A 56,053-nucleotide genomic window follows, 5' to 3' on the forward strand; every position below is an offset into this window, starting at 1 on the left:
CCACGACGTTGTCGGCATCCGGCGCCAGTTCGGCGAACTGCTCGCTGGCATAGACGGCGTCGTCGACGTAAAGAATGATCTTTTCCATGAGTGCTCTCCTTTGATAGTTAGAGTGACAGAGACCGGATTGATGCAAGAAGTTTCAGTGCGGGGCGTTTATCGTTCAACGAACGCTCAGTGGGCCGGGGTGGCGGGGGCCGGCTTGCGCGAAGCCACCCACTTGCCGATCGCCAGCACCAGCAGCGCACCGATGATGCCGGCGGCGTACTTGATGGTGTCGGTCTGCGGCACCTTCGGCACCCAGGTCCAGTTGGCGGGATTCGCCAGGGCCGGGTCGGACACGGCCATCGTGCCGGCGATCCAGCCCAGCAGCATGCCGCCCAGCGTGATGATCATCGGGAAGCGGTCCATCAGCTTGATGACCAGCTGGCTGCCCCAGACGATGATCGGGATGCTCACGAGCAGGCCGAAGATCACCAGCGGCATCTGGTGGCCGTCGCCCGCGCCTTGTGCGGCACCGGCGATGGCGATCACGTTGTCCACGCTCATGACCAGGTCGGCCACGATCACGGTCTTCACGGCGCCCCAGAGGCGGTCGCTGCCGGCGATGTTGCCGTGCGCGTCGTCATGGTCGGGGGCCAGCAGTTTCACGCCGATCCACAGCAGCAGGATCGCGCCCACCAGCTTCAGGAACGGAATCGCGAGCAGCGTGAGCGCGAAGAAGATCAGGATCACGCGCAGCACGATGGCGCCGGCGGTACCCCACAGGATGCCCTGGGTGCGTTGCGCGGGCGGCAGCTTGCGGCAGGCCAGCGCGATGACGACGGCGTTGTCGCCGCCCAAAAGAATGTCGATCATGATGATCTGACCGACCGCGACCCAGAATTCCGGGGCCATGAACTGTTCCATAGATTCCTCTTTGTCTTGGCGCCACGCCCGCAGCTCCCTGATGGGGACCACGACGGGCAGCGGCATGCCGATGCGTTTCGATTCACCCTGCGCGGGTGCGGTCGAAAGCGGGGGAGCGAAGGCCGGGTGACACCGGGGACTTGCGAACGCTTCGACCAAACCTGCGCAGGTTCAAATCGAAGGTCTCGCTCGACAACAGCAAGCGCGCCGACCTGCGTCCGCGCGTGTGTCGCCCGACAGGCCGGAAGTGTTGTGCTTCGTATTGACGACCTGACGATTCACGCTGCCCGGGGACAGCGATCGGGAGCTACTCCCCTTCGTGGGCGGGATTAGAGCATTGAAGACCGCGCCGAGGCAATCAAAAGTTTTCTTTACATTTGAGGGCAAATGTCCGGAGGGGCGCATGCAGTGGGCATTGGATGCTCCATTTTTGGGAGCGACTATGGCCCTAAGAAGGAGCGGGACATTGCGGGACTATGATCGCCGCTCGCTGTTTTTTCACTCTCCATGGCCGCCATCCACATCACCGACATCGAGGCCGCCATCAACCACTGGCGCGAGAAGTCTCCCTCGCCCGACGGCATCACGCTGGCGCCCGAGCTGCGCGCGCTGGCCGAGGTCTACGCGCTCATGGTCTTCCACCACGAAGACGAGGTCGACGAGGTCGGCTTTCCCGCCAAGGCCTGGGCCGCCTGGCTCGACTGGTACCACAGCACGCCCGACACGCCCTGCATCGCGATCTGCTCGACCAGCCAGGGCGACGACGAGTGCAAGGGCTGCGGCCGCAGCTTCGACGAGGTGCAGTACTGGCCGGCCATGACGCCGGTCGAGAAGCGCGTCACCTGGCGCCGCATCACCATGGAAGACTCGGCCTGGCGCTTCAACCGCTATGCCGAGCGCGCACGCGAAGCCGAGCCCACCGCCGCGCAGCCCGAGTTCGACCCGGACGACGAGAAGCACTGGGCCCCCTGACCATGCGCCGCCTCGCGCAAGCCCCCAACCTCGCGATCGCGACCGTGTGGGCGCACGCCTTGTGCGAGGAGGGCGTGGCCGCGACGGTGCAGCGCGAATTCCTCGGCGCGGTCATGGGCCAGCTGCCGCCCGACCAGTGCCTGCCCGAGATCTGGATCGACGACGAATCGCAGTACGAACTCGCGAAGCGCCTGCTGCACGAGCTGCAGAACCGCCCGCAACGCAGCTGGCTGTGCGTGTGTGGCGAGCAGGTCGAAGGCGGTTTCGAGCAGTGCTGGCAGTGCGGCGAGATGATGCCGGCGGCCTAGCCGCCCGGGCTCTTTACTTCCACTTGAGCAGCTCGACGTCGATGCTGTTCACGCCGTCGCCCAGCGTCAGCGTGCTTTCCTGGATCGTCGCCTGCAGCTGCATGCTGCGCTGCGCCAGCCTGGCGAGCGCCTGCGAGGCCTCGGTGGGCACGCGGTAGACCTTCAGGTTCTGCGGCCGCGTGAGCTTGCTCTCGATGCCGCGCCACCAGATCTCGGCCGCGTGGTTGAAGCAGTAGACGATCACCTCGTCGGCCTTGCCGCAGGCCTTGATGATGGGCTTGTCTTCCGGTTGGCCGACCTCGATCCAGATCTTGGTCTGGCCCGTGAAGTCGCGCAGCCACACGTCGGGTTCCTCGACGTTCGACAGGCCCGCGCCGAAGGCCAGCGTGCCATCGCCGTTGCAGATGTCCTGCAGCTGGTGCGCGTTGAGCGCGAGCGCGACCAGCCGGATCATCATCCGCTCGTCGGTCTCGCTGGGGTGGCGCGCCAGGGTCAGCGCATGGTCGGCGTAGTAGCCGTGGTCGATGTCGGCCACCGCGAGGGTGGCCTTGAAGATGGTGGATTTGAGAGCCATGGGTGCGCGAGTGTATGCGCGCGCCCCTTCGGCCTCAGAACGCCAGCGACGCCTGCAGGTACACCGTGCGCGGCTGGCCCACGTACTTGCCGCCGTTGTTGTCGACCGAACGGTTGTAGTAGCGGCGGTCGAACAGGTTCTTCACGCCCACAGCCAGCTTCAGGTGGCTCAGCGAGGGGCCGAAGTCGTAGGCCGCGCGCAGGTTCACCGCGCCGTAGCCCGGGATGTCGCCCAGCCGCCCGCTCGGGTCTTCCACGGTGATGTACTTCGCGCCGTCGTCCGGCGAGCCCGGCGAACGCTGCTTGGATTGCGCGTAGAGGTCGGCGTTGAGCGTCCACGGCCCGCGCTCGTAGCGCGCGCCGATCGTCGCGACATGGCGCGAGTAGAAGGGCAGGTCGCGCCCCGCGAACACGCCGGCCTTCGAGGTGGCCTGCGTGTACGTGTAGGTGCCCGACACAGACAGCCCCTTGAGCGCGTCGCTCAGGCTGCCCAGGTCGTAGCGCAGCGCCGACTCCAGCCCGCGGTGGCGCGTGGCGCCCAGGTCGGTCCACTGGCCGACGTCGCCGGTGATGGAGCGCGCCAGTTGCAGCTCCTTGTCGAAGTTGATGTTGAACAGCGTCAGCTCGCCGCTCCACGATTCGCCCTTGTACTTGGTGCCGATCTCGTAGGTCTTGGCCTTCTCGGGATGCAGGCTGGTGGTCGACTGCGCGAGCTGGGCGTACTGCTGCGGCCCGAACGACACGCCGGCATTGGCGAACAGCGTCCAGCGCTCGCTCATGCGGTAGAGCACCGACAGCGTGGGCAGCACCTCGTTGGAATCGATCTTCGGGTAGATCGCGTTGGTGATGCGGTTGTTGGCCACCGTGAACACGTCGTTGTGCGAGCGGAAGGACTCGTAGCGCACGCCGGGCGTGACCGTCCAGTTGCCGAAGTCGATGCGGTCGTCGATGTAGAACGCGTGCGCGGTCGTGCCGCCCTTGCTGGTCTGGTACGCCGGCTGCGCGAGCGCGTAGGCGTCGAAGCCCGGCGCCGGCCGGTAGTAGCTGCTGCGCGTGGCCACCTCGGAGGCCTCTTCCTTCAGGTAGCGCGCGCCGATGCTGATTTCCTGCACCACGCTGCCCGAGTCGATCAGGCGCGAGTAGCGGGGCTCGAAGGCGTAGGTCTTGTAGTTGCGCGGCGCGGTGGTCAGGCGGCGGCGGTTGGCGTTGGCGCCCGTGCCTTCCTGCTCGAGGTAGCTGCTGCGGTACGAGTCCGTGTAGTAGGTCAGCATCTCGAACTTGTTCACGCCGTCGTTGTGCGTGTACTTGAGCGAGCCGTCGGTGCGGCGGCCCGTGAACTCGTCGTAGGGGCGGTCCGACTGGAACGGGTTGGCCGCGAACTGCGCCGTCGTCAGGCCGCCGGGCATGCGCCCCTTGCCTTCGAAGTGGTGCAGCGAGATTGCGATGTCGTCGGTCTTCGAGATTCGGTAGGCGCCCTTGAGCATCAGGTCGTCGATGCGGGTCTTGTCGTTGCTCTGGCGAAAGCCGTCGCCGTGCGTGCCCGAGTACAGCAGCGCCAGGCCCAGGCCGTTCTCGTTGGTGCCGCCGATGAACAGGCTGGGCGTGCTCTTGGTGCCGCCGCCGTGGCTGGCGCTCTCGACGCCCACGCCGACTTCGCCCGCGAACTGCTTCGGGATCGAGCGCGTCACGAAGTTGATGATGCCGCCCACGTTCTGGGGGCCGTAGCGCACCGAGCCCGCGCCGCGCACCACGTCGACCGCCTCGAGGCTGCCCAGCGACACCGGTGCCAGCGACAGCTGTGGCTGGCCGTAGGGCGCGTAGGCCAGCGGCACGCCGTCCAGCAACACGGTCGAGCGCGGCGACAGCCGCGAGGTCAGGCCGCGCACGCCCACGTTGAGCGAGATGTCGCTGCCGCCGGTGCCGTTGCTCTCCTGCACCTGCACGCCGGGCACCTGGCGCAGCACGTCGCGCACGCTGGCCGAGCCGCTTTCCTGGATCTGCTGGCGCTCCACGATGCTGCGCGCGCCGGCGTGCTCGAGCACCTTGGTCTCGGTGGGCGTGCCGAGCCAGTCGCCGGTGACGGTGATGGCCTCGAGCGACTTCGACGGCTCGGCGTCGGCCGCGAAGCTGTGCAGGCTCAGGGGCAGCAGGGCCAGGGCGATGGCGGTCTTTTTGTGCGGGAACAAGGGGAGTCCTCCTCGATGTATTTGTGATGGATGAAGGGATGGGGTGTGTGTCGTTCAGGGCGCCGTGCCGCGGGACAGCGGCTGGCTGCGCGCGGCCGCAGCCACGGCACGCCGGCGCCACCAGAGCCACACGCCGCTCAGGCCGAGGCCGGCCAGCGCCAGGCCCAGCAGCGCGGTGACCGCCTGGTGCACCACGCCGCCGAGCACGCCGGTGTGCAGCGGGTAGATCACGGCCACCGCGCCGTTGCCGGTGTCCATGTCCTGCCAGCGGCGCACGCCGAGCAGCTCGCCCGTGACCGGGTGCACCCACACCGAGCCGATGCCGTTCGGGTGCGGGTCGTCGGCGAGCCGGAAGCGCACGCGCAGCGGCCGGTCCGCGCGGCCGGGCACCTGCACGTAGCCGATGGGCTGGCCGGGGAACACGGCCTGCGCGCGGGCGACGAGCGCGTCGAGCGGCAGGCGCGGGCCGGTGGCGGTGCCCTTGGGCACCCCGGGCGCCTTGGCAGGTGTTTGCCCGAGCGCGGTCGAGATGAAGCCGCCCAGCGGTCGCCAGGCCATGTAGGCGCCGGTGAAGACCGACACTGCGATCAGCAGCCCGAGCACGGCGCCGCCGGTGCGGTGCAGGTCGAACAGCCCGCGCAGCAGGCCGCGGTCCAGCACGATGCGCAGCGAGGGCGGCCAGCGCGCCGGCCACCACAGCACCACGCCGGTGACCAGCAGGAACAGGTACGCCAGCGCGGCGATGGCGAGGATGCCCTTGCCCGTGTCTTCCAGCAGCAGGCTGCTGTGCAGCTCGAACAGCAGGTTGTAGGCGCCTTCGTGCGTGCCGCGGCGGCCCTGTTCGGCGCCGGTGGCGGGGTCGAGGTAGAGCGTGCCGTCCCACGGGCCGCGCACCAGCACCCAGAGCGTGTCGCCGGGCTGGCGCGGCGGGCGCAGCGTGAAGTTGGTGTCGGGGCCGAACTCGGCGAGCAGGCGCTGGCGCAGGGGCTCCAGCGGCGCCGGAGCCGCACTGCTGTTGCTGTGCGCGACGAAGAGCTCAGGATGCGCTGCGCGGTCGAGCGGCAGCGCCACCACCAGCAGGGCGCCCAGGAGCGCCGTGAGGGCGAGCAGCGGCCCGAGCGTGAGGCCGATCCATCGGTGGAGCGTGAGCCAGAGGCGTCTCAGTGGGGCGCGCCGCATGAACAACGGGGACGTCGGGGCGTCCCGTCAGGGTTGTCGGCTGACGTGCCCTGCACAGGGCACGTTGGCTGGGAGGTATCGGTGGGCGAACGAGGCTCGCCGGCCGTGGGCGGCACGGGCCGGCGGATCGTCGCGGGGGAAGCCTAAATTCTACGGGCCAGCTCGGCCGCCTTGCCGGTGTAGCTGGCGGGCGTCATGGCCAGGAGGCGGGTCTTCTCTTCCTCGGGAATGGCCAGCGAGCGGATCAGCCCGTGCAGCGCCTCGGCCGTCACGGTCTTGCCGCGCGTGACTTCCTTGAGCTGCTCGTAGGCGCCCTGCACGCCGAAGCGGCGCATCACGGTCTGGATCGGCTCGGCCAGCACTTCCCACGAGGCCTCGAGGTCGTCGGCCAGCGCTTCCTGGTTGATCTCGAGCTTGCCCAGGCCGGTGGCCAGGCTCGCGTAAGCCAGCGTGGCGTAGCCGAAGGCCACGCCGATGTTGCGCAGCACCGTGCTGTCGGTCAGGTCGCGCTGCCAGCGGCTGATGGGCAGCTTTTCGCTCAGGTGGCGCAGCACCGCGTTGGCCAGGCCCAGGTTGCCTTCGGCGTTCTCGAAGTCGATCGGGTTGACCTTGTGCGGCATGGTCGAGGAGCCGATCTCGCCCTTCTTCAGGCGCTGCTTGAAGTAGCCCAGGCTCACGTAGCCCCAGATGTCGCGCGAGAAGTCGACCAGGATCGTGTTGACGCGCGCCACGGCGTCGAACAGCTCGGCCATGTAGTCGTGCGGCTCGATCTGGATGCTGTACGGCTGGAAGCTCAGGCCCAGGCCCAGCGGCGCGGGCGTCTCGACGACCTTGCGGCTGAAGGCTTCCCAGTCGAACTCGGGCCAGGCGGCCAGGTGGGCGTTGTAGTTGCCGACCGCGCCGTTCATCTTGCCCAGCAGCTGCACGGCGGCGATCTGCGCGCGGGCCTTGGTCAGGCGCACCGCCACGTTGGCGATTTCCTTGCCGACGGTGGTCGGGCTGGCGGTCTGGCCGTGCGTGCGCGAGAGCATCGACACGTCGGCGAACTGGTGTGCCATTTCGCGCAGCTTGGCGATCAGGCCGTCGATGGCCGGCAGCACCACGGTGTCGCGCGCGGCCTGGATCTGCAGGGCGTGGCTGGTGTTGTTGATGTCTTCGCTGGTGCAGGCGAAGTGCACGAACTCGGCGGCGGCCAGCAGCTCCGGCCGGGCCTCGAACTTCGACTTGATCCAGTATTCGACGGCCTTCACGTCGTGGTTGGTGGTCTTCTCGATGTCCTTGATGGCCAGGGCGTCGGCCTCGGAGAAGTGCGACACCAGCCCCATCAGGTACTTGCGGGCGCCGCCCGTGAGGGGCTTGAACTCGGCAAAGCCGCAGTCGGACAGCGCGATGAACCAGGCCACCTCCACCTGCACGCGACGGTGCATATAGCCCTGTTCGCTCATCAGCGGGCGCAAGGCCGCGAGTTTGGCCGCATAGCGGCCGTCAAGGGGGGAGAGGGCGGAGACGGTGGAAAAGCTCATGCCCGAATTTTAGGCGGCCGCCGGGTGGCCGCGCCGCGGGGGAATTCGGGCGCTGTCTTTTTCCCTTCACCTAAAATGCCTGCGAACAAACGTTAACAAGCGATGGGGAGAGAGCCTTCATGAAACTGATCGGATCCGCCGCCAGCCCGTATGTGCGCAAGGTGCGCGTGGTGCTGGCCGAAAAGCGGCTCGACTACCAGTTCGTGATCGAAGACGTCTGGTCCGCAGACACCACGATCGCCCATTCGAATCCGCTGGGCAAGGTGCCGTGCCTGATCATGGAAGGCGGCGAGGCGATGTTCGACTCGCGCGTCATCGTCGAATACATCGACACCCTGTCGCCCGTGGGCAAGCTCATTCCGCAGCAAAGCCGCGAGCGCGCCGAGGTCAAGACCTGGGAAGCGCTGGCCGACGGCGTCATGGACGCCGGCGTGCTCTGGCGCCTCGAAGCCACCTGGACCGGCCGCGCCGACGCCGAGCGCAGCGCCGCCTGGATCGAGCGCCAGCGCGCCAAGGTCCAGGCCGGCGTGGCCGCCATGGCCAAGGGCCTGGGCGACAAGCCCTTCTGCAGCGGCATCCACCTGAGCCTGTCCGACATCGCGGTCGGCTGCGCACTGGGCTGGCTGGGGCTGCGTTTTCCCGAGATCGACTGGCGCGGCGACCACGCCAACCTGGCCAAGTTGTACGACAAGCTCATGCTGCGGCCGAGCTTCATCGACACCCAGCCCTGAAACGACAAAGCGCCCCGCGGGGCGCTTTTTTCTTGGGGCCGTTCGGGCCACCGCATGCGGGAAGGCCGAGGGGGGCGCTGCGTCATCGCGGGCCCCGCTGTCGGCGGGAAGACAAAAATGCTGCGAGGCGCCCCGACACGAAGGAGGGAGGGAGGGAGGAGGAGAAGAATCGCCTCGGGATTTCAACCGGACGGCAGGCGCCCGGAAGACCTCGCAACATGAAAACCTGTGGGCCTTGGCCGCCCACGCTCAAGTATGAGCGCGGCTCCGCCGCACGGTTCCCGTTCGAGTGGTAAACGTTTGTGACTCAAAGTTCACATTGCAGGGCCGGTCAGTCGCCGCTGGGGCCGAGCTGTTTCTCGATCACCTGGATGAAGCCGTTCTCGTCGGGCGCCGTCATGCTCGACCACGCCTGCACCACCTTGCCGTCGCGCCCGATCAGGTACTTGTAGAAGTTCCACTTCGGCGTCGTGCCCGAGGCCTGTGCGAGCTGCTTGAACAGCGGGTTGGCGTCGGTGCCGCGCACCGACGACTTGGCGAACATCGGGAATTTCACGCCGAAGGTGCTTTCGCAGAAATCGGCGATTTCCTTGTTGGAGCCCGATTCCTGGGAGAAATCGTTCGACGGGAAGCCCAGCACCACCAGGCCGCGGGCGCGGTACTTCATGTCCAGCGCCTCCAGCCCCTTGTACTGCGGGGTGAAGCCGCAAAAACTGGCCGTGTTGACCACCAGGACCACTTTCCCGGAGTACTGGCACAGGTTTTGGGGCTTTTCATCCTGCAGCCGCGGGAAGCTGTGCTGCAGGATCGCCGGGCACCCGGCGGCGCCGCCCACCGCGGGTGCGGCAGGGGCGGCGGGGGCCGTCTGGGCACCCGCCGACAGGGCGGCGGACAGGCCCGCCACGAGGGAAAAGGCCGTGGCGCAACGTCGCAGCATCGACAATCGGGCGGGGGTTCGCATGACGGGCTCCTGGATCGAAAAGGGGGGTGTGCATCTATGGCGCGGGCGCGCGCGCAAGCACATCATCGCGCGTCTGTCACGGGCGCGCCAAACGGCCCGACTAAAATCGGCGGCCATTGAAAGACTTTGATGCTCTACCCGGAACTCTTCAGACAACTCGAATCCGTCCGCTGGGACATGGACAAGGACATCCCCTGGCAGTCGTTCGACGCTTCCTTGCTGACTGAAGAGCAGGCGCAGACCATCAAGATGAATGCCATCACCGAGTGGTCGGCGCTCCCGGCCACCGAGATGTTCCTGCGCGACAACCGGCACGATAGCGACTTTTCGGCGTTCATGTCGATCTGGTTCTTCGAAGAGCAGAAGCACTCGCTGGTGCTCATGGAGTACCTGAAGCGCTTCAGCCCGCAGCACGCGCCCACCGAGCAGGAACTGCACGAGGTGCGCTTCGACTTCGACCCGGCGCCCCCGCTCGAAACCCTCATGCTGCACTTCTGCGGCGAGATCCGCCTGAACCACTGGTACCGCCGCGCCGCCCAGTGGCACACCGAGCCGGTCATCAAGCACATCTACACCACGCTGAGCCAGGACGAAGCTCGTCACGGCGGCGCCTACCTGCGCTACATGAAGCGCGCCATGGAAAAGTTCGGCGACGAAGCCCGTGCCGCCTTCACCAAGGTCGGCGTGCTGATGGCCAGCGCGCGCCGCACCGCCCAGGCGCTGCACCCGACCAACCTGCACGTGAACAAGGCGCTGTTCCCGAACGACACCATCCAGAGCCGCATGCCCGACCCCGACTGGCTCGAGCACTGGCTGGACAAGCAGATCAAGTTCGACGCCGGCTGGGAAACCAAGGTCGGCGAGCGCATCCTGCACAACCTGAGCCTGTTGATGAACCGCAGCTTCAAGACCGTGCAGGAGCTGAACCGCTACCGCAAGGAAGTCTCGGCCACGCTGGGCCCCAAGCCCGAATACCAGGGCGCCTGAGCCGCTCCCAAGATCCAAAGAATCGCCCCGCATGCCGGGGCGATTTTTTTTGGGCGCCGGCTGTCACAGCCCGCCGGCCTCGAACGTCTAATCGGGCATGGACGACCCGACCCTCACCTTCGACAGCCACCGCCGCCGCCTCCAGGGCATCGCCTACCGCATGCTCGGCTCCGTGGCCGAGGCCGAAGAGGTGGTGCAGGACGCCTGGCTGCGCTGGCATGAAGCCGACAAGGCCAGTTTCGACAGCGCCGAAGCCTGGCTCGTGACCGTCGTCACGCGCCTGTCGATCGACCGGCTGCGCAGCGCCAAGGTCCAGCGCGAGCACTACATCGGCCCGTGGATGCCCGAGCCCACCCTCACCGGGTCGCCCGACACGCCCGAGGAAACGCTAGCGCGCGCCGACAACATCTCCGTCGCCTTCCTGGCCGTGCTCGAGCGCCTCGCGCCCGAGGCGCGCGCCGCCTTCCTCATGCGCGAGGTGTTCGACGCCGACTACGACGAGATCGCCCAGACCCTGGGCAAGAGCGAGGCCGCCTGCCGCCAGCTGGTGCACCGCGCCAAGGCCCAGGTGCAGGAGGCCCGCCCGCGCTTCCAGGTCTCGCGCGAGACCCACCAGCGCCTGCTGCGCGCCTTCGCCGACGCCGCCGCGCGCGGCAGCATGCAGGACCTGAAGGCGCTGATGGCCGAAGACGTCGAACTCATCGGCGACGGCGGCGGCAAGGTGCAGACCTTCAGCAAGATCCTGCGCGGCAGCCAGCGGCTGGCGCAGCTGTACTTCTCGCTCTGGCGCCGCATGGGCGCGGGCGTGCGCATGGAGCTGGTCGAGCTCAACGGCGAGCCCGGGATGCTGCGTTTTCTCGACGGCGAACTCGAATCGGCCCAGACCTTCGAGATCGAGGGCGAGCGCATCGTGCGCATCCGCGCCCAGCGCAACCCCGACAAGCTGGCGCGCATCGCGCAGCTGTTCGCGGCCAAACGGGGCGCTTGAAGAAAAAATTCGCGCGGCCTGTCACAGGGCCGGTGGCTGGCGCGTCTTCAGGGTGTAGCAAGCAAATTTCGCTGTTTTCCTTCAACCACCCTGGAGTACATCTCATGAGCCAAGCCCCCGCCCTCCGTCTCGCCTGGACCAAGTTCGCCCCCAAGTCCTTCCAGGCCATGATCGCCGTCAACGGCAGCTTCGAGTCGAGCACGCTCGGCAAGGTGCTGATCGACCTCGTCTTTGCCCGCGTCTCGCAGATCAACGGCTGCGCCTACTGCCTGGACATGCACGTGCGCGACCTGCGCGTGCAGGGCGAAGACTGGCAGCGCATCAACAGCCTGGCCACCTGGCGCGAGGTGAGCCTGTTCAACGAACGCGAGCGCGCCGCGCTGGACTGGGCCGAAACGCTCACGCGCCTGGCCGACCACCACGCCGATCGCGATGCCGAGTTCGAAGCCCTGAAGGCCGTGTTCAGCGACCAGGAAATCGTCGAGCTCTCGCTCGCCGTGGCGCAGATCAATGCCTGGAACCGCCTCGGTGTGGGCCTGCGTTCGCAGGTCGTGGCCAAGGCGATGCCCTGAACCTCAGCGCCGCTCGACCACCATCGGCGCGATGCGCAGGTTGTCGCGCAGCTGCGTGACGGCCTCGCCCGCCGCATTGCGCGACGGGAACGGCCCGGCCTGCAGGCGGTGCGTGCCGGCTTCGCTGAACACGCGCAGCTGCGGTGCCAGCGTGGGCAGGCCGCGCGCGGCCTGGCTTCTTAGCGTCTCGGCGCCGTCGCGTTCGCGGAAAGCGCCGAGCTGCACCCAGAAACCGGCGGCAGCGGAAGAGGGCGTCGATGGCGCCGATGACGTGGCAGGTGCGGCGAGCGGGGCCAGCGGCGCAAGGTCGGTCACCACCATTGCTTCACGCGGCCCGGCCGGTGCTTCGGGTTCCGACGGCGCCGCGGCCATCACCGGCGTTTGCGGTGCCACGGGCATCGTCGCGGCGGGGGCTGCAGCGGCCGTCATCGCGACCGGCGCCACCCAGGCCGACGGCACGGCCACCGGCGCCGCCGCCACCCGGACGGGCGCGGGGGCCGGCGCCGGCGCAGGCGCCGCGGCATAGGCCGTGCCCGCATCGCGGCGCCAGGCGCCGGTGCGGATGTCTTCGTTGGTGATGCGCTCGATCTCCACCGGCGCCACGCCGCGCAGCAGGTCGAGCTTCAGCGCCGCCGTGTAGCTCAGGTCGATCACGCGGCCGTCCACGAAGGGGCCGCGGTCGTTCACGCGCACGATCACCTCGCGCCCGTTGGCCGGGTTGCGCACCCGTACGTAGCTCGGCAGCGGCAGCGTCTTGTGCGCGGCCGTCATGGCGTACATGTCGTAGGGCTCGCCGCTGGCGGTGGAGGCCGCATGGAACTTGCGGCCGTACCACGAGGCGATGCCCGATTCGCGGAACGGCCGGTCGTCGGTGATCGGCACGTAGCCCCGGCCCAGCACCGTGTACGGTTTGCTGGTGCCGCCGCTGCTGCGGATCGTCTCGATGCGGGGTTCGGCGTCGGGCACGCGGTCGAGGTCGGACGGGATGTTGCTGCCGGGGCCGTCGCGGCCACTGGCGACGCCGCCGCCACTGCTGCGCGGTCCGCTGGCACAGCCGGCCAGCACGAGCGCGGCGGCCAGGGCGCAGGCCGTCAGCGCGCGGGAGGCGAGGGCGCGGTCAGCCAAAGACCGCCTTCCACAAGGCCAGCATGGCGTCGCGCTCGGCGCTCAGGGCGGGCGGCGTGACCTGCGTGGGCTCTTCGTTCAGGCGTGCGGTGTGCTGCACGCGGCGCAGCTCGCGGTAGGCGGTGGCGGCGTTGCGGCCCACGCCTTCGGGCAGCAGCCCGGCCTGTTCGGCGCGCAGCAGCAGCGCGATGTTGCCCAGGTTGGGAATCAGCTCGGGGTGCGCGCCCGAGGCCGACAGCACCAGGAACTGCACCGCGAACTCGGCATCGACCATGCCGCCGGGGCTGTGCTTCACGTCGAAGCGGTCGGCCTTCACGGGGCGGGCGCCGCGCAGCTTGTTGCGCATGCCGATGATCTCGGCCTTCAGCGCCTCGCGGTCGCGCGGCGCCACCAGCACGGCTTCGCGCACCTGGTCGAAGCGCGCGCCCAGCTCGGCGCCGTGGTCGGCGCTGCCCAGCACGAAGCGCGCGCGCGTCATGGCCTGGTGCTCCCAGGTCCATGCGGTGTTGCTGCCGCGACCGAGCTGGTACTTTTCGTAGGCCTCGAAGCTGGTGGTGAGCAGGCCCGAGTTGCCGTTGGGCCGCAGTGCGGTGTCGATCTCGAACAGGTCGCCCTCGCGCGTCTTCACCGTGAGCCAGTTGATGAGCTTGCGCACGTAGGCCGCATAGACCTCGCCGGCGCGTTCGTCGTCGTCGTCGTAGACGAACACGATGTCCAGGTCGCTGCCGTAGCCGAGTTCTTTGCCGCCCAGTTTTCCGTAGCCGATGATCGCGAACTGCGGCACCTCGCGGTGCCGGTTGCGCACGTGCGGCCAGCACCAGCGGGCGGTCACGCGCAGCGTGGTGTCGGCCAGCGCGCTCAGGTCGTCGGCCACCTGCTCGACGGTGATGCGGCCGTCCACGTCGCGCGCCAGCGTGCGGAACACCTCGGCGTGGTGGGCGTGGCGCAGCAGGTTCAGCAAACGCTCTTCGTCGGCTTCGCCGGTGCGGGTGAGCGAGGTGTGGCGCGCTTCGAGCTCGCGCTCGAATTCCTCGGCGATGAAGCGGCCCGAAAGCATCTCGTCGCTCGCGAGCTCGTCGATCACGCCCGGGTGCTGCATGAGGTAGCGCGCCGGCCATTTCGCGGCGCCCAGCAGGCGCAGCAGGCGTTCCTGCACGGCGGGGCGTTCGACCAGCAGCGCCAGGTAGCTCTCGCGGCGCATCAGCGGCTCGATCCAGTCGGCCCAGCGCATGGCGGCATCGACGTGGCGCGGCGTCTGTCCCGCGCCCTCGCCGTCGGGCTCCTTCAGCCACTGGCCGGTGCGTTGCACCAGTTGGCGCAGGCGGCCCCGGGTTTCCTCGCGCAGGGCAAGCACGCGCGGCGTCTCGCACCAGTCGCGGATGCGCTCGGCGAACACGGGCGGCAGGTCGTCGAGCAGGTCGGCCAGGTCGGCGGGCGCGGCGGCCTTCTTGCCGTTGCACTTGCCGTTGCAGGGCTTCTCGCCGCCCAGCAGCTTGTCGAATTCCTGGGCCACGAACTCGCGGTGCGTGTCGAGCTGTTCGAGGAAGGGGCAGCAGTCGGCATAACCCATCGACTGTGCGATCCAGCGCAGGTCGTCGTCGTTGACCGGCAGCACGTGGGTCTGCTGGTCGTCCAGGTACTGGATGCGGTGCTCCACGCGGCGCAGGAACTCGTAGGCCGCGGCCAGCGTGTCGGCCGTGTCCTGCGGCATGAGGTTGGCGCGCGCCAGCCGCTGCAGCGCGTCGAGCGTGGGGCGCGTGCGCAGCTCGGGAAACTGGCCGCCGCGCACCACCTGCAGCAGCTGCACGGTGAATTCGATTTCGCGGATGCCGCCGCGCGAGAGCTTCACGTCGTTGGCGCGCTCGGGGCGTCCGGCGCTGCGGCGCGCCGACTGTTCGCGGATCTGGCGGTGCAGGATGCGCAGCGAGTCGAACACGCTGTAGTCGAGATAACGGCGGAACACGAAGGGCAGCACCACGTTGCGTAGCGCCTGGGCCTGGCCGTCGAGCACCACGGCGCGCGGCGCGACCACGCGGCTCTTCATCCAGGCAAAGCGCTCCCATTCGCGGCCCTGCACCTGGAAATACTCTTCGAGCGCGTCGAGCGAGACCACGCTCGGCCCCGAGTTGCCGTTGGGCCGCAGCGCCAGGTCGACGCGGAACACGAAGCCGTGCTCGGTCACGTCGCCCACCAGCGCATAGATGCGCTTCACGGCCCGCGCGAAGTACTCCTGGTTGGACAGCTTGCCGCGCCCGTCGGCATCGCCGGCCGTGTCGCCGTCGACGTCGTACAGGTAGATGAGGTCGATGTCGCTGGACACGTTGAGCTCGCGCGCGCCGAGCTTGCCCATGCCGATCACCCACAGCTGCGAGCGCTGGCCTTCGGGGCCGAGCGGCGCGCCGTGCTGGGCGTCGAGTTCATGGCAGGCGTCCTGGCAGGCGATGTCCAGGGCCAGTTCGGCCAGCTCGGTCACGGCGGTGGTCACCACCGCGAGCGGGGCCTGCTGGTCGCAGTCGAGTGTGACCAGACGTTCCATCGTGAGCTGGCGCACGATGCGCAATGCATCGCCCACGGCCACGCCGCGTGCGCGCAGGGCGTCGTAGGCGACGGTCATCGATTCGCGCCGGGGCTCGCCGGGCGGCAGCAATTCGAGCTCGGCCGCATAGCGGCGGCGCAGCCGCTGGACGAATCGGGAACTGGAAGAAAACGCGGGAGGCGTCGGATTGGATGGCAACTGATTCACACTGGTGTGGGTTGGCGCGGAACCCGGCTCAAGGCTGGCGGTCATAATTCCCGACACAGCGCGATCCTCAATGAACGACACGGCGTCTTCCCCTTCACGTCTGCTCCAAATCACCGCTGTGACAGCGCGCTGGCTATTGGGTCTGCTCTTCGCTGCGTGGCTTCTGCTGGCACTGTCAGTCGTGGTCCTGCACGCGTGGATTGTGCCGCGAATCGGCGATTTTCGCGGTGCACTCGAGGCGCAGGCTAGCAAGGCCATCGGTGTCCCGGTGCGCATCGGCGCCATCACCGCCCGTTCCGAAGGGCTATTTCCGGCCTTCGAATTGCGCGACGTGGTGCTGCAGGACGCAGACCAGCGCGAGGCCCTTCGCCTCGTGCGGGTGGTGGCGAGCGTGTCGCCGCGGTCGCTGTGGCGCCTGAATTTCGAGCAGCTCTACATCGAGGGCCCGCAGCTCGACGTGCGCCGCGACACTCAGGGAAAACTCCATGTGGCTGGATTGCACATGGAGACCGACACGACCGGAGAAACCCGCGCCGCCGACTGGTTTTTCGCGCAGCGCGAGTTCGTCATCGAAGGCGGCACCGTGCGCTGGACCGACGAGCAGCGCCGCGCCGAACCGCTGCTGCTGACCGACGTGCGCTTCGTGTCCCGCAACGGCGCGCGCCGCCACGGCCTGCGGCTGGACGCCACGCCGCCGGCCGGCTGGGGCGAGCGCTTCACGCTGCGCGGCCAGTTCCGCCAGCCGCTGCTGTCGATCCGCAGCGGCCACTGGCAGACCTGGGACGGCCAGCTCTATGCCGACCTGCCCTACATCGACGTCACGCGCCTGGGCCAGTACGTCTCGCTCGACGCGCGCATCCGCGAAGGCAACGGCGCGCTGCGCCTGTGGGCCGACGTGGACGATGGGCGCATCGTCGGCGGCGCCGCCGACCTGGGCCTGAACCGCATCGACGCCTCGCTCGGCAAGGGGCTGCAGCCGCTGGTGCTGCGCGCCGTCACCGGCCGGCTGGCGGGACAGATGAACGCGGACACCTTCGAGTTCTCGACCACCGCCTTGCAGTTCGACACCGTCGACGGCCTGCGCTGGCCGGGCGGCAACCTGTGGCTGCAGCACACGCCCGCCAAGGGCCGCACGCCCGAGCACGGCGCGCTGAAGGCCGACCGGCTCGACCTCGCGGCGCTGGCGCTCATCGCCGACCGGCTGCCGCTGGGCGAGGCCACGCACCGCGTGCTGGGCGCCTACGCGCCGCGCGGGCTGGTCGAGCGCATCGACATGAACTGGCAGGGCGCGCCCGACGCGATCGCGCGCTACCAGGCCAAGGGCCGGGTCAGCGGCCTGCGCGTGGCCTCGCAGCCGGCGCCTGCAGCCACCGCCCAAAGCACCCCGGCGCCGGCCGGTGCGCCCGCCGCGCCGCCGCGCGTGCACCCCGGCACCCCCGGCCTGAGCGGCGCCACGCTCGACTTCGACGCCAGCCACACCGGCGGCACCGCCACGCTGGCCATGGCCAAGGGCACGCTCGAGTTCCCCGGCGTGTTCGAAGACCCGGTGATCCCCATCGACCGCCTCTCGACCCAGCTGCAGTGGAAGCTCGACAACGGCGCCATGCAGGTGCAGGTGTCGAAGCTGCGCTTCGCCAACGCCGACGCCGAGGGCGAGGCCGAGGCCCACTGGCGCACCAGCGACCCGGCCACCTCGAGCAGCCGCGCGCAGCACCCCGGCGTGCTCGACCTGCAGGGCAAGCTCACGCGCGCCGATGGCACCCGCGTGTTCCGCTACCTGCCGCTCGACATCCCGCAGCACACGCGCGACTACGTGCGCGAATCGGTCGTCAAGGGCACCGCCAGCACGGTCGATTTCCGCGTGCGCGGCGACCTGCACGACATGCCCTTCATGGACCCGAAGCAGGGCGAGTTCCGCATCGCGGCCAAGGTGTCGGACGTGCACTACGCCTACGTGCCGCCCTCGCTCGCGGCCGCCACCGCCGCGCCCGCGACCCCGGCGTCGCGCACCGGCCCGCCCGCCGCGCCGCCGCCCGTGTGGCCGGCGCTCACCGGCGTGTCGGGCGAACTGGTGTTCGAGCGCGCGGGCATGCTGGTGCGCAATGCGCGCGGGCGCATTGCCGGCGCGCCCGGCGTCGAGGTCACGAAGGCCGAGGCGCAGATCGCCGACATGTCGCACCATGCCGCACTGCTGCGTGTCGATGCGCAGGCCAAGGGCCCGCTGGGCGAGGTGCTGCGCGCCGGCGCGCCGCTGGCCGGCGAGGCCGGGCCCTTCCTGCAGCGCGCGCGCGCCACCGGCTCGGCCGACTACAAGCTGCGCCTCGACCTGCCGCTGGAAAACGTCGACAACACCAAGGTGCAGGCCACCGTGACGCTGGCCGACAACGAGCTGCAGGTGGTGCCCGAGGCGCCGCCGTTCACGCAGGCGCGCGGCACGCTCAGCTTCACCGACACCGGCTTCTCGCTGGCCGGCGTGCAGGCCCGGCTGCTGGGCGGCGAGGTGCGCGTCGAGGGCAAGGGCCGCTTCAGCGGGCCGCAGCGCGAACTGGCGCTGAAGGCGCAGGGCACGGCCAGCGCCGAAGGCCTGCGCGGCGCGCGCGAGGTCGACTGGCTCGCGCGCCTGGCCAAGCACGCCACCGGCAGCACGCCCTACGCCGCCACCTTCTCGATGCGCGACGACACGCCCGAGTTCTCGCTCACCAGCAGCCTGCAGGGGCTGGCGCTGGCGCTGCCCACGCCGCTGGTCAAGACGGCCGAAGAGCTGATGCCGCTGCGCATCGAGAAGAAGGTGCTGGCGCGCGACGCCCGCCGCGCCACGCAGGACCAGCTGACGCTCGAACTCGGCCGCGTCGGCTCGGTGCAGTACGTGCGCGAGCTGTCGGCCAACGGCCAGGCGCACGTGCTGCGCGGCGGCATCGGCATCGGGCTGGCGCCCGGCGAGACGGCGCTGCCGCCCGACCGCGGCGTGTTCGCCAACGTCAACGTCGCCAAGCTCGACATGGGCGCCTGGCAGACGCTGGTGGGCACCGCCGCGGTGGTCGGCGGCGGCGAGCGCGCCGACGATCCCGACCTGGCCTACCTGCCCACGCGCATCGCGGTGCGCGCGCAGCAGCTGGGCATCGCGGGGCGCACCCTGCACAACGTGGTGCTCGGCGGCACGCGCGAAGGTGCGCTGTGGCGCGCCAACGTCGACGCCTCCGAGCTCAGCGGCTACGCCGAGTACAGCCACAGCCAGGCCGGCCGGCTCTATGCGCGGCTCGCGCGCCTGAAGATCGCACCGGCCGAGGCCACGCAGGTCGAGACCCTGCTCGACGAGCAACCCGGCACCCTGCCGGCGCTGGACATCGTGGTCGACGACTTCGAGCTGCTCGGCAAGCGCCTGGGCCGCGCCGAGATCGACGCCGTCAACCGCGGCGGGCGCGAATGGCTGCTCAACAAGCTCGCCTTCAGCGTGCCCGAGGCCACCTTCACCGCCAAGGGCACCTGGGCCGCGTCGGCGGGCGGCGGCGCAAGCGCCGGCCAGCGCCGCACCACGGCCATGAACTTCAAGCTCGACATCGCCGACGCCGGCGACCTGCTCACGCGCTTCGGCATGCCGGGCGTGCTGCGCCGCGGCAAGGGGCGGCTCGAGGGCGAGGTGAACTGGCGCGGCTCGCCGTTCTCGCTCGACTACCCCAGCCTGGGCGGCCAGCTGCAGGTCGACGTGGAGCAGGGCCAGTTCCTCAAGGCCGACCCGGGCCTGGCCAAGCTGCTGGGCGTGCTGAGCCTGCAGGCGCTGCCGCGCCGGCTCACGCTCGATTTCCGCGACGTGTTCAGCCAGGGCTTCGCCTTCGACTTCATCCGCGGCGACGCGAAGATCAACAAGGGCATCGCCAGCACCAACAACCTGCAGATGAAGGGCGTGAACGCCGCCGCGCTCATGGACGGCTCGGCCGACATCGTGCGCGAGACGCAGAACCTGCGCGTGGTGGTGGTGCCCGAGATCAACGCCGGCACGGCCGCGCTGGTGGCCACCGCCATCAACCCGGCCATCGGCCTGGGCACCTTCCTCGCGCAGTGGGTGCTGAGCAAGCCGCTCGCCGCGGCCGCCACGCAGGAGTTCCACGTCGAAGGCACCTGGGCCGACCCCAAGATCGCCAAGGTGCCGCGCTCGCTGCAGCTGCTGCCCGGCCTGCCGGGCGGATCGACATCGACGGGCGCCAGCGAAGGCAAGAAAACGGAGACCACGCAATGAAAGTCGCAGCCATCCAGATGGTGTCCGCCATCGCCCGCGAAGCCAACCTCGTGCGCGCCCATGCGCTGCTCGGGCAGGCGGCGCGCGACGGCGCCGAGCTCGCGGTGCTGCCCGAGTATTTCTGCATGATGGGCGCGCGCGACACCGACAAGCTCGGCCTGCGCGAAACCGCCGGCGCCGGCACGGTGCAGGGCTTCCTGGCCGACGCGGCGCGCGAGTTCGGCCTGTGGATCGTGGGCGGCACGCTGCCCATCGAGAGCGACGACGCCGACCACGTCTTCAACAGCTCGCTGGCCTTCTCGCCCGAAGGAAAGTGCGTGGCGCGCTACGACAAGATCCACCTGTTCTTCTTCGACAACGGCACCGAGCGCTACGACGAGCGCCGCGTCATCGCGCCGGGTGCGCAGCCCGTGGTGTTCGAGCTGCCCTCGCGCGACGGCCACGCCTGGCGCGTGGGCATGAGCGTGTGCTACGACCTGCGCTTTCCCGAGCTGTACCGCGCGCTGGCGGGGCAGGGCGCCGACCTGCTGCTGGTGCCCAGCGCCTTCACGCGCACGACCGGCGCCGCGCACTGGGAGGTGCTGCTGCGCGCGCGCGCCATCGAGAACCTGGCCTGGGTGGTTGCGCCCGCGCAGGGCGGTACGCACGAGAACGGCCGCCAGACCTGGGGCCAGTCGCTGGTCATCGACCCCTGGGGCACGGTGGTGGCGCAGCAGGCCGCCGAAGAGGGCGTGGTGCTGTTCGACCTCGATGCCCGGCAGGTCGAGCGCACGCGCGCCCAGCTGCCCGCGCTGTCGCACCGCGTGCTTGCCTGACGATGGCCGACGAGGCGCTCGACGTTCCTGCACCGCCGCCGCCGCAACAGCAGCCGCAGCGCCGGGGATGGGGCGTCGCCTTCGCGCGCCTGCGCTCGCTGTGGAAGCGCTGGTTTCTGTGGCTGCTGCTGGCGGTGCTGGTGTCGGCGCTGCTGGTCACCGTCGTGTGGCTGGCCGGCCGGCACGAGGTCGAGCAGGTGCAGGCGGCCTTGGAGCGCGACACCGCCGACGCCGTCGTCGACCTGCGCAGCGGCCTGCAGCGCAACGCCCAGAGCCTGCGCGCCACGCTCGCGCCGGGCATGGAGCGCACGCACTGGGCCGACCGCGCGGCGGCGCAATTGCGCGAGCACCGCGAATGGCTGCGGCTCGAATGGCGCGACGCGCAGCTGCAACCCATCGAGGCCGTGAACACGCCCTACCGCACGCGCATCCTCGAGGAGAGCAACCGCGGCCCCGCGCAGGCCGACGTGGCGCAAGCCTGCGCCACCGCGCGCAAGGCCGGCGCGCCCGCCTACTCGCCCAGCCACTACGTGCCCGTGGCCGGCGGCGGCGGCGTCGAGGTGATGGAGCTGTGCCTGCCGATGGACGCCGGCGACTACCTGGTGGCCAGCTATTCGCTGCGCGACACGCTGGTCGAGCTGGTCGGCCCCACGCTCACGCGCGGGCAGGAGGTCGCCTTCACCGAGGCCGACGGCACGCGGCTGGTGGCGCTGGGCACCTCGCGGCGCATCGGCACGCGCGTGTTCACCTCGCAGCAGCGCATCGACCTGCCGGGCGCCTCGCTCATGCTGCGCGTGGACGGCTGGCGCGCCGCGCCCGACCTGTTCCCGAACATGCTCACGGCGCTGGTCACGGCGATCTCGATCGCGCTCGTGTCGGTGCTCGTGCTGCTGGCGCGCGACACCCGCCGCCGCCTGCGCGCCGAACGCGACCTGGCCGACGCGCTGGCCTTTCGCAAGGCGATGGAAGACTCGGTCATCACCGGCCTGCGAGCGCGCGACCTGCAGGGGCGCATCACCTACGTCAACCCAGCCTTCTGCGAGATGGTCGGCTTCACGCCCGAAGAGCTCATGGCCGACAGCGTCGAGGCGCCCTACTGGCCGACCGAGCTGGCGCACGAATACCACCTGCGCCAGACGCGCCGCTTCGCGGGCGGCCTGCCGCCGCGCGAGGGTTTCGAGTCGGTCTTCATGCGCAAGGACGGCACGCGCTTTCCGGTGCTCATCTTCGAGGCGCCGCTGATCAACGCGCACAAGGTGCAGACCGGCTGGATGAGCGCCTTCATCGACGTGAGCGAGCAGCGCCGCGTCGAGGAACTCTCGCGCGCCAGCCAGGAGCGCCTGCAGGCCAGCGCGCGCCTGGCCACCGTGGGCGAGATGGCCTCGCTGCTGAGCCACGAGCTCACGCAGCCGCTGGCCGCCATCGCCAGCTATGCCACCGGCTCGCTCAACCTGATCGGGCCCGAGGCGCGCGGCGAGCAGGCCGAGGTGGCCATGGCCGTGAAGCGCATCGCCGAGCAGGCCGACCGCGCGGGCCAGGTGATCCGCAGCGTGCACGACTTCGTGCGCCGGCGCGACCGCATGCGCGAGGCCGTGGCGCCGCAGGCGCTGATCGACGCCGTGCTGCCGCTGGTGCGGCTGCAGGCGCGCAAGCTCGACGTGACGATCGAGATCGTGTGCGAAGAGCGCCTGCCCGCCGTGGTGTGCGACCGCACGCTGGTCGAGCAGGTGCTGCTGAACCTGGCGCGCAACGCCATGCAGGCCATGGACGGCGCCGACCACGCGCCCGGCAGCCGCGTGCTGCGCCTGCGCGTGGCGCGCGCCCTGCCGGTGGGCGCCACCGTGCCGGCCGACGGCCGCCGCTGGCTCGAGTTCTCCGTGGCCGACCTGGGCTGCGGCATCAGCGAGGAGGTGGCGGCGCGGCTGTTCACGCCCTTCTTCACCACGCGCCCCGACGGCATGGGCCTGGGCCTGAGCCTGTGCCGCACCGTGGTGGAGCAGCATGGCGGCGCGCTGATGTTCGAGCCCAACCGCCCCCGGGGCACCGTCTTCAGGTTTACGCTCCCGGCTGCGGGATAGCCGCCTTTTTCTTCTTCGTTTTCTCTGTTCCGCTGGACCTCATGGCATGCAACCGCTGATCGATGGCTTGATCTTTATCGTGGACGACGACGCCAGCGTGCGCGAGGCGCTGGCCTGGCTGCTGCGTTCGCGCCGCCTGGCCAGCGAGCACTTCGGCAGCGCCGAGGCCTTCGAGCAGTACCTGGACGAGGCGCCGCTGCCCGACCAGCCGCGCTGCCTGCTGCTGGACGTGCGCATGCCCGGCATGAGCGGGCTGGTGCTGTTCGACCGGCTGGCCGAACGCGGCCTGCTGGCCGAGATGCCCGTGATCTTCCTGACCGGCCATGCCGACGTGCCCACCGCCGTCGAGGCGGTCAAGCGCGGGGCCTTCGACTTCTGCGAGAAGCCGTTCTCGGACAACGCGCTGGTCGACCGCATCGAGCAGGCGCTGGGCATGTCGCAGCGCGCACTCGAGGTGCAGCGCGTGCGCCGCGGCCTGGCCGACCGCATCGCCGAGCTGACCGACCGCGAGCGTGACGTGATGCGGCTCGTGGTCGAGGGCCTGCCGAACAAGCTCATCGCCGACCAGCTCGCGATCAGCGTGCGCACGGTGGAGGTCCACCGGGCGCGCGTGTTCGAGAAGATGGAAGTGAAGTCGGCGGTGGAGCTGGCCAACCGCCTGCGCGACCTCTAGCCCCCACCGCAGGCTGGACCTCAGCTGTGCACGTGCTGCGCGGCGCCGTCGCGCGTGGCCATCTCCAGCATGCTGCGGCCGTCGACGATGCCGACGACGTTGCCGTCCTCGCCCAGCCCGGCGATGGCGCCCTCGAACACGCAGAACAGCACGCAGCCGCCGTCGGAGCGCGGCTGGTGGATGTCGCCGGCGGGCTCGTGCATGTAGTCGCCCGGGCGGCCGATGTCGTTGCGCTCGTAGTAGATGTCGCCCTCGAGCACGATCACCTCGATGGCGCCCAGGTGGTGGTGCACCGGCGCCTCGGTGCCGGGATCGACCTTCAGCAGGCAGGTGAAGCCGCCGCTGCGCCGGTTGATGCTCAGCAGCTTGTAGGCCACGCCGGGCATGACCCACGGCTTCCACGGATAGCGCTCGAGCTTCTGGAAATGCGGGTACGGCAGCGTGATGCGCGCATGGGCGGCGCTGGCAGGCGGCGTGGCTTTCAGGGCGGTCAGGGTCATGGTGTCTCCGTGGGTGATGCGGCCGGGATCGGCCTGCGAAGCCAGTCTAGGAGCGGCTTCCCACGCCATGGCCTGTTGGCCCGAACGAAGCACGGGATGTCGAAAGCGGCGCGCTTTTGCGCAAGTCGCTGCGCCGTTCAGCGCATGCGGCGATAGGTGCTTGGCGCCAAGCCGACGAACGCACGGAAGCGCGTCGAGAAGTACGCGGCGCCGCCAAAGCCCATGCGCGCGGCCACGGCCTCGATGGGCAGGTCGCTGGTGCGCAGCAGTTCGGCGGCGCCTTCCAGGCGGCGGCGCAGCAGGTACTGGTAGGGCGCCATGCCGCTGGCCGCCTTGAAGCTGCGGATGAAGTGGTCCTGCGACAGGTGCACCAACGCTGCCAGGTCGGCCAGGCCCAGCGGCGTGGCCAGGTGCGCGTCGATGTGCTCGGTCACGCGGCGCAGCTGCCGCGGCGTCAGGACCGGCTGCCGGCGCGCGCCCTCCGCGCGCGGCGGCGCACCGCGCCCCGGTGCGCAGTGGCGCCGCACGAGGTGATGGGCCAGCAGGTGCTGGCTCTGCGAGAGCAGCAGCGAATCGGGGCTCGCGGGCACGCTGCCGTACAGCTCCACCTCGCTCACCAGCATCTGGAAGAAGCCCTGCAGCCACGGGTCGCGGATCGCGAAGAAGGGGTCGATCTCCGCCGCCGGCCCGAGGCCTTCCTCGGTGGCGACGCGCGCGATCAGCGCCTGGCCGATGTACAGGTGCACCACGCCGCAGCGCCCGCCGATTTCCCATTCGGTGCCGTCGCAGGGGATGAAGCTCACGCTGCCCAGCCGCGAACGCGAGGCGACGAGCTTGCCGCGTTCGTACTTGCGCACCGCCGTGCTGCCGTTCTCGTGCAGCACCAGCACGTGATGCGCCGCGCCGTGGAAGGGCAGCCAGCACGCGTCCTGCTGCCAGCGGGCGGCGAACAGCTGGTCGCCGCCGGTCACGAGGTACTGGGGTTGCGCACCGGTGCCCGCGGCGATGATGTCCGGGGCAAAGCGGGATGCGACGCTCGATGGGGCCGGCGCGATGGCGTTCATCGGAGTTTCCTCTCGTGTCCGCCCGGCGCGCGGTGCGCGCGCCGCGTGCAGGCCGCGCGATGTTAGGGCCGGCGGTGCCGTGCCCTCATGCGGGATTTCCTGACGGTGCCGCGCGACGTGCGCGCAGCACCTGGGCTCAGATCTTCTCGGCGACGAAGATTTCGACGCGGCGGTTCTGCGCGCGGCCGGCGGCCGTGCCGTTGTCCGCCAGCGGCTCGCGCGAGCCGCGGCCGTCGGTGGTGATCACGGTGGTCGACACGCCGCGGCCCACCAGGTGGTTGCGCACGCTGTCGGCGCGGCTCACCGAGAGGCGCTCGTTGCCTTCCTCGCTGCCCGTGCTGTCGGTGTGGCCGACCACGCGCAGGCTGGCGGTGGTGGCGCTCTTCAGGCCTTCGGCGACCTTGTCCAGCACCTGCGCCAGGTTGCGCTTGACGTTGGCGCGGCCGGTGTCGAACGAGAGTTCATTCGGAATCACGACGTGAAGCTGGTTGTCGGCGGTCTGCGAGATCACCACGCCGGTGCCCTTGGTGGAGCTTTCGAGCTCGGCCTTCAGCGCGTCCAGGCGGGCGGTCCAGCTGTTGGCCGGTGCGGCCTGCTGTGCGGCCGGTGCTTCGGCCGGCGGGGTCGACGATGCGCACCCCGCGATGAACAACACAGCGGCCAGGGCCGCGCTAGACACAACAAACTTCCTCATGAATTTTCCCTCTGCTTGGACCAATGAAAACTGAAGCGGGAACCGGCCGTTCGATAGGGCGGCCGGTTTCCCGGTGGGGCGGCGATCAGCCGCGCTGTGCGCGCTCGCCCACGTAGATCTCGACGCGGCGGTTCTGTGCCCGGCCGGCGTCGCTGTTGTTGTCGGCCACCGGCTCGTGCGAGCCACGGCCTTCGATGCGGAAGGCCGCGGCGCTCACGCCGCGTGCCACCAGGTAGTCGCGCGTGCTGGCGGCGCGGTCCACCGACAGCGGGTTGTTGATGGCGTCGGAGCCGGTGCTGTCGGTGTGGCCGATGATGCGCACCTCGGCGTTCGGGTTGTTGCGCAGGCCGTTGGCGAACTGGTCGAGCACGGGCGCGAAGTTCGACTTGATGTTGGAGCGGCCCACGTCGAACGACACGTCGCTCGGAATGGCGAGCTTGAGCTCGTTGTTGGCCGTCTGCGTCACGGCCACGCCGGTGCCTTGCGTGGCGGCTTCCATCTGGCGCTTCTGGTTTTCCATGCGCTGCGACCACAGGTAGCCGCCGAGTGCGCCGGCTGCCGCACCGACCACCGCGCCCGTGCCGATGGCACCGCGGTTGCCGCCGGTGGCCGAGCCGATGGCGGCGCCGCCGAGCGCGCCGATGCCGGCACCGATGCCGGTGTTGCGCTGGGTGTCGGTCATTCCGCCGGCACAGCCGGACAGGACGAGGGCAGCTGCGGTGGTTGCAAGAACGAACTTTTTCATGGCGATCCCTTTCAAGGTTGAATCAAGCGGGCCACAGCTTAGCCCCCGGCGGGTATGCGATGGTACGTGCTCAAAGCCCTACGGAAAATAAGAAAACTTTCGCCATCGCCCGTGAATGCTGCGATGATTGCTACTAAAGTTGTAGCAATAGGGTGCTTGTCCGACAGTGGGCCGCGCCGTGTGGCTACACGAGCAATTCACACTTTGGGCGGCGAATCGGTGTCCTCACGCTCGGCGTCGGGGTCGTCATGCAATTCACCCTTGTTACGCCCGGAAAACATGGTCCACCAGATGATCAAGATCAGGACGAGTCCCGCGGCGAGGGCTTCAAGCAGAATCAAACCCATGAGAAATGGACTCCAGTGGCTGGTCGGGCTTGCGATCGTAGCAACGCTTGCCGGCTGTTCCCTCGGCCCCCGCGCCCCCGACGCCCCCACCCGACCCACCGTCACCCCGCCGCGCGACCTCGGTCCGCTGACCGGATCGCTCGCGCATCCGAAAAGCCGCTGGGTGCCCGTGGGCTGGTCCGAACTGCCGGGCTTCAGCGAAGACCCGCTGCACGAGGCGTGGATCGCGCTGCTGGCCAACTGCGCGCGCCCCAACGCCGCCTTCGCGCCGCTGTGCCGCGAGGTGCGCCAGCTGGCCATCGCCACGCCCGAAGAGCAGCGCCGCTGGATGACCGACCGGCTGCAGCCCTACCGCGTCGAATCGCTCGCGGGCCAGAGCGAAGGCAAGCTCACCAGCTACTACGAGCCCGTGTACGAAGCCTCGCGTGTGCCCTCGGCCGGCTTCAGCGTGCCGCTGTACCAGGCGCCCGACGGCCTCGTGCCCAAGCGCCCCTGGTTCACGCGCCAGGAGATCGAGACCCTGCCCGAGGCCCAGGCCGCGCTGCGCGGTCGCGAGATCGCCTGGATGGCCGATCCCATCGACGCGCTGATGCTGCACATCCAAGGCTCGGGCCGCTTGCGCATCACCGAGGCCAACGGCTACCAGCACACCGTGCGCGTGGCCTACGCGGCCACCAACGAGCAGCCTTACCGCAGCGTGCAGCAGTGGTTGATGAGCCAGGGCGTGGCCAAGGTCGGCAAGTGGCCCGACGACACCAAGGCCTGGGTGGCGCAGAACCCGCAGCGCGTGTCGCAGCTGCTGTGGAGCAACCCGCGCTACGTGTTCTTCCGCGAAGAGACGATGAGCGAGCTCGACGCCGCCTTCGGCCCGCGCGGTGCGCAGGGCGTGCCGCTGACGGCGGGGCGCTCCATCGCCGTCGACCGCGAGAGCATTCCCTACGGCACGCCGGTGTGGCTCGCATCGAGCGGCCCGACCGCGCAGCTGCAGAAGCTGGTGGTGGCGCAGGACACCGGCAGCGCCATCCTGGGCGCCGTGCGCGCCGACTACTTCGCAGGCACCGGCGCCGAGGCCGGCCGGCTGGCGGCGAGCGTGAACCAGCCGCTGCGGTTGTGGGCGTTGTGGCCGAGGCAGTTGCCGGCGCCCTGAGGGGTGCAGCGCCCGCGCTGCAATGTGTGGCGCGGGCGTGAAGGTTTTTTGACGAAATCTCGCCGTACCCCAACCAACGGCCGAGCGTTTCACAGGCATGTCATGCGAAGTGCCTAACTTCGCGGGCTGGTTTCAATCCCAACCCACGAAAGATATTGCGCATGACCGCAAACACCCGCACGGACGCCCACGGCGTCGATCTCGACGATGTCGGCACCAACCCGACCGCGAACCCGTCCTTCACCGACCTGATCGCATCGCGCCTGAGCCGCCGCCATCTGTTCGGGCTGGGCGTCGGCACCGCCGGCACTGCGCTGCTGCAGGCCTGCGGTGGTGGCAGCGGTGGCGGCACCGCGTTCCCGATCCTTCCGCCCGCACCGGCCCCCGCGCCGGCACCGGCTCCCGTCCCGGCGCCCCCGCCGATGAAGCTGGGCTTCAACGCCGTTGCCAAGAGCCTGGCAGACGTCGTGACCGTGCCCGCCGGCTACACGGCCAGCGTGCTCTACCGTCTGGGCGACCCGATCGCCGCCGGCGTGGCCGCGTACAAGAACGACGGCTCCGACGATCCGGCCACCTACGACCGCCGCGCCGGCGACCACCACGACGGCATGACCTTCTTCGGCATGAACGCCACCAACAAGTGGGACGCGGCCAACGCCTCGCGCGGCCTGCTGGTGATGAACCATGAAGCCATCACGCCGCTGTTCCTGCATCCCAACGGGCAGACGGCGCTCAACCCGGTTTACAGCAGCGCAACGGGCACGTCGCTGGTCGACGGGCAGCGCAACGTTCCTGACGAAGTGCTGCGCGAGTTCTACCTGCACGGCGTGAGCGTGATCGAGGTCAACAAGAGCGGCAACACCTGGAGCTACAAGCAGGACTCGAGCTTCAACCGTCGCGTCCACACGCTGACCGAAATGCAGTTCTCGGGCCCGGCCGCCAAGACCGACTACCTGAAGACCAAGTACTCGACGGACGGCAGCAAGACCCGTGGCACGCTCAACAACTGCGCCAACGGCACCACGCCCTGGGGCACGTACCTGACCTGCGAAGAGAACTGGGCGGGCTACTTCCGTCGCATCGCGGGCATGACCAACGACGACAAGAACCGCACTGCCAAGGAACTGAAGTCGTTCAGCCGCTACGGCGTCGCCGGTACCGGCCGCGAACTCTGGGCCACCGTCGCCGGCGGCGACGACATCCACGCCCGCTGGAACACCGAAGTCGTCGGCGCCACCGCCACCGACGACTACCGCAATGGCCACAACACCTACGGCTGGGTGGTCGAGATCGATCCGTTCAACCCGACGAGCACGCCGAAGAAGCGCACCGCCCTCGGCCGTTTCGGCCACGAAGGCGCCTGTCTCGGTCCGGTCGTGGCCGGCAAGCCGCTGGTCTGGTACATGGGCGACGACTCGCGCAACGAGTACATCTACAAGTTCGTCTCCACGAAGAACTGGGATGCGGCCGACATCGGCGGTGGCATGGCCGCGGGTGACAAGTACATGGACGACGGCCGCCTCTACGTGGCGAAGTTCAACGCCGACGGCACGGGCGTGTGGCTCGAGTTGAAGCTCGGCGTGAACGGCATTACCTCCAGCAATTTGACCTACGCCTTCGCCGACGCCGCCGACGTCGTGACCAACGCCCGCCTGGCCGCCGACGCCGCGGGCGCGACCAAGATGGACCGCCCCGAATGGGCCGCGGTCAACCCGAAGACCGGCGATGTCTACGTGACGTTGACCAACACCAGCGCCAGCGCGCGCCCCATCGGCAGCACCGACGCCGCCAATCCGCGCTTCTACGACGACAAGACCACCGCCAACAAGTCGCAAAAGGGCAACCCGAACGGCCACATCGTGCGCTTCGCGGACGACAACGCCGATCCGACGTCGCTGAGCTTCAAGTGGGACGTGTACCTCTTTGGCGCGCGCTCGACGGCCTCGGCCGACGTCAACCTCTCGCAGCTCACGGCCGACAACGACCTGTCCAGCCCCGATGGCATGTGGTTCAGCCAGGCCGCGCCCGGCCTGCTGTGGCTCGAGACCGACGACGGCGCCTACACCGACGTCACCAACTGCATGCTGCTGGCCGCACTGCCGGGCAAGGTGGGGGACGGCGGCGCGAAGGCGATCACCAACGTCGATGCCGCGACCAACACCACCCGCACGCAGAACACCTTCGTGGGCAAGGCCCCCGGCACGGAAGGCCTGCGCCGCTTCCTGGTCGGCCCGGCAGATTGCGAGATCACCGGCATCGCTGAATCGGGCGATGGCCGTGCGCTGTTCGTCAACATCCAGCATCCGGGTGAAGGTACGGGCAGGGCCGACATCACCGATCCGACGAAGTTCCTGAGCCACTGGCCGCAGGGCGGCAACGCCCGCCCGCGCTCGGCCACCGTGGTCATCACGAAGGACGACGGCGGCCTGATCGGCCTGTAAGCGTCCAAGCGTCCTCAGCCCCCTTCGGGAAACACCGTGGAACCGGCTTTGCCGGGCCACTGGTGTTGCCCCCGGCGAGGGGGTTGGCGCAGCGACACGAAGTGCGCGAAGCCTGGGGGAGCACCCACTACAACGGCGCTGCTGGCAACGGCAGCGCCGTTTTGTATCTGACCTGCTTGAGCGCAAAGCTCGAGCGGATCTTCTCGATCCCCGGAATCGGCGTGAGCTGCTCCATGATGAAGCGCTCCAGCGCCGCCATGTCGGCCACGGCGATGCGGATCAGGTAGTCGCTGTCGCCGGTCATCAGGTAGCACTCCATCACCTCGTCGTGCTCGGCGATGCGCTGCTCGAAGTCGGCCAGCGACTGCTTGCTCTGCGTGGTCAGGCTGATCGAGATGAACACGTTGAGCCCCAGGCCCAGCGCCTTGGCGTTCGCCAGCGCCACGTAGCGGTCGATCACGCCGCTGGTCTCCAGCACCTTCACGCGCGCCAAGCAGGGCGAGGGCGACAGGTGCACGCGGCGCGCCAGTTCGACGTTCGACAGCGCGCCGTCGCGTTGCAGCTCGTCGAGAATGCGCAGGTCGATGGCATCGAGTTCCATGAAATTCCGCGAAACTGTTGAATGACGGCATTTTATGCTTCAGAATAGCCATGAAATCAGAGGTGCCGGTAGCTAATTTTCCTCGAGGCGGCTTAAAGTGCTGGCATGAACGCCCCGATCTCCGCCGACCAGATGCGCGCCCTGTTGCTCGACACGCCGCCGTCGCACGACCCCGACCCCGAAGAGACCGCCGAATGGCGCGACGCCTTCCTGGCGCTGGCGCAGACGCAAGGTCCGCAGCGCGCGCGCCAGATGCTGGCCGAGCTGGCGCGCCTGGCGCGGCAGCAACGCATCGGCTGGCAGCCCGAGCTGGCCACGCCGTACGTCAACACCATCGCCGCGGCCGACCAGCCGCCGTTCCCGGGTGACCTCGCGGTGGAAGAAAAGCTCGCCTCGCTCATGCGCTGGAACGCGCTCGCCATGGTGGCCAAGGCCAACCAGGCGTACGGCGAACTCGGCGGCCACATCGCCAGCTACGCCAGCGCGGCAGACCTGTTCGAGACCGGCTTCAACCATTTCTTCCACGCACGCAGCCCGGCGCACCGCGGCGACCTCGTGTTCTTCCAGCCGCACAGCGCGCCCGGCGTGTATGCGCGGGCCTACCTCGAAGGCCGCCTGAGCGAAGAAGACCTGAACCACTACCGCCAGGAACTCACCGCACCGGCCTTCACCGACGGCAGCGGCGCGCGCGGCCTGTGCAGCTACCCGCACCCGTACCTGATGCCGGACTTCTGGCAGTTCCCCACCGGCTCGATGGGCATCGGCCCGATCAGCTCGATCTACCACGCGCGCTTCATGCGCTACCTCACGCACCGCAACCTGCTGAACTGCGAAGGCCGCAAGGTCTGGGGCGTGTTCGGCGACGGCGAGATGGACGAGCCCGAATCGATGAGCGCCCTGACGCTCGCCGCGCGCGAGAAGCTCGACAACCTCGTGTGGGTCGTCAACTGCAACCTGCAGCGCCTCGATGGCCCGGTGCGCGGCAACGGCCGCATCATCGACGAGCTCGAAAAGCTCTTCGCCGGGGCAGGATGGAACGTCGTCAAGCTCGTGTGGGGCAGCGACTGGGACGGCCTGTTCGCGCAGGACGTGAGCGGCGCACTCGCGCGCGTGTTCGCCGAAACCGTCGATGGCCAGATGCAGACCTTCGCCGCCAAGGACGGCCGCTTCAACCGCGACAACTTCTTCGGCCAGAACCCCGAGCTCGCGCGCCTGGCCGAAGGCATGACCGACGAGCAGATCGACCGCTTGAAGCGCGGCGGCCACGACCTCGTGAAGATCCATGCCGCGTACGCCGCCGCTGCCGCCCACAAGGGCCAGCCCACCGTGATCCTCGCCCACACGAAGAAGGGCTACGGCATGGGCAGCGCCGCGCAGGGCAAGATGACCACGCACTCGCACAAGAAGATGGGCGACGTGGACCTCATCGAGTTCCGCGACCGCTTCAACCTGCCGCTCACCGACGCGCAGGCCACCGCGATGGACTTCTACCGCCCGGCCGAAGACAGCGCCGAGATGCGCTACCTGCGCCAGCACCGCGAAGCGCTCGGCGGCCCCATGCCGCGCCGCGAGACCGCGTGCGACGTGGTGCCCAAGCCCGACATCGCGGCCTACGCGCAGTTCGCCACGGCCGCCGCCGGCAAGGAGATGAGCACCACCATGGCCTTCGTGCGCATGCTGGGCAACCTCATGAAGGACAAGGCCCTGGGCCCGCGCATCGTGCCCATCGTGGCCGACGAGGCGCGCACCTTCGGCATGGCCAACCTGTTCAAGCAGGTCGGCATCTATTCGAGCGTGGGCCAGCGCTATGCGCCGGAAGACATCGGCTCGGTGCTGAGTTATCGCGAAGCCACCGACGGCCAGATTCTCGAAGAAGGCATCAGCGAAGCCGGCGCCATCGCCAGCTGGACGGCCGCGGCCACCAGCTACAGCGTGCATGGCCTGGCGATGCTGCCGTTCTACATCTACTACTCGATGTTCGGCTTCCAGCGCGTGGGCGACGCCATCTGGGCGGCTGCCGACCAGCGCGCACGCGGCTTCCTGCTGGGCGCCACGTCGGGGCGCACCACGCTCGGCGGCGAAGGCCTGCAGCACCAGGACGGCAGCAGCCACCTCGTGGCCGCGACGATTCCCAACTGCAAGGCCTACGACCCGGCCTTCGCGGGCGAGATGGCCGTCATCGTCGACGCGGGCATCCGCGAGATGATGGTCGAGCAGCAGGACGTGTTCTATTACGTCACGCTCATGAACGAGAACTACGCGCAGCCCGACCTGCCGGCCGGCGCCGAGGCCAACATCCTGCGCGGCTGCTACCGCTTCGGCACGTATGCGCCGACATCGGGCAAGGCGAAGCAGAGCGTCACGCTGCTGGGCTCGGGCGCGATCCTCACCGAGGTCATCAAGGCCGCGCAGCAGCTGGCCGACGAAGGCATCGCGGCCGAGGTGTTCAGCGTCACGAGCTGGAGTGAACTGGCGCGCGACGGCCAGGCCTGCGAGCAGCGCGCGCTGGCCGGCGAGAAAGACGCCGGCACGCCCTTCGTCGCGCAGCAGCTCGGCAAAGGCAGCAAGGCCCCGATCGTCGCCGCCACCGACTACGTGCGCGCCCTGCCCGAGAGCGTGCGCGCCTTCCTGCCCGAAGGCCGCCGCTACCTCACGCTGGGCACCGACGGCTTCGGTCGCAGCGACACGCGCGCCGCGCTGCGCGGTTTCTTCGGCGTGGACGCGGCGAGCATCGCGCGGGCCGCGCGCCACGCGCTCGGCGCCTGACGACAGCGCCAGCGCGGCCATGCGGCGTGACGGTGCGGTGCCTGCGTTAGAGTCGCAGGCCCCACCGCCTTCCCGCGCCCATGACCGCCCGCTTTCAGTCCCTTGCTCCCGCCGTCCGCCTGGCCGACCAGGTGGCGGAAGCGCTCGTGGCCGAGGTGCGCAGCGGGCGCCTGTCGGAAGGCGACCGGCTGCCCACCGAGACCGCGTTGGCCACCCAGTTCGGCGTGAGCCGCACGGTGGTGCGCGAGGCGGTGTCGCGGCTGAAGTCGCTCGGGCTGGTCGATTCGCGCCAGGGCAGCGGCGTGTACGTGCGCGCTGCCGGGGTGGAGCCGCTGCGCTTCGAGATGCCGCATGTGGCCTCGCGCGAAGCGGTGGTGCAGATGGTCGAGCTGCGCCGTGCGCTCGAGGCCGAGGTGGCCGCGCTCGCGGCCGAGCGCCGCACGCCCGAGGACATGCTGCGCATCCGCGACGCCATCGATGCGCTGCACGCGGCGGTGTCGATGGGCGGCAACGGGGCCGACGAGGATGTGCGCTTTCACCGCGCCATCGCCGAGGCCGCGCGCAACCCCTTCCTCATCGGCACGCTGCAGTACCTGCGGCAGTTCCTGCATGGCGCCACCCGCGTCACGCGCGCCAACGAGGCGCGCCGTGCCGACTTCGTGCGCGAAGTGGCGCAGGAACACGCGCGCATCGTCGAGGCCATCGACGCCGGCGACCCGCTGGCCGCGCGCGAAGCCGCCAAGGCCCACATGGACAACGCCATCCGCCGCATCGAGCAGGCCGACCCGGCGTTCTGGCAGCAGGAAGGCGCCCAGCTCGCCCGACCCCTGGTCGAAGGCTGGCCAGCAGGCAAGTAAGCCCACGCTTACGATTTTCTGAAGAGGGCAGAATGTGCGGGTTATCCCGTATCCGGGAGCTTGTCTTAAATTTGTATGATGACCTGACAAGTAAGGGGCGACCGCGCCGCAGGGTGACGGGACGGCCCCGTTTTTTCATCCAGCGGACTCCCTCCCAATGACTTCCACCCTCCAGGCCGGCGCGCCCCTCGCGGCTGACGCGCCCGACGCCGCGCTCGAAAAACGCGCCTACGCCAAGGTGTTCTGGCGCCTCGTGCCCTTCCTGATGCTGTGCTACGTGGTCGCGTACCTCGACCGCGTAAACGTCGGCTTCGCCAAGCTGCAGATGGGCGCGGACCTCGGCTTCAGCGAAACCGTGTTCGGCCTGGGCGCCGGCATCTTCTTCCTGGGCTACTTCCTGTTCGAGGTGCCCAGCAACCTGCTGCTCAACCGCGTGGGCGCGCGCGTGTGGATCGCGCGGATCATGATCACCTGGGGCCTGCTGTCGGCCTGCTTCGTGTTCGTGGAAACGCCGACCAGCTTCTACATCCTGCGCTTCCTGCTCGGCGTGGCCGAGGCCGGCTTCTACCCCGGCGTGATCCTGTACCTGACGCACTGGTACCCGTCGCACCGGCGCGCGCGGATCATCGCGGTGTTCATGTCGGCGATTCCCGTGGCGGGCATCTTCGGCAACCCGCTGTCGGGCTGGATCATGGACGCCTTCCACGGCGTGTCGGCCATGCACGGCTGGCAGTGGATGTTCATCATCGAAGCCATTCCCGCCGTGCTGGTGGGCGTGATGGTGCTGTTCTACCTGGACAACGGCATCAAGCACGCACGCTGGCTCTCGCCTGAAGAGAAGAACCTGCTGCAGCGCGAGGTCGACCGCGACCAGGCACACGGCGCCAAGGGCCCGCACTCGGTGGGCGCGATGTTCCGCGACGCGCGCGTGTGGTGGATGGCGCTCATCTACTTCGCCTTCGTCATGGGCCAGTACGCGCTGACCTTCTGGCTGCCCACGCTGGTGAAAGCCACGGGCGTGCAGGGCAACTTCAACATCGGCCTGCTGAGCGCCATTCCGTTCCTGTGCGCGATCGTCGCGATGAACCTGTTCGGCCGCAGTGCCGACGCGCGCCGCGAGCGCCGCTGGCACCTGATCATTCCCGCGATGATGGGCGCCGTGGGCTTCACGGTCGCGGCCTCGTACACACAGAACACGGTCGTGTCGCTGACCTTCCTGTCGCTCGCCGCGGCCGGCGTGCTCACCTGCGCGCCGCTGTTCTGGTCGCTGCCCACCGCCTTCCTCTCGGGCACGGCGGCGGCCGCTGGCATTGCGGTCATCAACTCGGTGGGCAACCTCGCGGGCTTCGTGAGCCCGTACCTCATCGGTTACCTGAAGGACCTCACGGGCAGCACGCAGATCGGCATGTACGTGCTGGCCGGCGCGCTGGTGCTCGGCGCCATCGGCGTGTGGCTCACGCCCAAGCAGTTGGTCAACCGCTGATCGAAGGACGCACGACATGACTTCTTCTTCCACCAACACCCCCGTCGTCGGCCTCGTGGGCCTGGGCGCCATGGGCAGCGGCATGGCGCAATCGCTGCGTCGCGCGGGCCATGCGCCGCATGTGTTCGACGTGCGCCCCGGCGTGGCCGAAGCCTTCGCGCGCGAAGGCGGCACCGCCTGCGACACGCTGGCCGCGCTCGGCGCGCAGTGCGACATCGTGGTCAGCGTGGTCGTCAACGCGGCGCAGACCGAGTCGGTGCTGTTCGGCGACGGCACCACGCCCGGTTGCGCGGCGTCGATGAAGCCCGGCAGCCTGTTCGTGATGTGCTCCACCGTCGACCCGAACTGGTCGGTGGCGCTCGAAGCGCGCCTCGCGCAGCAGGGCGTCCTGTACCTCGACGCACCGATCTCCGGCGGCGCCGCCAAGGCCGCCAGCGGCCAGATGACGATGATGACCGCCGGCACCCCCGCGGCCTATGAGAAGGCCGGCGCCATGCTCGACGCCATGGCCGCCAAGGTCTACCGCCTGGGCGATTCGGCCGGCGCGGGCAGCAAGGTGAAGGTCATCAACCAGCTGCTGGCCGGCGTGCACATCGCCGCCGCCGCCGAAGCGATGGCACTGGGCCTGCGCGAAGGCGTGAACCCCGACGCGCTGTACGAGGTCATCACCCACAGCGCCGGCAACAGCTGGATGTTCGAGAACCGCATGGCCCACGTGCTGGCGGGCGACTACACGCCGCTGTCGGCCGTCGACATCTTCGTGAAGGACCTGGGCCTGGTGCTCGACGTGGCGCGCGCCAGCAAGTTTCCGCTGCCGCTGTCGTCCACCGCGCACCAGATGTTCATGCAGGCCTCCACGGCCGGCTTCGCGCGCGAGGACGACAGCGCGGTCATCAAGATCTTCCCGGGCATCGAACTGCCCGCTGCGAAAGAATCGAAAAAATAACATCGAGCGCGAGCGCTCCACCGACCCAGGAAAGACACACACCATGAACGTTCTCATCACCGGCGGCTGCGGCTTCCTCGGCGCCCGCCTCGCCCGCACCCTGCTCGCCGGCGGCCCGCTCGCACTGGCCGGCGGCCAGCCTCAAGACATCGCACGCATCACGCTCGCCGACCGCGTGCCGCCGCCCGCCGACCTCGCCGCCGACGCGCGCATCCAGTTCGTGCAGGGCGACCTGTACGAGCAGGCCGCCAACGGCGCGCTGCCGCTGGCCGACACCAACGCCGTGTTCCACCTCGCCGCCGCCGTGAGCGGCGAGTGCGAGGCCGACTTCGACCTCGGCATGCGCAGCAACCTGGACACCACGCGCGCCCTGCTCGACGCCTGCCGCAGCGCGGGCCATGCGCCCGTGTTCGTGTTCTCCAGCTCCGTCGCCGTCTTCGGCGATTCGCCCGAGCAGCGCCTGCCCGCGGTGATCGAGGACACCACGCTGCCCACGCCGCAGAACAGCTACGGCATCCAGAAGTTCATCGGCGAGCAGCTGGTGGCCGACTACACGCGCAAGGGCTTCGTGCAGGGCCGCAACGTGCGGCTCATGACGGTGTCGGTGCGCCCGGGCCGCCCGAACGGCGCAGCCTCCAGCTTCCTGAGCGGCATGCTGCGCGAGCCGCTGGCCGGCGTGCGCGCACGCTGCCCCGTGGCGCCCGAAACGCCGGTCGCGCTGGCCTCGCCCGGCAACACCGTCGCCGGCATCGTGCGCGCGGCCACCGCCGGCGCCGCCGAATGGGGCGCGCGCACCGCCGTCAACCTGCCCGCGCTGACCACCACCGTGCGCGAGATGGCGCAGGCGCTCGAGCGCATCGCCGGCGCCGAGGCCACCGCCCTCATCGACTGGGAACCCGACGCCGCCATCGCGAAGATCGTCACCAGCTGGCCCAGCCGCATCCATGCCGCGCGCGCCGAGGCCCTGGGCCTGAAGGCCGACGCCAGCTTCGACGCCATCCTGCGCGACTACGTGCGCGAGAACGCGCAGGCGGTCACGCTGGCGCTGAAGGGCTGAGCGATGGCGAAGCTCGTGCTCGGCTGCATCGCCGACGACTTCACCGGCGCCACCGACCTGGCCAACAACCTCGTGCGCGCCGGCATGCGCGTGGTGCAGACCATCGGCGTGCCCACCGGCCCGCTCGATGCCGACGTGGATGCGGTCGTGGTCGCGCTCAAGTCGCGCACCATCGCGCCGGCCGAGGCCATCGCGCAGTCGCTCGATGCGCTGCGCTGGCTGCAGGCGCAGGGCGCGCAGCAGATCTACTTCAAGTACTGCTCCACCTTCGACAGCACCTTCACCGGCGAGGTCAGGGGCAACATCGGCCCCGTGACCGAGGCGCTGATGGACGCGCTGGGCTGCGACTTCACCATCGCCACGCCCGCCTTCCCCGACAACAAGCGCACCGTGTTCAAGGGCTACCTGTTCGCGGGCGACGTGCTGCTCAACGAGAGCGGCATGCAGAACCATCCGCTCACGCCGATGACCGACCCGAACCTCGTGCGCGTGCTGCAGGCGCAGTGCACGCGCAAGGTGGGGCTGATCGACCACGCGGTGGTCGCACGCGGCGCAGCGGCCATCGAAGAACGCATCGCGCAGCTGAAGGCCGAGGGCGTGTCGATCGCCATCGTCGACGCCGTGTCGAACGACGACCTGCTGCGCATGGGCCCGGCGCTCGCGAAGCTGCCGCTGCTCACGGCGGGCTCGGGCGTGGCCATCGGCCTGCCGGCCAACTTCGGCCTCGCGCCGTCGTCGCAGGCCAGCGCGTTGCCGAAGGCCGGCGGCAAGACGGCGGTGGTGTCGGGCAGCTGCTCGCTCGCCACCAACCGGCAGGTGCTCGACTTCATCCAGCGCGGCGGCGCGGCCATGGCCATCGACCCGCTGCGCATCGCGGCGGGCGTGGACGTGACGGCCGAAGTGCTGGCCTGGGCCGCACCGCTCATCGACAAGGGCCCCGTGCTCGTCTACTCGACCGCCGAAGCCGGTGCCGTGAAGTCGGTGCAGGGGCGGCTCGGCGTGGAAGAAGCCGGTGCGATGGTCGAACGCACCATCGCCGCCATTGCGCGCGGCCTGGTCGAGCGCGGCGTGCACCAGCTGGTGGTGGCCGGCGGCGAGACCTCGGGCGCCTGCGTGCAGGCGCTGGGCATCGCGCAGATGCAGATCGGTCCGCAGATCGACCCCGGCGTGCCGTGGTGCCATGCGCGCTGCGATGCGGCGCCCGAAGCGGGGCTGCACATCACGCTGAAGTCGGGCAACTTCGGCAGCGACGATTTCTTCACCAAAGCTTTTACAGTGCTCGCATGACCGAGAACGAAGCCCGCGACGAAATCTGCCGCGTCGGCCGCAGCCTGTTCGAGCGCGGCTACGTGCACGCCACGGCCGGCAACATCAGTGTGCGGCTGGACGACGGCTTTCTCATCACGCCGACCGACGCCTGCCTGGGTTTTCTCGACCCCGCGCGGCTCGCACGGCTCGATGCCCAAGGCCAGCAGACCGGCGGCGACCGCGCCAGCAAGACCATCGCGCTGCACACGCGCATCTACGCCGCCGCGCGCGGCTTCGATGCCGCCACGGCCTGCGTGATCCACACGCACAGCACGCACTGCGTCGCCTTGACCCTGGGCAACCCGCAAGCCGAACTGCTGCCCGCGCTCACGCCCTACTTCGTGATGAAGGTCGGCCATGTGCCGGTCATCCCGTACCACCGTCCCGGCGCGCCCGAGGCGGCCGAGCAGGTGGCGCAGACCATCGCGCGCTACGGCGCGGCCGGCACGCCGATCCGCGCGGCGATGCTCGCGCGCCTGGGCCCCAACGTCTGGCACGAGACGCCGGCCGCCGCGATGGCCGTGCTCGAAGAGCTGGAAGAAACCGCGCGCCTGCAGATGCTCACGCAGGCCACCCGGCCCGCACCGCTCGCCCCCGACCAGATCGATGAACTGCGCCGCACTTTCGGTGCGCGCTGGTAGTACAAACACCCCATGCCCCAATTCGCCGCCAACCTCTCGATGCTCTACCCGGAGCTCGCATTTCTCGACCGCTTCGACGCCGCCGCGAAAGACGGCTTCCAGGCCGTCGAGTACCTCTTTCCCTACGACTTCTCGAAAGAGGAAATCGTCGCCCGCCTGAAGCACAACGGCCTGCAGCAGGTGCTGTTCAACGGCCCGCCCGGCGACTGGGCCGGCGGCGAGCGCGGCCTGGCCTGCCTGCCGGGGCGCGAGGGCGAGTTCCGCGAAGGCATTGCGAAAGCCATCGACTACGCCGTGGCGCTCGACTGCCCGCGCATCCACGTCATGGCCGGCCTCGTGCCCGACAACCTCACGCGCGAGGCCGCAGAAGCCGTCTATGTCGGGAACCTGCGCTGGGCCGCGGCCGAGGCCGCGAAGGCCGGGCGCGACGTGCTGATCGAGCCGATCAACACGCGCGACATTCCGCGCTTCTTCCTCAACCGGCAGGACCATGCGCACCAGATCGTTGAGACGGTCGGCGCCGCGAACCTCAAGGTGCAGATGGACCTGTACCACTGCCAGATCGTCGAAGGCGACGTGGCGATGAAGCTGCGCCAGTACCTGCCGACCGGCCGCGTCGGCCACCTGCAGATCGCGGGCGTGCCCGAGCGCCACGAGCCCGATGTGGGCGAGCAGAACTACGACTACCTCTTCGGCGTGATCGACGAAGTTTCGGCGCAGTGCGGCTGGCAGGGCTGGGTCGGTTGCGAGTACCGCCCGCGCCGCGGCATGGAGCCCGGCGGCACCTCGGCCGGCCTGGGCTGGCTGCGCGACTGGCGCCAGCGCGCATGACGACCACGACGCTCGAAGCGCTGCGCATTCCGGCGCCGCTGCGGGGCTTTGCAGCGGCGGGCGACGCGCAGGTCTTCGACGTCACGATCGACGGCGACAAGGTCGCGGCCATCGAACCCAGCGCCTCGCAGACGCAGGCGCGCGGCACGCTGCTGAGCGCGCTCGTCGAGGCGCACGCGCACATCGACAAGAACTTCACCGTGCAGGACGTCGGCGCCGCGCAGGGCGACCTGTTCACCGCCATCGAACGCATGGGCCGCCACCGCGCGAGCTGGACCGGCGCCTCGCTGCGCCTGCGCATGGAGCGCGCGCTGCACGAGGCCTGGCGCGCCGGCACGCGCGCGCTGCGCACGCACCTGGACTGGGTCGAGCCCGAACCGCCGGCCGCGCTGGCCGTGTTCGAGGCGCTGCGCGAAGAATGGGCCGGCCGCATCGAACTGCAGTTCGTCGCGCTCGTGCCGCTCGACGTGTTCGCCGACCTCGCGGCTGGCGAGCGCATCGCGCGCGACGTGAAGCGCGCGGGCGGTTCGCTGGGCGCTTTCATCTACCGCAACGACGGCCTCTTCGCCAAGCTGGGCCGCGTGTTCGACCTCGCGCAGCAGCACGGGCTGGGGCTCGACTTCCACGTCGACGAAGGCCTGGACACCGACGCCAGCGGCCTGCGCAGCATCGCGCAGCTGGTGCGCGCGCGCGACTTCAAGGGCCGCGTGGTCTGCGGCCACGCCTGCTCGCTCTCGGTGCAGGACGACGCGGTGGCCGCCGAGACGCTCACGCTGTGCGCCGGCGCCGGGCTGCACCTGGTCGCGCTGCCGACCACCAACCTCTACCTGCAGGGCGCGTGGGACCGCACGCCCGTGGCGCGCGGCATCACGCGCATCCGCGAGGCCGCGGCGCACGGCCTGCGCGCTAGCCTGGCCACCGACAACGTGCAGGACGCCTTCTATCCCTACGGCAGCTACGACCTGCTCGAGACCTTCGGCCTGGGCGTGCAGATGGCGCACCTCGCGCCTGCCGCCGACTGGCTCGACACCATCACCGTGAACCCCGCCAAGGCGCTGGGCCTCGCGTGGGACGGCCGCATCGCACCGGGCTGCCCGGCCGACCTGGTGGTGCTGGCCGCCACCGACGAACACGAACTCATCGGCCCGCGCGGACGGCAACGCACCGTCTACCGTGCAGGCCGGGCACTGGAGAACACACCATGAGCATGGGCAAGCCGATGGCCAACTATGCCGCCGCCAAGCGCGTCGGCGATTTCGTCTTCATGAGCGGCGTGGTCGCCGTCGACCCGGCCACGCGCCGTGCGGTGGCCGGCTACGACGCCATCCCGGAAGAAGCCCGCACCGCGCTGCAGGGCGTGGGCTATGCCACGGGCCAGATGTCGGTCGACATCTTCGAGGCGCCCATCGTGGCGCAGAGCTGGTTCGTGCTGGAGCGCATCCGCCAGATCGCGGCCGAGCACGGCGGCACCATGGAAGACGTGGTGAAGCTGGTGCAGTACTTCCGCCACCTGCCGCACTACGCCTTCTACAACCGCGTGCGCGGCCTGTTCTATCCGGGCGAGCCGCCGGTGAGCACGGTGGTCGAGGTGTCGCGCTTCCTGCCGGGCGACGAGGTGTTCGTCGAGGTCGAAGCCACCATGTACCTGCCGCAGCGCGCGGCTACTTGACGCCCGCGCCCTTGAGCAGGAACTCCGTCACCTGCTCGATCAGGTAGCGGCGGTCCTTGTCCTCGCCCTGCTGCGCCGTGTTGCGGTAGTAGGCGGCCTGCGTGGCGTGGTCGGCGTAGAACTGCGTCACGGCCCAGATGTGGAACAGCACCAGCATCGGGTCGGCGGTGTCCATCAGGCCCTGGTTCATCCAGTTCTGGATCACGGCGGCGGCCTGGTCGGTGCGCTGCTTGCTCGTGTCCATCATGCTGTTGATGACGGGCGCGCCGCGCATCATCTCGGCGGTGAAGATGCGCGAGCGCAGCGGGTGCTCGAACGAGAACATCATCTTGCGCTGGATCAGGTCGCCCAGCACCTTGCGCGGGCCGAAGGCCTCGTCGCTGAAGCCGAACACCACGATCCAGTCGGTCAGGATGTCCTGCAGCACCTGGCGGTACAGCGCCTCCTTGCTCTCGATGTAGTAGTGCAGCTGCGCCTTCGACAGGCCCGCCTTGTCGGCGATGGCCTGCGTGGAGGCGCCGGCCAGCCCTTCGCTGGCGAACACCTCGATGGCGGCCTGGTTGATGAGGCCCAGCACCTGCGTGTACTTGCGCGATCGCCCGCGCGTGGCGGGGGCTTCGCTGTCGGTGTCCGTCACGCTCACAGCTGCAGCACCAGGTCGGGGCCCTTGGCGCGCGAGCAGCACAGCGCCACCTTGGTGCGCCGCTCGGTGCCCGTGAGGCAGAAGTCGCGGTGCTCGGCGCCTTCGCCGTCGCCCTCGACCACGCAGGTGCCGCACAGGCCCTGCTGGCAGGACACGGGGATGTCGATGCCCACTTCGTGCAGTGCGTCGACCGCGGTCTGGTCGGCCGCGACCGGCACCTCGATGCCGCGCCGCGCCAGCTTCAGCGTGAAGGGCAGGCCGGTGGTGGCGGCGGCCGTGCCGGTGGGCGCGGCGAAGTACTCGGTGTGCAGCGCGTCCTCGGGCCAGTGCGCGGCGGCCTCGCGCACGGCCTGCATGAAGCCGCCGGGGCCGCACACGTACAGGTGCGTGTCGGGCGTGCGCTCGGCCAGCAGGGCGCGCAGGTCGATGCGTTGCGTCGCATCGCCCTGGTCCAGGTGCAGCCTCAGGTGCGGCGCCAGCGCGGGCGCGTGCAGCGCCTCGGCGAAGGCCAGGTGTTCCTCGCTGCGCGCGAACACGCACAGCGTGAAGTCGGCGCCGCGCGCGGCCAGCGCCTGCGCCATGGCCAGCAGCGGCGTCATGCCGATGCCGCCGGCCAGCAGCAGGTGGCGGCGGGCTTCGGCGCGCAGCGGGAAGGTGTTGCGCGGTGCGCTGATCGCAATGAGGTCGCCCTCGCGCACGCGCTCGTGCATCGAGGCCGAGCCGCCGCGGCTGGCGTGCTCGCGCTTCACGCCGATCACGTAGCCGCCGCTGCCCGAGGGCGCGCGCGCCAGCGAGTACTGGCGCGAGAAGCCGCCGGGCATGTGCACGTCGATGTGCGCACCGGCCTCGTAGCCGGGCAGCGGCCGGCCCCACGGATGCGCCAGCTCGAAGGCCAAAATTTCCGGCGTCTGCCGCGAGATGCGTTCGACACGGACGGTCAGCGTGCGTTCGAGGCTCATGGTGTGTGTCTCCCTGCGTGTCTACTGGATGTTGTGCAGCGTGCGCGCCACGCGCGCGATGAAATGGGTGCGGTCGCGGTCGGTGACGGCGTTCATGTCGTGCAGCTGCAGCCACGTCACCTTGCAGCGCCACGCGAACAGCGCCCGCAGCGCGCGCGTGAACAGCCGCCGCCCCGGGTCGCCGATGGCCATCACGAACCAGCGCGGCGAGCCGCCGGTGGTCACCACCGTCAGCCGGCGGATGTGCCGCATGCCCGACTTCGCGAGTTGCCCCTTGCGCTCGGCGGGCAGGAAGGCCACGCCCGGCAGCCACACGCGCTCGAGCCAGCCCTTGAGCATGGACGGCGGTCCATGGAACCAGGTGGGGTACACGAACACCAGGTGCTCGGCCCACAGCAGCGCTTCGACGTGGGGTTTCACGCGTTCGCGGATCAGTTCGGGGTTGTCGAGGTAGGCGATGCGCTCTTCGCGTGTCAGCGTCGGGTCGAAGCCCTCGGCGTACAGGTCGATGGCCTTGACGGGATGTCGCGGCGTGAGGGCCTCGAGGGCGGTGCGGTACAGCGCGTGGTTGAAGCTGTCAGGGTTCGGATGGCAATGGACGACGAGCGTTTTCATGGTTCGGGCCGGTTCGCCTGTTCGGCGAGACGGGGTCAGAGCCCAAGGGAACAAAGGCCGCGCAGTGCCTTATGGCAACCCAGGCGCCGGCATCTGACCCCGGCGCAAGCCCCGCGCGACCCACGGGAAAAAACGAAGCGAATTACTTGCCGGTGAGCTTCTTGCGGATGTCGACACCCACGCCCTTGTTGACGAACTGCGTGGTCGCGACCTTCGACAGGTCGATCTCGCCCGGCTTGTACAGGCCGGCCTTGACCATCTTGTCGTAGAAGTCCTTCACGCGTGCTTCGTCCATGGCGCCGATGCCCTTGGTGAGCGAGTCGCCGCTGTCGATGATGCCCATCTTCTTGATGAGATCGATGGAGCCCTGCAGCGCGGCCGGCGTGGCGTCGGGGTTGGTCTTGGCGATGAGTTCGTTGGCGGCCTTGTTGTCGCCGTACAGGTAGTTGTTCCAGCCGACGATCGAGGCCTCGATGAACTTGCGCACCGTCTCGGGCTTGGTCTTGATGAGGTCGGCGCGGGTCTCGATGGTGGTGGCGTAGGTCGAGAAGCCGTGGTCGGCCAAGAGGTGCACCACGGGGTCGAAGCCGGCCTGGGCCTTGATCGACAGCGGCTCCGAGATGGCGTAGCCCTGTTGAATGGATTTCTTGTCGGCCAGGAACGGGCCGACGTTGAAGGTGTAGGGCTTGAGCTGCGAATCCTTGAAGCCGTGCTCCGACTTCATCCACTGCCAGAAGCTGAACTGGCCGTCCTTGCCGATGAAGGCCACGGGCGCCTTGGTCATGTCCTTGAAGGTGTCGTAGCCCTGGCCCGGGTGGGCGAACATGGCCTGCGGGTCCTTCTGGAAGATGGCCGCGACCACCACGGTGGGCACGCCGTTCTTCACGTTGTCGAAGGACTGCAGCAGGTTGCCGGTCATCAGGAAGTCGACCTTGCCGGCCGGCAGCATGGGCCGGTTGTTGACCATCGGGCCGCCCTGCATGATTTCCACGTCGAGCCCGTACTTCTTGTAGGTGCCGTCCACCAGCGCCTGGTAGAAGCCGCCGTGGCCGGCCTGCGCCTTCCAGTTGGTGGCGAACACCACTTTGTCCTGGGCCTGTGCGGCGAAGGCGGCGCCTGCGAGGGCCAGGCCGAAGGCCAGCGGCCGAAGAGAGAAAGCGGGGATGCGCATGGGGACGGACTCCTGTGGAGGTTGGGGTGGGGACGGGATGCGAAGACTAATTGTTTTTCAGCGCTCGACGGCCATGTCGGGCGTCCAGCCGCGCGTCTTGCCGGGGTTCATCAGGCCCATCGGGTCGCTGCGCTTCTTGAACTCGATCTGCTGCGTGTCGATGGTCTTCATGCCGCCGTCCTCGATGGTGAAGACGTGCGGGTTGAAGATCTGCGCGCCGCCCTGCGACTCGATCTCGCGCATCACCTCGTACTGGTGGGCCTCGCCCTTCCAGCGCACGAGCAGGATGCCGAAGGTGCCGCACTCGCCGTTGGCGCGCGCGAAGTCCTGGTGCTGCAGCACGTCGTCGCCGAAGACCTGCATGTGGCGCTCGACCACGGCCGGGTCGAAGGGCTGGGCGTAGGCCACCTGCAGGTAGGTCCAGCTGCGGTCGGCCTTCAGCGCCTGCAGCGTCGTGTGGTTGAAGGCGCACTCGTAGGCCGGCGGCAGGCCTTCGGCCTGCAATTCGGCCTCGGTGCCGGCCACCGACAGGGTGCCGCCGTGCGCCGCCGCGAGCGCGCGGAACTCGGCCATCGAGTCGGGCGAGACCATGGTGAACACCGCGTGCCGGTCGGGCGGAAAGCGATCGCCCATGGCCGTGTAGTAGGGCGAGAAGCGCGCCTCCACGGTCGACAGCAGGAAGATGTCCAGCGAGGGCGCCTGCGCGGCGATGCCGAAGTCGAGCGCGCCGCGGTAGGTGTCGAACAGCGCCGTGCAGTGCACCCAGTCGACCGCCGGGCTCAGCGCTACTTCCACGTCGAGGATCACGCCGTTGGTGCCGTAGGCATGGTGCACCTGCTGGATCTCGTCGCCCACCAGCTCGATGACGCGCGGCTCGCGCTCCACCGTCATCACGCGCGCGCGCAGCAGGTTGCCGGGGTCGCGCAGGATGCCGTGTCGGAATGAGCCGATGCCGCCGAAGCCGCCCGCGATGAAGCCGCCGATGCTGGCCACGTGCCAGGTCGAGGGCCACATGCGCAGCGCCTGCCCGGTCTCGCGCGCGGCCAGGTCGATGTCGTGCATGCGCGCGCCGGCCTCGACGCGGATGCGGCCCTCGGCCAGGTCGAGCACGCGGCACATCTGCGTCACGTCGAGCACGAGCCCGCCTTCGAGCGGCACGCACTGGCCGTAGTTGCCGGTGCCGCCCGCGCGCACGGTGAGCGGCAGCTTCCACTTCGCGGCCACGGCCGCGGCCTGGCGCACGTCGTCCTCGGTGCTGACCTTGACCACGAGGTCGGCCACGCAGCCCGCGAGCTGCGCCGTGAGGATGGGGCTGTACCAGTAGAAGTCTTTGGACAGCTGCTTGCGCTGGCTGGGCGTGGCGATCACGTTCAGGCCGCGCAGGTCCTCGCGCACGGCGTCCCAGTCGACGGTGGACAGCGGGGTTCTAGCGTTCACGGCGCATTTCGCTTTCATGCCAGTGGCCGAGCACGAGGCGCGACAGGGCGGCGAACACGATGAAGATCACGATGCCCAGCAGAGACACCAGCAGCAGCGCCGCGAACATCATCGGGATCTCGGTGCGGAAGCTCGACTCGAGGATGCGCGAGGCCAGCCCCGTTTCCTTGCCCGCCGTGCCGGCCGTGAACTCGGCCACCACCGCGCCGATCAGGCTCAGGCCGCCGGCGATCTTCAGGCCCGCCATGAAGTACGGCAGCGCGCTGGGCGCCAGCAGGTAGCGGAAGGTCTGCCAGGGCGAGGCCTTGTACAGCTGGAACAGGTCGCGCAGGTTGCTGTCGGCGCTCTTCAGGCCGATGACGGTGTTCGACAAGATGGGGAAGAAGGCCACGATCCACGCGCACAGCAGCAGCGCCGCGGTGGTGCTCGACACGTAGATCAATATGAGCGGCGCGATCGCGATGATCGGCGTCACCTGCAGGATCACGGCGATCGGGAACAGGCCGATCTCCACCCACTTGAACAGCGCGAAGGCAATCGCCAGCAGCACGCCGCCGACGATGGCGGCGCCCAGCGCGAGCAGCGTGAGCTTCACCGTGAACCACAGCGCGCCCGAGAGCGAACCCCAGTTGTCGAACAGCGTGCGCAGGATGAGCGAGGGCGCCGGCAGGATGTAGTGCGGGATGTCGTTGGCGCGCACCATCCATTCCCACACCAGCAGCAGCGCCGCGACGATGACGACCGGCACGACGATGCGCAGCGTGGCCTCGCGCCGGCGCAGCTTGTCTTCGTGCGCGCGCAGCGTCTCGGCGGACGGCGTGGCTTCGTTGGTGTCGAGGGGCATCACGGTTTCAATGGTCGATGTCGAGGCCATGGAGCGCTCCGTGCAGAGATTGCGAAACAGCCGTGCAGTGCGCGTTGTAGCGGCTGGAGGTGCGGAAGGCCTCGCCGCGCGGGTAAGGCTCGTCGATGGCGATCTCGTCGATCACGCGGCCCGGGCGTGCCGCCATCACGACGATGCGGTTCGACAGGTAGACCGACTCGTACACGCTGTGCGTGACGAACACGATCGAGAAGCGGTGCTCGCGCCAGATGGCCAGCAGGTCGTTGTTGAGCTTGATGCGCGTCATTTCGTCGAGCGCGGCAAAGGGCTCGTCCATGAGCAGCAGGCGCGGGTGCGTGACCAGCGCGCGCGCGATCGACACGCGCATCTTCATGCCGCCCGAGAGCTCGCGCGGGTACACGTCGGCAAAGCGCGAGAGGCCGACCAGCTCCAGCACGTGCTGCACCACCGGCGCGGCTTCGTCGCGGCTCATGCCCGCGAGCTTGAGCGGCAGCCAGACGTTGTTGAACACCTTGGTCCAGGGCATGAGCGTGGGTTCCTGGAACACGAAGCCCAGGTCGCGGTCGCTCTTGCTGTCCTTGGCGCTGCCGGTGTTGGCGCCCGACCATTGCATGTCGCCCGAGCTGATGCGGGTGAGCCCGGCGATCAGCCGCAGCGCGGTGCTCTTGCCGCAGCCCGAGGGGCCCAGGAAGCTGACGAAGTCGTGTTCGCCGATGTCGAGCGTCATGCCCTGCAGGGCGAGCGTGCCGTTGGCAAAGCGCTTGCCGACGTTGCGCAGGCGGACCAGGGGCGGCGTGGATGGCGTGGTGCTTTCCATGGGACTCCTTGGCGTCAGCGCCAGGCCGGAACGTTGGCCAGGCGCGAGAGGGGGAAGCGGTCGATCTCGTGCAGCAGTTCGACGAAGCGTTGGCCCACGTGGTCGAGCACCGCGGCGCCCTTCTCGGCGCTGGCGCGGGTGGCGTCGCCGGCGGCGCCGGCCGGGTTGATGTCGTGCATCTGCCAGCCGAGCTTGCCGCTGGGCGTGATCGACAGGAACTTGTTCTCGGCCGCAAGCTGCTCGGTCATGGAGCCGAAGTTCTGGAACTGATCCTTGCGCACGTAGTCGGGCGTGAGGTGCAGCATCACCGAGCTCTCGAGGTCGCCGGCGTGGATGCCGTGCTTGCCTTCGTGCGCGGTGAACAGGCCCTCGGGCAGGCCCAGCGTGTACCAGTTGGCGGCCACGACCATCATGTCGTGCTCTTCGCGCAGGTCGCGCGCCACGATGTCCATGACGCTCATCTGGCCGCCGTGGCTGTTGTAGAGCACCAGCTTGCGCACGCCGGCCTTGGCGACGCAGGCGCCGACGTCCTTCCACAGCGAGATCAGCGTGTTCGCCGACACCGTCAGTGTGCCCGGGTAGCGCGAGTGCTCGTTGCTCTTGCCGTAGGGCACGGTGGGCAGGAACAGCACCGGCAGGTCGTCGGGCAGGTAGGGCAGGCTGGCGCGCACCATGCCGTCGATGGTGGCGGTGTCGGTCGACATCGGCAAATGGGGGCCGTGCTGTTCGGTCGCCCCCACCGGCAGCACGGCGATCAGCCGTTCGCGGTCGAGGCGGGAGAACTCTTCACTGGTCAGGTCGGACCAGAAACGGCTGCGCAAGGGGGGGTGATTCATCGGGGTGTACCTCGTGGCGGGCGGACGGGATGATGGGCTAAATTATCCATACGGTCAAAAAAGACTGGCTATCCGTGGATACCCGTTGATCTTTATCAAGCAAACCGCATGCCATCAAAATTGCCCGGACGGTCAAAAGTCGAGCCGCCCGGGCGCCCGGCGCCCCGGGGTCACCAGCGCATGCGCAGCCCCAGCTGGCCCTGCACGCCGGTCTGCTCGGTGATGCCGATGGCGCTGGTGTAGGCCAGGCCGCCGTAGACCGACAGCGTCTTGTTCACCTGCCCGACGATGCCGCCGCCCACTTCGAGGGCGCTCGCGTTGCGGCGGTTGGCGACCCGGTCGCTCGGCCCGAAGTAGAGGGCGTTGCTGCCGCTGAAGGTGTGCCACAGGTTGAGCTTCAGGTAGGGCTTCCAGACGCCGCCGCCCGCCTCGAAGCGGCCTTCGAGCCGTGCGCCCAGCCGGCCGGTGACGGCGTTGTCGCGCTGGAAGCGCACGGTCGAGAGGCCGTCGTCGAAGTCGTCGAGCGAGTTGCGCTGCCAGATCAGCTGCACCTGCGGCTGCAGCGTGACGGTGTCGCTCAGCGCCAGCGGGTAGCCGGCTTCGAGTGAGGCGGTCACGCTGGTGCCGTGCGGACGGCCGCCGCGCCCCAGGGTGGAGCGCGCATCGGCCTTGTAGCGCGTGGCCAGCAGCACGGCGTCGCTGTACCAGCCGCTGCTCGCGATGCGGGTCCAGTAGGCGCCCAGGCTGTAGCCCTCGACGGTGAGCCGGCCGGCCGCCGCGTTGGTGGCGCCGCCGGCGACGCCGCTCGCGTGGCCGCTGGCCCGCGTGTAGCCGCCCAGCACGCCGACGCGGTGGCGCCCGCCCGCGCCGTCGGTGGCCGCCAGGAAGTCGTGGCCCAGCTGCAGGCCGCTCACGCTGCCGTCGAACTGCGGATTGGCATCGCCGCGCAGGCGCTGCCGCGTGCTTTCGCCGAACACGCGGCCCCACGAGGCCTGCCGGCCTTCACCGTCCGCGAGCAGTTGCGCATCGCCTTGCCGGTCGTGGAAGGTGCCCAGCTGCGCCAGCCCGAGGCGGCGCACGGCGATCGGCAGGGCGCTGTACAGCGGCACCTCGGGCCGGTAGAGCTTGACCTGCTCCACCGTCGCCGGCGAGCCCGACTCGGCGATCACCTCGGCGGCTTCTTCCAGCGAGCCGACCACGGTGCCGCCCACGAGGTAGCCGTTGTTGCGCAGGTACCAGTTGTCGCGGTTGCCGCCCGTCGCGCCGCCGCGGAACAGCCGGTAGTTGTAGGCGCCGGCCTCCACCGCCTGGGTCAGCGAGAACGCCTGGTCGGCCGTGGTGCCGCCGTTGACGGCCTGCACCACCAGGATGCCGTCGGCCAGCGTGGGCGCGCCCAGGCCGCCGCGGTTCACCACACGCAGGCCGGTGGACCCCGTGGCCGCGCCGCCGTCGATCACCAGCTTGTCCGAGGGCGCGTTGTCGCCCGCCAGCACGGTGTTGACCTGCAGCAGCGCGCCGCTGCCGCCCACGTAGTTGCCGCGCACCGTGAAAGCGCCGAAGCCGACGCCGTCGTTCGGGCCGGGCAGCAGCGTGCCCTGGTTGGTGACGTTGCCCGCGAAGGTGCCGGTGCCGGCCACGATGGTGCCGGGCAACACCGTGATGACGGGGCTGGTCAGCGTGGCGGGCAGGGTGAAGCGGCCGGACTCGACGCGGATCGAATCCGAGAAGCTCGCGTCGGTCTGCCACGACCACGCGGTGCCGCGCATCGTCAGGTGCTGGAAGTTGCGGAAGGCGTTGTCGACCGTGCCGCTGCCTTCGAGGAAAGTGCTGGCCGTCTTGCCGACGCCGCCGTCGGCGCCGCCCTTGATGACCGAGCCGGTCTGCAGGATCAGCGTGCCGTTGCCGAGCGCGCCCATGTAGATCGCGTCGGTGCTGGCGGTGCCGCCGTGGCCTTCGATGGTGCCGGCGTTGACCAGCACGTCGTTGCCGTTCTGGCCGCGGTAGCCGTAGCCGTTGGCGCTCGAGAGCGTGGCGCCGGCCCGGTTCTCCACGCGCGAGAAGAAGGTGCCGCCCAGCGTGTTCGCATGCACCGCGTCGGCGCCGCCCGACGGCGAGTTGGCGCCCGTGGTGGCGATGCTGCCGGTGTTCACCAGCAGGTTGGCCACGAGGTTGCCGCCCTGCAGGTACACGCCCTTGGCCGAGGTGCCGATGGCCGAGATGCTGCCGTTGTTGACCACCGTGTTGCCCGGCCCCAGCAGCGAGATGCCATGCGAACTGCCCCCCGTGGTGACGATGCTGCCGTTGTTGGTGATGCGCGTGCGCGTGCTGCTGTTCGACGTCACCAGGATGCCGGAGGTGCCGCTGCTCGTGGTGCGCAGGCTGCCGTTGTTGGTCAGCGTGTTGTCGTTGCCCGTGGCGACCATCGCCGCGCGCGCCGAGCCCGAGCCGCCCGACACCGTGATCGTGCCGTTGTTGGTGATGGTGCTCGCATCGCGCACCAGCAGCGCCTGCGTGGCGTTGGTGGTCAGCGTGGCGCCGCTGTTCACGGTGATGGTGACGCCGGTGCTGCCCGGCGTGGCGATCACGCTGGGCGATACGGTCGTGGTGCCGTCGCAGACCACCGTGTCGCCGGTGACCGGCGTGGCGGTGGGGCCGCAGGCCGCGTGCGCGGCGCCGCCTGCGAGCCCTGCAAGGGCGGCCGCGAGCCAGGGAAGGGGGGATGCCGGATGACGGCGGGGAAAAGAAAACCGAGAAAAGTGGGAAAACCGGGGGCCTCGCTCCATGCGCATGTCGTTTGCTCCTTCTTGTTTTTCATGAGGCCGTGGGGGCCTGGAGCGGCGGATTATTCAGTGCAATTGCCCTTCTGGAAACCGACGAACTTCCGTACTCACCGGGTCGGTCCCGATGGCGCGCCGACTTGAATGCGGCCCTTGTTGAGCCTATAACTCAAGCATGGTCTCTTGCTCGTCGCAAGACGGAAAGGAGGCGCCGTGAAAAGACGCATCTATTGGCTGTTGCCGGACCTGGCGAGTGCCAGGCAGGCGATGCACGATCTGCTGCAGGCGCGTGTCGACATCGCGCACCTGCATTTCGCCGCACGCGAAGGCCAGGACATGGCCGGGCTCCATGCGGCCAACGTCTGGCAGACCTCCGACCTCGTTCACGCCGCCAAGACCGGCTGGGTGCTCGGCACCGCCTGCGGGGTGGTCGTCGGGCTGCTGGCCGCGCTGCTGTTCCCCGTGTTCGGCGACGAGCCCGAATGGGCAGTGGCCGTGGGCCTGGCGCTGCTGGGCGGCGTGGTGGGCGCCTGGTCGGCCACCATGGTCGGCGTGTCGATCCCGAGCCCGCGGCTGGCGCGCTTCGAGAGCGCCATCGCGCAGGGCCAGGTCCTGTTGATGGTCGACCTGCCGCCCGCGCGCGTGCGCGAGGTCGAGGCGATGCTGGAGGCCACGCACCCCGAGGCCCGCTTCGAGGGCGAAGAGCCGCGGATCCCGGCGATCCGCTGAAGCCGCCGCGCATGCGACTCCCGGAACCCACGATGGCCACCCCAGGGAGCGCAGCACATGACCATCGCCGTCGTCCTGTTGCTCATCGTGGTGGCCTCGGTGGCGTTCCACGCCGTCAACCCGTGGTGGACGACGCCGCTGGCCTCCAACTGGCAGCGCATGGACGACACGCTGACCATCACGCTGCTCATCACGGGCCTGTTCTTCGTCGTCATCAACCTGTTCCTCGCCTACACCGTGGTGCGCTTTCGCCACCGCGAGGGGCGCCGCGTGGCGCCGCATGCGCCCGAGAGCCGCACGCTGGAGCGCTGGCTCATCGGCGGCACCACCGTCGGCATCATGGCGCTGCTGGCACCCGGCCTCGTGGTGTACGCGAACTACGTGCGCACGCCGCATGACGCGCGCGTGCTCGAGGTGCTGGGCCAGCAGTGGCAGTGGCGCTTTCGCCTGCCGGGCGCGGACGGCAAGCTGGGCGCGACCGACGCGCGCTTCGTCAGCGCCGCCAACCCCTTCGGGCTCGACCCGGCCGACGCGGCGGGGCTGGACGACCTGCTGGTTCCCGGCGACGAGGTGCACCTGCCGATCGGCCAGCCGGTGCTGGTGCTGATGCGCTCGCACGACGTGCTGCACGACTTCTTCGTGCCACCCATCCGCGCCCGCATGAACATCGTGCCGGGGCAGGTCAGCCGCTTCTGGTTCACGCCGACCGTCGCGGGCCGCTACGAGGCGCTGTGCGCGCAGCTGTGCGGCGTGGGCCATCCGAACATGCGCGGCTTCGTGGTGGTGGAGGACGCGGCGGCCTACGACGCGTGGCGCTCGGCGCTGCCGACCTTCGGCGCGATGCAGCTGGCGCAAGCGGCCAAGGCGGCGCAGGCTGCCCAGGCACCGGCCGGCGGTGGCGGCCGCGTCGACCAGGGCCGCGCGCTGGCCGACGCCAAGGGCTGCGTGGCCTGCCACACCATCGACGGCAGCACACGCGTGGGGCCGACCTGGAAGGGCCTGTATGGCAAGACCGAGTCGATGGCCGACGGCAGCACCGCACTGGTCGACGAGGCCTACCTGCGCAGCTTCATCCGCGACCCGCAGGCGCGCCACGTGAAGGGCTTCCCGCCGGTGATGCCGAAGATCGACCTGAGCGACGAGGAACTGGCCGCGCTGGTGGCCTACATCCAGAGTCTGGGCAGCCCGCCGGCGCAGGCTGCCACCGAACAGAAGGCCGCGCGATGACTTCTTCTGCGCTCACTCAAGACGACGAGCACGACGACGGCGGCCACGCGGCGCCGCAGGGCTTCCTGCGCCGCTATGTCTGGAGCCAGGACCACAAGGTGATCGCCGTGCAGTACGCCTGCACCGCCATCGCGGTGGGCGTGGTCGGGCTGGTGCTGTCCAACCTGATGCGGCTGCAGCTGGGGTTTCCGGGCCAGTTCGAGTTCATCAACGCCGAACGCTACTACCAGTTCGTGACCATGCACGGAATGATCATGGTGATCTACCTGCTCACGGCGCTGTTCCTCGGCGGCTTCGGCAACTACCTGATCCCGCTCATGGTGGGGGCGCGCGACATGGTGTTCCCCTACCTCAACATGCTGAGCTTCTGGGTCTACCTGCTGTCGGTGGTGGTGCTGATGGCCAGCTTCTTCGTGGCGGGCGGCCCCACGGGTGCGGGCTGGACGCTGTACCCGCCGCAGTCGATCCTGCCCGGCACGCCGGGCCACGGCGGCGGCATCGTGCTGATGCTGGTGTCGCTGCTGATCTTCATCGTGGCCACCACCATGGGCGGCCTGAACTACGCGACCACCGTGCTGCAGGCGCGCTGCCGGGGCATGACGCTGCTGCGCATGCCGCTCACGGTGTGGGGCATCTTCGTGGCCACGGTGCTGGCGCTGCTGGGTTTTCCGGCGCTGTTCGTCAGCGGCGTGATGCTGCTGCTGGACCGCACGGTGGGCACCAGCTTCTTCATGCCGGCGCTGGTGTCGATGGGGCAGCTGTCGGGCCACAAGGGCGGCAGCCCGCTGCTGTTCCAGCACCTGTTCTGGTTCTTCGGCCACCCCGAGGTCTACATCGTGGCGCTGCCGGCCTTCGGCATCGTGTCGGACCTGATCAGCGTGCACGCGCGCAAGCGCATCTTCGGCTACCGCACGATGGTGTGGGCCATCGTGGCCATCGGCGGGCTCAGCGTGGTGGTGTGGGCGCACCACATGTTCGTGAGCGGCATGAATCCGTACTTCGGCTTCTTCTTCGCCACCACCACGCTGGTCATCGCGGTGCCCACGGCGATCAAGGTCTACAACTGGCTGCTCACGCTGTGGCGCGGCGACATCCACCTGTCGGTGCCGATGCTGTTCGCGCTGGCCTTCGTGTGCACCTTCGTCATCGGCGGGCTCACGGGCCTGTTCCTGGGCAACGTGAGCGTGGACATTCCGCTGTCGGGCACCTACTTCGTGGTGGCGCACTTCCACATGGTGATGGGCGTGGCGCCGCTGTTGGTGGTGTTCGGCGGCATCTACCACTGGTTCCCCAAGATCACCGGGCGCATGCTGGACGACCGGCTCGGCCGGCTGCATTTCTGGA

Annotated in this window: 49 protein-coding genes (2 of these 49 running past the window's edge); 25 read left to right on the plus strand and 24 right to left on the minus strand. The window is 69.4% G+C overall.

What is annotated here, in order from left to right; all coding sequences use genetic code 11:
- Together AC07SQ_RS20515 and AC07SQ_RS20520 are read right to left on the minus strand one after the other, a co-directional pair.
- Window positions 1–88, minus strand: the 5' portion of a protein-coding gene (locus AC07SQ_RS20515; protein WP_070063278.1) for a hypothetical protein. It extends 377 nt beyond the left edge of the window; 88 of the gene's 465 nt are visible here — the first part of the coding sequence; its start codon is at window positions 86–88; its stop codon lies beyond the left edge, outside the window.
- 86 nt (window positions 89–174) lie between these two features.
- Window positions 175–909: a TerC family protein gene (locus AC07SQ_RS20520; RefSeq protein ID WP_062475282.1), complete on the minus strand. Its 735-nt coding sequence runs from the start codon at window positions 907–909 to the stop codon at window positions 175–177.
- A 507-nt stretch (window positions 910–1,416) separates the two neighbouring features.
- Here AC07SQ_RS20520 and AC07SQ_RS20525 point away from each other — a divergent pair.
- Window positions 1,417–1,881 (plus strand): DUF3717 domain-containing protein, encoded by a 465-nt coding sequence (locus AC07SQ_RS20525; RefSeq protein WP_095747297.1) that lies wholly within the window; start codon window positions 1,417–1,419, stop codon window positions 1,879–1,881.
- A gap of 2 nt (window positions 1,882–1,883) precedes the next feature.
- On the plus strand, window positions 1,884–2,189 hold the full coding sequence (locus AC07SQ_RS20530; protein WP_095747296.1) for a putative signal transducing protein: 306 nt from the start codon (window positions 1,884–1,886) through the stop codon (window positions 2,187–2,189).
- A 13-nt stretch (window positions 2,190–2,202) separates the two neighbouring features.
- Here AC07SQ_RS20530 and AC07SQ_RS20535 read toward each other — a convergent pair whose 3' ends face one another.
- The 4 genes from AC07SQ_RS20535 to purB all read right to left on the minus strand — a co-directional run bounded on the left by AC07SQ_RS20535 (window position 2,203) and on the right by purB (window position 7,650).
- Window positions 2,203–2,763: a YaeQ family protein gene (locus AC07SQ_RS20535; RefSeq protein WP_159279170.1), complete on the minus strand. Its 561-nt coding sequence runs from the start codon at window positions 2,761–2,763 to the stop codon at window positions 2,203–2,205.
- Between the two features lie 34 nt (window positions 2,764–2,797).
- A complete protein-coding gene (locus AC07SQ_RS20540) occupies window positions 2,798–4,948 on the minus strand; it encodes a TonB-dependent receptor family protein (protein WP_495272684.1) in 2,151 nt (716 codons plus the stop codon).
- 54 nt (window positions 4,949–5,002) lie between these two features.
- Complete coding sequence (locus AC07SQ_RS20545) at window positions 5,003–6,127, minus strand: PepSY-associated TM helix domain-containing protein (RefSeq protein ID WP_495272685.1); 1,125 nt, start codon at window positions 6,125–6,127, stop codon at window positions 5,003–5,005.
- Window positions 6,128–6,270: 143 nt separating this feature from the next.
- A complete protein-coding gene (gene purB / locus AC07SQ_RS20550; protein WP_095950454.1) occupies window positions 6,271–7,650 on the minus strand; it encodes an adenylosuccinate lyase in 1,380 nt (459 codons plus the stop codon).
- 119 nt (window positions 7,651–7,769) lie between these two features.
- On the opposite strand from purB, the gene AC07SQ_RS20555 reads away from it, so the two are divergent.
- Window positions 7,770–8,381, plus strand: coding sequence for a glutathione S-transferase N-terminal domain-containing protein (locus AC07SQ_RS20555; protein ID WP_062475264.1), 612 nt, complete (start codon window positions 7,770–7,772; stop codon window positions 8,379–8,381).
- A 331-nt stretch (window positions 8,382–8,712) separates the two neighbouring features.
- On the opposite strand, the gene AC07SQ_RS20560 is transcribed toward AC07SQ_RS20555, so the two are convergent.
- Window positions 8,713–9,342, minus strand: a complete 630-nt coding sequence (locus AC07SQ_RS20560; RefSeq protein WP_070063272.1) for a glutathione peroxidase — start codon at window positions 9,340–9,342, stop codon at window positions 8,713–8,715.
- A 129-nt stretch (window positions 9,343–9,471) separates the two neighbouring features.
- Between AC07SQ_RS20560 and AC07SQ_RS20565 the strand changes: the two genes are divergently transcribed.
- The 3 genes from AC07SQ_RS20565 to AC07SQ_RS20575 all read left to right on the plus strand — a co-directional run bounded on the left by AC07SQ_RS20565 (window position 9,472) and on the right by AC07SQ_RS20575 (window position 11,889).
- Complete coding sequence (locus AC07SQ_RS20565; RefSeq protein WP_062475258.1) at window positions 9,472–10,329, plus strand: ferritin family protein; 858 nt, start codon at window positions 9,472–9,474, stop codon at window positions 10,327–10,329.
- 97 nt (window positions 10,330–10,426) lie between these two features.
- Complete coding sequence (locus AC07SQ_RS20570; protein WP_495272686.1) at window positions 10,427–11,317, plus strand: RNA polymerase sigma-70 factor; 891 nt, start codon at window positions 10,427–10,429, stop codon at window positions 11,315–11,317.
- Window positions 11,318–11,421: 104 nt separating this feature from the next.
- On the plus strand, window positions 11,422–11,889 hold the full coding sequence (locus AC07SQ_RS20575; RefSeq protein WP_062475252.1) for a carboxymuconolactone decarboxylase family protein: 468 nt from the start codon (window positions 11,422–11,424) through the stop codon (window positions 11,887–11,889).
- A gap of 3 nt (window positions 11,890–11,892) precedes the next feature.
- Here the strand turns inward: AC07SQ_RS20575 and AC07SQ_RS20580 are convergent, their stop codons facing one another.
- Window positions 11,893–13,014, minus strand: a complete 1,122-nt coding sequence (locus AC07SQ_RS20580; protein WP_495272687.1) for a septal ring lytic transglycosylase RlpA family protein — start codon at window positions 13,012–13,014, stop codon at window positions 11,893–11,895.
- Window positions 13,007–15,802 (minus strand): bifunctional [glutamate--ammonia ligase]-adenylyl-L-tyrosine phosphorylase/[glutamate--ammonia-ligase] adenylyltransferase, encoded by a 2,796-nt coding sequence (gene glnE, locus AC07SQ_RS20585; RefSeq protein ID WP_495272688.1) that lies wholly within the window; start codon window positions 15,800–15,802, stop codon window positions 13,007–13,009. Before glnE ends, AC07SQ_RS20580 begins: the two co-directional genes overlap by 8 nt.
- 25 nt (window positions 15,803–15,827) lie before the next feature.
- Here glnE and AC07SQ_RS20590 point away from each other — a divergent pair, with 25 nt between their 5' ends.
- Genes AC07SQ_RS20590 through AC07SQ_RS20605 form a run of 4 tightly spaced genes read left to right on the plus strand, consistent with a single transcriptional unit; the run spans window position 15,828 to window position 23,557 of the window.
- Entirely contained in the window at window positions 15,828–19,991 is a 4,164-nt protein-coding gene (locus tag AC07SQ_RS20590) for a YhdP family protein (RefSeq protein WP_495272689.1), read from the plus strand.
- Window positions 19,988–20,806: a carbon-nitrogen hydrolase family protein gene (locus tag AC07SQ_RS20595; protein ID WP_095747289.1), complete on the plus strand. Its 819-nt coding sequence runs from the start codon at window positions 19,988–19,990 to the stop codon at window positions 20,804–20,806. The genes AC07SQ_RS20590 and AC07SQ_RS20595 overlap by 4 nt, the downstream gene beginning before the upstream one ends.
- Window positions 20,807–20,808: 2 nt before the next feature.
- Entirely contained in the window at window positions 20,809–22,884 is a 2,076-nt protein-coding gene (locus AC07SQ_RS20600; protein WP_159279178.1) for a sensor histidine kinase, read from the plus strand.
- A 46-nt stretch (window positions 22,885–22,930) separates the two neighbouring features.
- Window positions 22,931–23,557, plus strand: a complete 627-nt coding sequence (locus AC07SQ_RS20605) for a response regulator transcription factor (RefSeq protein WP_062480799.1) — start codon at window positions 22,931–22,933, stop codon at window positions 23,555–23,557.
- Between the two features lie 20 nt (window positions 23,558–23,577).
- On the opposite strand, the gene AC07SQ_RS20610 is transcribed toward AC07SQ_RS20605, so the two are convergent.
- From AC07SQ_RS20610 to AC07SQ_RS20630, 5 genes are all read right to left on the minus strand, one after another.
- Window positions 23,578–24,057 (minus strand): 2,4'-dihydroxyacetophenone dioxygenase family protein, encoded by a 480-nt coding sequence (locus tag AC07SQ_RS20610; protein WP_062480797.1) that lies wholly within the window; start codon window positions 24,055–24,057, stop codon window positions 23,578–23,580.
- A gap of 137 nt (window positions 24,058–24,194) precedes the next feature.
- Window positions 24,195–25,121, minus strand: coding sequence for a helix-turn-helix domain-containing protein (locus AC07SQ_RS20615; RefSeq protein ID WP_495272690.1), 927 nt, complete (start codon window positions 25,119–25,121; stop codon window positions 24,195–24,197).
- A gap of 136 nt (window positions 25,122–25,257) precedes the next feature.
- Window positions 25,258–25,815, minus strand: coding sequence for an OmpA family protein (locus tag AC07SQ_RS20620; RefSeq protein ID WP_062480792.1), 558 nt, complete (start codon window positions 25,813–25,815; stop codon window positions 25,258–25,260).
- An 85-nt stretch (window positions 25,816–25,900) separates the two neighbouring features.
- A complete protein-coding gene (locus tag AC07SQ_RS20625; protein ID WP_062480790.1) occupies window positions 25,901–26,560 on the minus strand; it encodes a YiaD family glycine zipper/OmpA-like lipoprotein in 660 nt (219 codons plus the stop codon).
- Window positions 26,561–26,757: 197 nt separating this feature from the next.
- Window positions 26,758–26,907, minus strand: a complete 150-nt coding sequence (locus AC07SQ_RS20630) for a hypothetical protein (RefSeq protein WP_354348038.1) — start codon at window positions 26,905–26,907, stop codon at window positions 26,758–26,760.
- On the opposite strand from AC07SQ_RS20630, the gene mltA reads away from it, so the two are divergent.
- Both mltA and AC07SQ_RS20640 read left to right on the plus strand, forming a co-directional pair.
- On the plus strand, window positions 26,906–28,054 hold the full coding sequence (gene mltA / locus AC07SQ_RS20635) for a murein transglycosylase A (protein ID WP_492730250.1): 1,149 nt from the start codon (window positions 26,906–26,908) through the stop codon (window positions 28,052–28,054). The two genes, AC07SQ_RS20630 and mltA, sit on opposite strands and share 2 nt — an antisense overlap.
- Window positions 28,055–28,215: 161 nt before the next feature.
- A complete protein-coding gene (locus AC07SQ_RS20640) occupies window positions 28,216–30,495 on the plus strand; it encodes a PhoX family protein (RefSeq protein ID WP_369645630.1) in 2,280 nt (759 codons plus the stop codon).
- Window positions 30,496–30,622: 127 nt separating this feature from the next.
- On the opposite strand, the gene AC07SQ_RS20645 is transcribed toward AC07SQ_RS20640, so the two are convergent.
- On the minus strand, window positions 30,623–31,096 hold the full coding sequence (locus AC07SQ_RS20645; protein ID WP_062480783.1) for an Lrp/AsnC family transcriptional regulator: 474 nt from the start codon (window positions 31,094–31,096) through the stop codon (window positions 30,623–30,625).
- Between the two features lie 105 nt (window positions 31,097–31,201).
- Here AC07SQ_RS20645 and mdeB point away from each other — a divergent pair, with 105 nt between their 5' ends.
- The 10 genes from mdeB (at window position 31,202) to AC07SQ_RS20695 (ending at window position 42,654) form a co-directional block, all read left to right on the plus strand.
- The gene (gene mdeB / locus AC07SQ_RS20650) at window positions 31,202–33,862 is read left to right on the plus strand and encodes an alpha-ketoglutarate dehydrogenase (protein ID WP_495272691.1); all 2,661 of its coding nucleotides are present in this window, start codon (window positions 31,202–31,204) and stop codon (window positions 33,860–33,862) included.
- Window positions 33,863–33,942: 80 nt separating this feature from the next.
- The gene (locus tag AC07SQ_RS20655; RefSeq protein WP_070063260.1) at window positions 33,943–34,719 is read left to right on the plus strand and encodes a FadR/GntR family transcriptional regulator; all 777 of its coding nucleotides are present in this window, start codon (window positions 33,943–33,945) and stop codon (window positions 34,717–34,719) included.
- A 157-nt stretch (window positions 34,720–34,876) separates the two neighbouring features.
- The gene (locus tag AC07SQ_RS20660) at window positions 34,877–36,202 is read left to right on the plus strand and encodes an MFS transporter (protein ID WP_070063259.1); all 1,326 of its coding nucleotides are present in this window, start codon (window positions 34,877–34,879) and stop codon (window positions 36,200–36,202) included.
- A 16-nt stretch (window positions 36,203–36,218) separates the two neighbouring features.
- Window positions 36,219–37,148 (plus strand): L-threonate dehydrogenase, encoded by a 930-nt coding sequence (gene ltnD, locus AC07SQ_RS20665; protein WP_495272692.1) that lies wholly within the window; start codon window positions 36,219–36,221, stop codon window positions 37,146–37,148.
- Between the two features lie 43 nt (window positions 37,149–37,191).
- A complete protein-coding gene (gene denD, locus AC07SQ_RS20670) occupies window positions 37,192–38,205 on the plus strand; it encodes a D-erythronate dehydrogenase (RefSeq protein ID WP_495272693.1) in 1,014 nt (337 codons plus the stop codon).
- Window positions 38,206–38,208: 3 nt separating this feature from the next.
- On the plus strand, window positions 38,209–39,492 hold the full coding sequence (gene otnK, locus AC07SQ_RS20675; protein WP_495272694.1) for a 3-oxo-tetronate kinase: 1,284 nt from the start codon (window positions 38,209–38,211) through the stop codon (window positions 39,490–39,492).
- Window positions 39,489–40,154: a class II aldolase/adducin family protein gene (locus AC07SQ_RS20680; protein ID WP_070063255.1), complete on the plus strand. Its 666-nt coding sequence runs from the start codon at window positions 39,489–39,491 to the stop codon at window positions 40,152–40,154. The genes otnK and AC07SQ_RS20680 overlap by 4 nt, the downstream gene beginning before the upstream one ends.
- 12 nt (window positions 40,155–40,166) lie before the next feature.
- Window positions 40,167–40,985, plus strand: coding sequence for a 2-oxo-tetronate isomerase (gene otnI / locus AC07SQ_RS20685; protein ID WP_139700788.1), 819 nt, complete (start codon window positions 40,167–40,169; stop codon window positions 40,983–40,985).
- Window positions 40,982–42,190 carry an amidohydrolase family protein gene (locus AC07SQ_RS20690; protein ID WP_495272695.1) on the plus strand — a complete coding sequence of 403 codons (1,209 nt, stop codon included), beginning with the start codon at window positions 40,982–40,984 and terminating at the stop codon, window positions 42,188–42,190. Before otnI ends, AC07SQ_RS20690 begins: the two co-directional genes overlap by 4 nt.
- Window positions 42,187–42,654, plus strand: a complete 468-nt coding sequence (locus AC07SQ_RS20695) for a RidA family protein (protein WP_495272696.1) — start codon at window positions 42,187–42,189, stop codon at window positions 42,652–42,654. The genes AC07SQ_RS20690 and AC07SQ_RS20695 overlap by 4 nt, the downstream gene beginning before the upstream one ends.
- Here the strand turns inward: AC07SQ_RS20695 and AC07SQ_RS20700 are convergent.
- From AC07SQ_RS20700 to AC07SQ_RS20740, 9 genes are all read right to left on the minus strand, one after another.
- Window positions 42,647–43,297, minus strand: a complete 651-nt coding sequence (locus AC07SQ_RS20700) for a TetR family transcriptional regulator C-terminal domain-containing protein (protein ID WP_489060683.1) — start codon at window positions 43,295–43,297, stop codon at window positions 42,647–42,649. The genes AC07SQ_RS20695 and AC07SQ_RS20700 overlap by 8 nt on opposite strands.
- Window positions 43,294–44,256, minus strand: coding sequence for a PDR/VanB family oxidoreductase (locus tag AC07SQ_RS20705; RefSeq protein ID WP_492743089.1), 963 nt, complete (start codon window positions 44,254–44,256; stop codon window positions 43,294–43,296). The genes AC07SQ_RS20700 and AC07SQ_RS20705 overlap by 4 nt, the downstream gene beginning before the upstream one ends.
- Before the next feature lie 21 nt (window positions 44,257–44,277).
- Window positions 44,278–44,871: an NAD(P)H-dependent oxidoreductase gene (locus AC07SQ_RS20710; RefSeq protein ID WP_062479647.1), complete on the minus strand. Its 594-nt coding sequence runs from the start codon at window positions 44,869–44,871 to the stop codon at window positions 44,278–44,280.
- A 142-nt stretch (window positions 44,872–45,013) separates the two neighbouring features.
- Window positions 45,014–46,042: an ABC transporter substrate-binding protein gene (locus AC07SQ_RS20715; RefSeq protein WP_495272697.1), complete on the minus strand. Its 1,029-nt coding sequence runs from the start codon at window positions 46,040–46,042 to the stop codon at window positions 45,014–45,016.
- A gap of 57 nt (window positions 46,043–46,099) precedes the next feature.
- Window positions 46,100–47,497 carry an FAD-binding oxidoreductase gene (locus AC07SQ_RS20720; protein WP_495272698.1) on the minus strand — a complete coding sequence of 466 codons (1,398 nt, stop codon included), beginning with the start codon at window positions 47,495–47,497 and terminating at the stop codon, window positions 46,100–46,102.
- Complete coding sequence (locus AC07SQ_RS20725; RefSeq protein ID WP_216360118.1) at window positions 47,469–48,353, minus strand: ABC transporter permease; 885 nt, start codon at window positions 48,351–48,353, stop codon at window positions 47,469–47,471. Before AC07SQ_RS20725 ends, AC07SQ_RS20720 begins: the two co-directional genes overlap by 29 nt.
- The gene (locus AC07SQ_RS20730) at window positions 48,331–49,140 is read right to left on the minus strand and encodes an ABC transporter ATP-binding protein (RefSeq protein ID WP_495272699.1); all 810 of its coding nucleotides are present in this window, start codon (window positions 49,138–49,140) and stop codon (window positions 48,331–48,333) included. The genes AC07SQ_RS20725 and AC07SQ_RS20730 overlap by 23 nt, the downstream gene beginning before the upstream one ends.
- 14 nt (window positions 49,141–49,154) lie before the next feature.
- A complete protein-coding gene (locus AC07SQ_RS20735; RefSeq protein ID WP_062479637.1) occupies window positions 49,155–49,976 on the minus strand; it encodes a creatininase family protein in 822 nt (273 codons plus the stop codon).
- Window positions 49,977–50,146: 170 nt separating this feature from the next.
- On the minus strand, window positions 50,147–52,765 hold the full coding sequence (locus tag AC07SQ_RS20740; protein ID WP_495272700.1) for an autotransporter family protein: 2,619 nt from the start codon (window positions 52,763–52,765) through the stop codon (window positions 50,147–50,149).
- Window positions 52,766–52,966: 201 nt separating this feature from the next.
- On the opposite strand from AC07SQ_RS20740, the gene AC07SQ_RS20745 reads away from it, so the two are divergent.
- The 3 genes in view from AC07SQ_RS20745 to ctaD are tightly spaced (at most 57 nt apart) and all read left to right on the plus strand, a layout consistent with a single transcriptional unit that may run on beyond the window.
- Window positions 52,967–53,482, plus strand: coding sequence for a DUF1269 domain-containing protein (locus AC07SQ_RS20745; RefSeq protein ID WP_095950478.1), 516 nt, complete (start codon window positions 52,967–52,969; stop codon window positions 53,480–53,482).
- Between the two features lie 57 nt (window positions 53,483–53,539).
- On the plus strand, window positions 53,540–54,709 hold the full coding sequence (locus tag AC07SQ_RS20750; RefSeq protein WP_495272701.1) for a cytochrome c oxidase subunit II: 1,170 nt from the start codon (window positions 53,540–53,542) through the stop codon (window positions 54,707–54,709).
- A protein-coding gene (gene ctaD / locus AC07SQ_RS20755) for a cytochrome c oxidase subunit I (RefSeq protein WP_495272702.1) crosses the window boundary here: on the plus strand, window positions 54,706–56,053 show its 5' portion. It continues 440 nt past the right edge of the window; the window shows 1,348 of its 1,788 coding nt (coding positions 1–1,348); it begins with the start codon at window positions 54,706–54,708; its stop codon lies beyond the right edge, outside the window. Before AC07SQ_RS20750 ends, ctaD begins: the two co-directional genes overlap by 4 nt.

The sequence above is a fragment of the Variovorax sp. GW821-FHT06D12 genome (genome assembly GCF_059419205.1).

Excerpts from the sequence above, each read along its gene's own strand:
- AC07SQ_RS20705 (WP_492743089.1), bottom strand. The coding sequence starts at position 44,256 with ATGAGCCTCGAACGCACGCTGACCGTCCGTGTCGAACGCATCTCGCGG.
- AC07SQ_RS20630 (WP_354348038.1), bottom strand. The coding sequence starts at position 26,907 with ATGGGTTTGATTCTGCTTGAAGCCCTCGCCGCGGGACTCGTCCTGATC.
- AC07SQ_RS20645 (WP_062480783.1), bottom strand. The coding sequence starts at position 31,096 with ATGGAACTCGATGCCATCGACCTGCGCATTCTCGACGAGCTGCAACGC.
- mdeB (WP_495272691.1), top strand. The coding sequence starts at position 31,202 with ATGAACGCCCCGATCTCCGCCGACCAGATGCGCGCCCTGTTGCTCGAC.
- AC07SQ_RS20680 (WP_070063255.1), top strand. The coding sequence starts at position 39,489 with ATGACCGAGAACGAAGCCCGCGACGAAATCTGCCGCGTCGGCCGCAGC.
- AC07SQ_RS20605 (WP_062480799.1), top strand. The coding sequence starts at position 22,931 with ATGCAACCGCTGATCGATGGCTTGATCTTTATCGTGGACGACGACGCC.
- AC07SQ_RS20530 (WP_095747296.1), top strand. The coding sequence starts at position 1,884 with ATGCGCCGCCTCGCGCAAGCCCCCAACCTCGCGATCGCGACCGTGTGG.
- AC07SQ_RS20725 (WP_216360118.1), bottom strand. The coding sequence starts at position 48,353 with ATGGCCTCGACATCGACCATTGAAACCGTGATGCCCCTCGACACCAAC.
- denD (WP_495272693.1), top strand. The coding sequence starts at position 37,192 with ATGAACGTTCTCATCACCGGCGGCTGCGGCTTCCTCGGCGCCCGCCTC.
- AC07SQ_RS20720 (WP_495272698.1), bottom strand. The coding sequence starts at position 47,497 with ATGAAAGCGAAATGCGCCGTGAACGCTAGAACCCCGCTGTCCACCGTC.
- AC07SQ_RS20640 (WP_369645630.1), top strand. The coding sequence starts at position 28,216 with ATGACCGCAAACACCCGCACGGACGCCCACGGCGTCGATCTCGACGAT.
- AC07SQ_RS20545 (WP_495272685.1), bottom strand. The coding sequence starts at position 6,127 with ATGCGGCGCGCCCCACTGAGACGCCTCTGGCTCACGCTCCACCGATGG.
- AC07SQ_RS20660 (WP_070063259.1), top strand. The coding sequence starts at position 34,877 with ATGACTTCCACCCTCCAGGCCGGCGCGCCCCTCGCGGCTGACGCGCCC.
- AC07SQ_RS20520 (WP_062475282.1), bottom strand. The coding sequence starts at position 909 with ATGGAACAGTTCATGGCCCCGGAATTCTGGGTCGCGGTCGGTCAGATC.
- purB (WP_095950454.1), bottom strand. The coding sequence starts at position 7,650 with ATGAGCTTTTCCACCGTCTCCGCCCTCTCCCCCCTTGACGGCCGCTAT.
- AC07SQ_RS20690 (WP_495272695.1), top strand. The coding sequence starts at position 40,982 with ATGACGACCACGACGCTCGAAGCGCTGCGCATTCCGGCGCCGCTGCGG.
- AC07SQ_RS20610 (WP_062480797.1), bottom strand. The coding sequence starts at position 24,057 with ATGACCCTGACCGCCCTGAAAGCCACGCCGCCTGCCAGCGCCGCCCAT.
- AC07SQ_RS20710 (WP_062479647.1), bottom strand. The coding sequence starts at position 44,871 with ATGAAAACGCTCGTCGTCCATTGCCATCCGAACCCTGACAGCTTCAAC.
- AC07SQ_RS20750 (WP_495272701.1), top strand. The coding sequence starts at position 53,540 with ATGACCATCGCCGTCGTCCTGTTGCTCATCGTGGTGGCCTCGGTGGCG.
- AC07SQ_RS20620 (WP_062480792.1), bottom strand. The coding sequence starts at position 25,815 with ATGAGGAAGTTTGTTGTGTCTAGCGCGGCCCTGGCCGCTGTGTTGTTC.
- AC07SQ_RS20715 (WP_495272697.1), bottom strand. The coding sequence starts at position 46,042 with ATGCGCATCCCCGCTTTCTCTCTTCGGCCGCTGGCCTTCGGCCTGGCC.
- ltnD (WP_495272692.1), top strand. The coding sequence starts at position 36,219 with ATGACTTCTTCTTCCACCAACACCCCCGTCGTCGGCCTCGTGGGCCTG.
- AC07SQ_RS20555 (WP_062475264.1), top strand. The coding sequence starts at position 7,770 with ATGAAACTGATCGGATCCGCCGCCAGCCCGTATGTGCGCAAGGTGCGC.
- AC07SQ_RS20590 (WP_495272689.1), top strand. The coding sequence starts at position 15,828 with ATGAACGACACGGCGTCTTCCCCTTCACGTCTGCTCCAAATCACCGCT.
- AC07SQ_RS20575 (WP_062475252.1), top strand. The coding sequence starts at position 11,422 with ATGAGCCAAGCCCCCGCCCTCCGTCTCGCCTGGACCAAGTTCGCCCCC.
- AC07SQ_RS20730 (WP_495272699.1), bottom strand. The coding sequence starts at position 49,140 with ATGGAAAGCACCACGCCATCCACGCCGCCCCTGGTCCGCCTGCGCAAC.
- AC07SQ_RS20560 (WP_070063272.1), bottom strand. The coding sequence starts at position 9,342 with ATGCGAACCCCCGCCCGATTGTCGATGCTGCGACGTTGCGCCACGGCC.
- otnI (WP_139700788.1), top strand. The coding sequence starts at position 40,167 with ATGCCCCAATTCGCCGCCAACCTCTCGATGCTCTACCCGGAGCTCGCA.
- AC07SQ_RS20695 (WP_495272696.1), top strand. The coding sequence starts at position 42,187 with ATGAGCATGGGCAAGCCGATGGCCAACTATGCCGCCGCCAAGCGCGTC.
- glnE (WP_495272688.1), bottom strand. The coding sequence starts at position 15,802 with ATGACCGCCAGCCTTGAGCCGGGTTCCGCGCCAACCCACACCAGTGTG.
- AC07SQ_RS20570 (WP_495272686.1), top strand. The coding sequence starts at position 10,427 with ATGGACGACCCGACCCTCACCTTCGACAGCCACCGCCGCCGCCTCCAG.
- mltA (WP_492730250.1), top strand. The coding sequence starts at position 26,906 with ATGAGAAATGGACTCCAGTGGCTGGTCGGGCTTGCGATCGTAGCAACG.
- AC07SQ_RS20625 (WP_062480790.1), bottom strand. The coding sequence starts at position 26,560 with ATGAAAAAGTTCGTTCTTGCAACCACCGCAGCTGCCCTCGTCCTGTCC.
- AC07SQ_RS20655 (WP_070063260.1), top strand. The coding sequence starts at position 33,943 with ATGACCGCCCGCTTTCAGTCCCTTGCTCCCGCCGTCCGCCTGGCCGAC.
- AC07SQ_RS20740 (WP_495272700.1), bottom strand. The coding sequence starts at position 52,765 with ATGCGCATGGAGCGAGGCCCCCGGTTTTCCCACTTTTCTCGGTTTTCT.
- AC07SQ_RS20525 (WP_095747297.1), top strand. The coding sequence starts at position 1,417 with ATGGCCGCCATCCACATCACCGACATCGAGGCCGCCATCAACCACTGG.
- AC07SQ_RS20565 (WP_062475258.1), top strand. The coding sequence starts at position 9,472 with ATGCTCTACCCGGAACTCTTCAGACAACTCGAATCCGTCCGCTGGGAC.
- AC07SQ_RS20615 (WP_495272690.1), bottom strand. The coding sequence starts at position 25,121 with ATGAACGCCATCGCGCCGGCCCCATCGAGCGTCGCATCCCGCTTTGCC.
- otnK (WP_495272694.1), top strand. The coding sequence starts at position 38,209 with ATGGCGAAGCTCGTGCTCGGCTGCATCGCCGACGACTTCACCGGCGCC.
- AC07SQ_RS20735 (WP_062479637.1), bottom strand. The coding sequence starts at position 49,976 with ATGAATCACCCCCCCTTGCGCAGCCGTTTCTGGTCCGACCTGACCAGT.
- AC07SQ_RS20595 (WP_095747289.1), top strand. The coding sequence starts at position 19,988 with ATGAAAGTCGCAGCCATCCAGATGGTGTCCGCCATCGCCCGCGAAGCC.
- AC07SQ_RS20535 (WP_159279170.1), bottom strand. The coding sequence starts at position 2,763 with ATGGCTCTCAAATCCACCATCTTCAAGGCCACCCTCGCGGTGGCCGAC.
- AC07SQ_RS20600 (WP_159279178.1), top strand. The coding sequence starts at position 20,809 with ATGGCCGACGAGGCGCTCGACGTTCCTGCACCGCCGCCGCCGCAACAG.